Raw genomic sequence first — 57,671 nt, forward strand, 5'->3', positions numbered from 1 at the left:
CGGTCAATCGACGATTTCTATATTACAGCCATTGACGGCGAACCTCTTTGTTCATTTATTCACGGCGGCGATCCGTTTTTCTGTGGATAAAATCAGCAATGGTTGTTTTTATTCATGTCAGGTAAAGAAATTTTCACTGCGGCGACGGGCCTTTCTTGACGAAGGTGAACGTTTGAGTCTATTGATCTTCTTATCTATTTCTTATCCCCAAACAGGCGTTTGGCGAAAAGCTTTACCCATCTAATCCAGCGTTGCACACAAACCTATCCACAGAAAAGTGTACTAGTCGATAATTGTTTATAACTAGACGCCATTAATCGCCACGAAGAGAGCTATTCACCGGCGATTAGTGATAAAGCAGTGGTTTACCGTTCAGAGCGAGTATGAAACAATCAGAATATCTTACATTTTATATAATCGAGGTAGTCTAGTGATCGATGATGATGGCTACCGCCCGAATGTTGGTATTGTAATCTGTAATCTCGACGGGCAGGTGCTGTGGGCCAGGCGATACGGACAGCATTCCTGGCAGTTCCCCCAGGGCGGCATCAACGCTGGCGAGACCGCGGAGCAGGCGATGTACCGCGAACTGTTCGAGGAGGTCGGTCTGGGCCGAAAAGATGTACGTGTCCTGGCTTCGACGCGTAATTGGCTGCGTTATAAACTTCCAAAGCGGTTGGTCCGCTGGAACACCAAACCGGTGTGTATTGGTCAGAAGCAAAAATGGTTTCTGCTACGGCTCATATGTCCGGATGCGGATATCAATGTGCAGCGCGGGGGGATCCCTGAATTTGACGGCTGGCGCTGGGTCAGCTTCTGGTACCCAGTACGTCAGGTCGTTTCTTTTAAACGGGACGTGTACCGCCGGGTAATGAAGGAATTTTCCGGCGTCGTGATGCCGCTGCAGGAAACTGCAGCGCAGCGTTTTACGTCGACACGTAGACGGAAAAGAGGCTAAGTCACACAGATTATGCTCACGCATTTGCGGGAAATCGTTGAAAAGGTCGCAGCCGCGTCGTGTCTGTCGGATTCACTTGACATTCTGGTTAATGAAACCTGTCAAGCTATGAATACCGAAGTCTGCTCGGTTTATTTAGCCGATAACGATCGTCGCTGCTATTACCTGATGGCGACACGCGGTTTGAATAAATCGCGCGAGCGCACGATTACGCTGGCATTTGACCAAGGGGTTGTTGGCTTGGTCGGAAGGCTGGCTGAGCCGATTAATCTGGCGGACGCCCATACCCACCCAAGTTTTAAATACATTCCGACAGTGAAAGAGGAGCGTTTTCGTTCCTTTCTCGGCGTGCCGATTATTCATCGGCGTCAGTTGCTCGGCGTACTGGTGGTGCAGCAGCGCGAGCATCGGCAGTTCGACGAGAGCGAAGAATCGTTTATGGTCACGCTGGCCACGCAGATGGCCTGCATACTATCCCAGTCGCAGCTCAACGCACTGTTCAGCCAGTACCGGCAGACCCGGATCCGTACCTTGGCGGTCGCACCCGGGGTGGCAATCGCCAAGGGCTGGGTGGATAGCAGTCAGCCCTCCCTCGACCAGGTTTATCAGGTATTGTCGCCGGACAACGGCCATGAGCGCGAACGGCTAACGCTGGCGCTGAACGAATCCGTCGCCGAATTTCGCCGCCTGAGTAAGCGGTTTACGGCCAGCGCGCAGAAAGACAGCGCGGCGGTATTCGACCTGTACAGCCATTTGCTCAATGATGCGCGCCTGAAACGCGATCTGTTTGCGGAAATCGACAGCGGTGCGGCAGCTGAGTGGGCAGTAAAGCTGGTGATTGAACGTTTCGCCGAACAATTCGCGCTGCTAAGCGACAGCTATTTGCGCGAGCGTGCTGGCGATTTGCGCGCGCTCGGCCAACGCCTGCTGTTTCATCTTGATGACAGCGCCTGCAATGTTACTCAGTGGCCGTCACGTTTCGTACTGGTAGCCGACGAGTTGAGCGCCGCGCTTCTGGCCGAAGTACCGCAGGATAATCTGGTTGGGGTGGTGGTGCGCGACGGCGCCGCCAATTCTCACGCTGCAATCCTGGTGCGGTCGATGGGTATCCCCGCGGTGGTGGGCGCCGATATTCAGCCGCCGCTGCTTAATCAGCGCTTGCTGATCGTTGACGGCTACCGCGGTGAACTGCTAGTGGATCCAGAGCCGCTGCTGGTGCGGGAGTATCAGCGACTGGTGAGCGAAGAGTGTGAACTCACCCGGCTGGCGGAAGACGATGTGAAGCAGCCGACGGCGCTGAAAAGCGGCGAACACATCCAGGTGATGCTCAACGCCGGTTTGAGCGCGGAACATGAGCGACGCCTCGATAATCAAGCGGACGGCATCGGCCTGTACCGCACGGAAATTCCCTTCATGTTGCAAAACGGCTTTCCCTCGGAGGAGGAGCAGGTGGCGCAATATCAAGGGATGTTGCAATTGTTCCCCGGTAAATCGGTAACGCTGCGCACTCTCGACGTCGGCGCCGATAAACAGCTGCCCTATATGCCGATCAGCGAAGAAAACCCCTGCCTCGGCTGGCGCGGGATTCGTGTTACTCTTGACCAGCCCGAGATTTTTCTTATTCAGGTACGCGCGATGCTGCGCGCCAACACAGCTACCGGCAATTTAAGTATTCTGCTGCCGATGATAACCAGCATCGATGAGATTGACGAAGCGCGCCGACTCATCGACCGCGCCGGACGCGAAGTTGAAGACGTGTTGGATTATGCGCCGCCCAAGCCGCGCATCGGTATTATGGTGGAAGTGCCGGCCATGGTGTTTATGCTGCCGGCGCTGGTGAATCGGGTGGATTTTCTGTCGGTTGGCACCAACGACCTGACGCAGTATTTGTTGGCTGTGGATCGCAATAATCCCCGGGTGGCGGCGATGTATGATAGTCTGCATCCGGCTATGTTGCAGGTGCTGCAAAAAATCATTAGCGAGTCGGCGCGGTTGGGGCTGGCATGTAGCCTGTGCGGCGAAATGGCCGGCGATCCGATGGGCGCGTTGCTGCTGGCTGGCATGGGCTATCGTACACTGAGCATGAACGGCCGTAGTGTGGCGCGCATCAAGTATTTATTGCGTAATGTGGCGCTGAACGAGGTGCAGGGATTGGCGAAGCGGGTCATTGGCGCGCAAAACAGCATCGAAGTCCGCCGCCAGGTGGCGACGTTCATGGAGCGACGCGGCCTGAGCGGCCTGATTCGTGGTAAGCGATGAGTTGGAATCGTTACACCTGCCGGCGGTTATTTACATCCCGTGATTCTAGCCGCCGCGCTGCTATGCTATGATACGCGACTTCACGCCGCACAGGGATAGTGCCTATGTGGCATCCGGCGGCCGAGCAACAAAAACAACGACGTTGTAGTGATGAATGATGACCCATTATCTGGCCTTTCCTCAGTTTGACCCGGTAATATTTTCCCTGGGCCCGGTTTCCATGCACTGGTACGGTCTGATGTATCTAGTGGGCTTCGTTTTTGCCATGTGGCTAGCGGTACGGCGAGCGAATCGCTGTGGCAGCGGCTGGCGAAAAGAAGAAGTCGAGAATCTTCTCTATGCCGGTTTTCTCGGGGTATTTCTCGGCGGCCGTATCGGTTATGTGCTGTTTTATAATCTACCTCTGTTTCTCGATAATCCCCTTTACCTGCTTAAGGTCTCGGACGGTGGTATGTCGTTCCACGGCGGCTTAATAGGCGTCATCATAGTGATGCTGTGGTTCGCACAGCGCACCCGCCGCCATTTTTTCCAGGTGGCCGATTTTGTTGCGCCAATGGCGCCTTTCGGCCTAGGCGCTGGCCGTTTGGGGAATTTTATCAACGGCGAGCTGTGGGGTCGGGTCACCACCGATACGCCCTGGGCAATGCTGTTTCCTGGTTCCCGAGAGGAAGATTTGGCGCTGCTGCCGGCTAATCCGCAGTGGCAAGCGCTGTTTGAGCGCTACGGTGTGCTGCCTCGCCATCCGTCGCAGATTTACGAGATGCTCCTGGAAGGAGTGGTGTTGTTTATTATTCTCAATCTGTTTATCCGTAAGCCGCGGTCCATCAGCAGTGTCTCCGGTTTGTTCCTGATTTGCTACGGCGCCTTTCGGATTCTGGTGGAATTTTTCCGCCAACCAGATGCTCAACTTGGCCTGTTCAGCGGCATCATCAGTATGGGGCAGATTTTATCGCTGCCGATGATCCTGGCCGGCGTGATTATGATTGTTTTGGCGTACCGCCGCCCCATGCAACCTATGTCCTGAGGTATTATGAAGCAGTATTTGGATTTGATGCGTAGGGTGCGCGTGCAGGGTACGCCAAAAGCAGATCGTACCGGCACTGGTACCCTGTCGGTGTTCGGCCATCAAATGCGCTTCGATTTGCGACAGGGGTTCCCGCTGGTGACCACCAAGCGCTGCCATTTGCGGTCAATTATCCATGAGTTGCTGTGGTTCCTTAACGGCGATACCAATATTGCTTATTTGCAGCAGAATAACGTTTCCATTTGGGATGAGTGGGCGGATGAAAACGGCGATTTAGGGCCGGTGTACGGCCGCCAGTGGCGCGCTTGGGAGACCGGCGACGGACGACAGATAGATCAGTTGACCGAAGTGGTGCGCCAGCTCAAGCAAGATCCGGATTCTCGTCGCATTATCGTCTCCGCCTGGAACGTCGGCGAGTTGGACAAAATGGCTCTGACGCCGTGTCATGCACTGTTTCAGTTCTACGTTGCCAACAGCACCTTATCGTGTCAGCTCTATCAGCGTTCGTGCGATATTTTCCTCGGTCTGCCGTTCAACATCGCCGGCTATGCCCTACTGGTACATATGCTGGCGCAGCAGTGCGATTTGCAGGTCGGAGATTTCGTCTGGACCGGCGGCGATACCCATCTCTATAATAACCATTTGCGGCAGGCGGACCTGCAGTTAACACGCGATCCGCGGCCGCTACCGCAGTTGCTGATCAAGCGCCGTCCGGCAACTTTGTTCGATTACTGCTTGGAGGATTTTGAGCTGACGGGTTATGACCCGCATCCGGCAATCAAGGCGCCAGTCGCGGTATAATTCGTCCGCGCGATGGTGGTGATCGTCTGCGCATAAACATGAAATGCGGGCGACGGGCCGTTTTGTGCATACATGATAGCGCTCGCGCCACTGTTGTATCATTTGCTCGCCGCTCAATGATGGTATCACACGCTATATAACCCAATCTCGCCGCTTGTCCATCGCTGCGCGCCGTACCGCGCTGCGGCAATGAGTGATTCCCTTAACAATATCGACCACGATAGCGACTATCCATTACCTGAGCTGCTTCTGACACTGGTATTAACCGCGCTGCTGATCTTGACGAGAGGTTTAAGGGGTTATGGTTATCGTCAGCATCAGTCCGCCAGGTAACTGGCAATCAGCGCACACCATCTGATGGATTTTATCGTGCGCCAGCAGTGGCAGGCTGCTTGAGGTAACCGCCACTTCCGGATCACTGCGGTCGTCGGCGAACGCTGGCAGCTGTCAGGCGATCCGCTATGCGGCTTGGCCGCGTTTCACTGTGAGCCAGGTGCGCGAACCTGTGTGTTGCGCTGCTCCCTATACGCGTGTTCGCCTGTCGTTGTTTGGGCGGGCTGCACCTCACCGCCAGCACAGCACACTTCGTCCTCAGTATCTGGCGTGGTGTCTGCGGGCGGTGGTTTCCGGCCGTGCAGCGGCTTGGCGCTGGGCGAGGCTCCCGTCATGCTAGCCGGGTGGGTGGGCGGCACGGGCGCCGCGGTGACGCAACTTCCCGCTGTAACGCTTACTGTTATGGCCGACGCCGAGGCTGTGCCAGCTTTAGCCTGCCGGCATTGCTGGCTAGCAGTTGATGCGCCAGCTTAATCTCTATGTGCTGAACATGGCCAAGGATCTGCGTTGCGCTAGCTTGTCACCGCAGGGTAAGGCGGGACGGGCGCTGTAGATCGGCAGGTACCTGATGGAGCCAGTCGGCTTCTGTCTCCTGGTCGGTTATGCCTATCGCATGCACAGCGATGCATCCGGATATCTCGTTAGCGCCACTTTCGGCTATCACCTGTGTCGGGAGCGCTGGATACCCAGCGTGATGTAAGTGGTTACCAGGAGCGGCTGGGAAAAGGTGTTCAACGGTGGTGAGCTGACGGCGACCCGGCTGCAATTCACGGCCCTCACGGGTAGTGCATTGCGCATTCATCTTGCCACGACCGCCCATTATCGGCAGGATACGACGTGACGCAGGTCGTGGCTCGGAGTAATTCATGAGTCTGGAACTGGATAGCAGCAGTGTTATAGCGTTGGCGCTCCCCAGCGGCTTTGTAAGCTTTCACCGGGCGGAACGTCCTTCGTTGTGGGCTGAGCCAGCATTGGCCTGCCCGGCACGGTGAATGTCGACAGCATCCCATTTCGCCATCGCTGGTTTTCCTACTCCTACGGGTCAGCGATTTGGGATATGGCCGGCTGCTGCATGGGAAAGGAGGTGACACGATGCTGCCGCCGTCGCTCGTCTTTACTGCGCTGGGGTTGCTGGATTATCTTCAGCGGTTTGTTCTAACGGCGATTACAGGATGTTCGCTGGCGTTGATCTTATGTCATCAGTGCCCAGAGTTGCAGCAGTCGACGGCAACAGGTACGCTATCTCAGTCACCCGGCTGGCGGATTAGCGTCATTGAAATATCCTGCGACCGGCGAGCGCACCAGTCTTAGCGAATGGGTTTGCCAGAATCCAGTCGACATAACAGGTGCGTGATTGCTTGTGTTCCGGGTAAAAATCGCGTTAGAGTGGGCGCAGGCATCAAAATAAGCCTTGGGCGGAAGGCGTGCATGGCGAGGAGTTTGTGTTTACCGTTTATCATTCCAACCAGCTAGATCTGCTTAAGACCCTTATCGCTGCGCTGATTGCGGGCAGGCCGCTGCGCGATCCATTCCAGCCGGAAGTGATTCTGGTGCAAAGCAACGGTATGGCACAGTGGATACAGATGGAGTTGGCGGCACACTTCGGCGTTGCGGCCAACATTGACTTTCCTCTGCCGTCCAGCTTTATCTGGCAGATGTTTACTCGCGTCCTACCTGATATTCCCGACGAAAGCGCATTTGCCAAATCGGCGATGACCTGGCGGCTGATGATGCTGCTGCCGCGTCTGTGCCGAAAAGCGGATTTTGCGGCGATAAGCGAATATCTGCGCGATGACGATGATAAACGTAAAGTGTTCCAGTTTGCTACCCGGATTGGGGATCTCTTTGACCAATATTTGGTATATCGTCCCGACTGGCTAGAAAGCTGGCAGCGTGGTGAAACGATCGACGATTTAGGCGAGCCCCAGCGCTGGCAAGCCCCATTGTGGCGGGCGCTGATGGCGGAGACGGAAGGGGCGGGGCAGCCGCTGTGGCACCGTGCCAATCTCTATCAGCGTTTTATCCAGACCTTAACGCAAAGCCAGACGCGGCCGCCTGGCTTGCCAGATAGAGTGTTCATCTTCGGTATCTCAGCGCTGCCCCCTACCTACCTGCAGGCGCTTCAAGTGTTGGGGCGCCATATTGACATCCATCTGCTGTTCACGAATCCCTGCCGCTATTACTGGGGGGATATCCGCGATCGCGCTTTTCTGGATCGGCTGCTACACCGCCGTCGCCGACATTATCAGCAGCAGACGGAGCAGGCGCTGTTTCGGCGCCCCGAACAGGCCGCCGTGCTATTCAACGCGCTGGGGGAGCAGCAAACAGGTAACCCGCTACTGGCTTCCTGGGGCAAACAGGGGCGCGATAATCTTTACCTGCTGGCGCAAATGGACGGCATTTCCGAGGTAGATGCATTTGTTGAGCCGGCGGGCGATAACCTGCTAAGCCTAGTGCAACGCGATATCTTAACCCTTGAGGATCACGCGGTGATTGACATGGACGGTGAAACGCTCACCCAGGGCGGCGGTAAGCGGCCGCTGCGGCTGGATGACCGCTCGCTGAGCCTGCATATTTGCCACAGTTCGCAGCGTGAAGTGGAAGTGCTGCACGACAGCCTACTGGCGATGATGGTGGAAGACCCAACGCTGCGCCCGCGCGATGTGGTTGTCATGGTGGCCGATATCGACTGTTATGCGCCAGCAATCCAGGCGGTGTTCGGCAATACCGGCGGCGAACGTTATCTGCCGTTTGCCATTTCCGACAAACGCGCGCGGCATCTCCATCCTGTTTTACCGGCGTTTCTCAGCCTGTTGGAATTACCGCGTAGCCGCTTTGCCGCCGAACAGGTACTGGCGTTGCTGGAAGTGCCGACGCTAGCGGCCCGCTTCGCCATTGATGAGCAGGGGCTTCAACTGCTGCGCCTATGGGTTGCGGAATCCGGCATTCGCTGGGGGTTGGATGATGATACGCTACGCGAGCTGATGCTGCCCACCACCGGCCAGCATACTTGGCAATTTGGTTTAACCCGCATGCTGCTGGGCTATGCGATGGACAGCGAGAGCGGCGATTGGCAAGACATTTTGCCCTACGATGAATCCAGCGGCTTGATATCCGGTCTGGCCGGCCAACTGGCTGAGCTATTGATGCGACTTCGCCATTGGCGCGACCAACTTGCTCAGCCCCGCGCCCTAGACGCCTGGCTTGGATGCGCCCGCGAAATGATCGAGGATTTCTTTGCTCCCGACGCTGAGGCGGAAGCAGCTCTGGCGCTGCTAGAAAATCAATGGCAGCAGGTGTTGCAATGCGGTTTGCGGGCTGGATATGACCAGCTGGTGCCGGTGACGCTGCTGAAAGACGCGCTGGCCGTGCGGCTGGATCAGAAGCGGGTTAGCCAGCGCTTTCTGGCCGGCGCCATCAACTTTTGTACGCTGATGCCAATGCGCTCAATTCCGTTTCGGGTGATCTGCCTGCTGGGCATGAATGACGGAGTTTATCCGCGCACGCTGCCGCCGACGGGGTTCGACCTGATGGTGCAGCAGCCACAGCGCGGCGATCGCAGCCGGCGCGACGATGACCGCTATCTGTTCCTGGAGGCGTTGTTATCCGCGCAGCAGCGATTGTATATTAGTTTTATCGGCCGTGCCATTCAGGATAATACGCCGCGTTATCCGTCAGTGCTGGTAAGCGAACTGAGCGATTATGTTGCGCAAAGCTTTTATTTACCCGGCGACGAATATGTCGATGCCGAGAGTAGCGCTGACCGGGTGCGCGCGCATCTGTGGCAGTGGCATAGCCGTATGCCTTTCGCGCCGGAGAATTTTTTACCGGGCAGCGAGTCCCAAAGCTTCGCCGACGAATGGCTGCCGGCCGCCGGCGCCGAGGGCGAGCCGCAGTCGGATTTTGTCACACCGTTGACGGCGGCGCCCTGCGAAGCACTGGCACTGGATGAACTGTTGTGCTTTTATCGCCACCCGGTACGCGCCTGGTTTGTGCAGCGCCTGGCGGTCTCCTTGCATCAAACCTCCCATGAGCTGGCGGCTAATGAACCCTTTGTCATCGACAACCTGACCCGCTATCAGCTCAATGACCGGCTGGTGAATACCCTTATCGATGGGGCAAGCATAGATCGGCTGTTCCGCCAGGTACGCGCCGCCGGCCTATTACCTTATGGCGCGTTCGGTGAGCTGTATTGGGCCAAGCAATACCAGGAAATGACCATGCTCTCTGAGCGGGTGCGGACGTGGCGATTGCCGGAAACGCACAGTGTTGAAGTCTTTTTGACGTTAGATGGGGTGACGCTTTCCGGTTGGTTGCCGCGGGTTCAGGCGAATGGTTTGCTGCGCTGGCGTCCAAGCACGCTGTCGGCCAGGGACGGATTACTGCTGTGGGTAGAGCACTTGGCCTATTGCGCGATGGGTGGCGAAGGCGAGAGCCGGATGTTTGGCACGCGCGGCGAGTGGCATTTCGCACCGCTGCCCGCCTGCCGGGCGAAAACGTTTTTACTTTCGCTGGTTTCCGGCTACTGTCAGGGCATGGCGTCGCCGTTGCTGCTGTTACCCCGCGCTGGTGGTGCATGGCTAAGCCAGTGTTACGACCCAGTAACACAGAGCATTGACCGCGACGAGAGCCGGCAGCGACAGGCCCGTGATAAACTTATCCAGGCTTGGCAGGGGAATGGCCATGTTCCCGGCGAAGGCGAGGATCCTTATCTGCAGCGGTTGATGCGCCAGCTGGAGGAACAACATATTGAGGCGATTATATCGATCGCTGAACGGTATTTGCTGCTACCTTTTATGTTCAATCTGACTCAGAGCAAGCTGGCGAAACGCGAAAAGAAAGCTTGAAGCAAGCGTCCGGTGCATCTCCTCGGTGACGGCGGCAAGCGCCATGATGTGGTTATCTTGCACGTATGTGCCACCTAAAAACTGTGCTCATGAACGATCCGCAAGGCGGCTATCGGAGAGTAGAATGTTGAAACTGGTTGACGGACTATTGGGTTTCGCACTAACTTTTTTGAGCACGGCGGCGCCAGGATTGGCACAAAGCGGATGGCAACCGGTGTAAGAAGCCATCTACAAGAGCAGTCAAGACCCCGCAACTATCAGACATCCATCCGGCTGGATAACGGCATGACGGTGCTGTCGGTGAGCGATAAAGAAGCGGTCAAGTCGCTTGCTGTGGTGACTGCAAGATCGCTGGAGAATCCGCACCATCAGCTTGGTTTGACTCACTTGTCTTGAGCATATCATTCTGATGAGATCGCGCCATTATTCAGAGCTGGAAAATCTTTTGGAATTCTTGAAAAGAACGGGATCATAATGCCAGCACTGGCGTCCTACAGAACGGCCTTTTATTTGGAGGTGGAAAACGATGCGCTGTACCGAAGCTGGATCCGATTTATGCCGATAAGGAGCACCATGTGGTGAATGCTGAGCTCACCCTGGTGTGTACCAGCGACGTCCTGCGCATGGCGCAGATCCGGTCTGGAACCATGAATCCGGCTCACCTTGCTTCGCACTTTTTAGGCGGCAATCCTGACACCTTGAGTGATAAGCCCGACAGCAAATTGCACGATGTGCTCCAGCATTTCTACAAACGTTATTATTCGGACAATTTTATGGCAGCGATCATTTACAGCAATCAACCACTACCCGACATGGCGAAGTTGTCGGCCTATGCCTTTGACCACATTACCAACCACCGGGCGTTGGTGTCGCCAATCATCGTACTGGCGGCGGCCGCCCTGCCCATTGCTAACAACAGCGCCGCGTTTCGCAGCAAAATCGATACTTATATCAATCTCATCGGCAATTGCAGCCCAGGAATCCTAGCGGACTGGCTGCAAAAAGAGGAGCTGGCGGCCTCTATTGACGCCGGCGCCGATCCCATGGTTAATCGCAACGGTGGAGTTTTCGCCATTGCCGCCTTCCTTTCAGACAAAGGGTATGCACAGCGCGACCAGGTGATGGCGACCATTTTTTCCTATCTTTCATTGCTGCGGCATCAGGGAATTCAGGGTCACTATTTTGACGAGATAGCCCATGTACTAGGCCAGGATTTCTGTTTCAGGCGATGACCCAGTTGCAGCTGAGCAATTATTTCCAGTTGGAGGTTATCAAGCAGCAGCGATTACGCTCACCTTACTGGCTTGGCTCTGTTTTCCAATACATCAGCCCTACAACAGGCGCTGCCGGTGCAATCAAAGGAGCTGGATGGCGCTGATGGCCACCGAGAGCCTTAACCCTCTCACGTTACCGCTACAGGGCACCCGTCTTATCGAAGCGTCGGCTGGAACGGGAAAAACCTATACCCTGGCGGCGCTTTACCTACGTCTGCTGCTTGGGCTGGGCGGCGATGCGGCGCACCCGCGGCCATTGAGCGTGGAAGAAATATTGGTGGTAACCTTTACCGAGGCCGCCACCGAAGAACTTCGCGGCCGTATCCGCGACAATATTCATCAGCTGCGGCTGGCTTGCGTGCGTGGCAAGAGCGAGGATCCGCTACTGGCGGCGCTGCTAGAGCAACTCAGCTGCCTGCGGCTGGCCGCATTGCATCTGCTAGCGGCAGAGCGGCAGATGGACGAAGCGGCAATTTATACCATCCATGGCTTCTGCCAGCGCATTCTGAATCAGAATGCTGTCGAATCCGGCATGTTATTTCAGCAAACATTACTGGAGGATGAATCGTTTTTGCGCCAGCAGGTGAGTGCTGACTTCTGGCGACGCCACTGCTATCCGTTGCCGCTGGACGTTGCGCGTATGGTGCAGCAGCATTGGGAGGGGCCGGAAAATTTGCTGGCGGAACTGCTGCCTTATCTTCAGGGTGAGCCGCCGGCGGTGCTGGATCCGCCTAATATCATGGAGTCTATCCTATCGCGTCATGTGCGCATCATTGCCGGCATTGAAGACCTCAAGCGACAATGGCGCGCGACGTCAGCGACGATTAGGAGGATGCTCGACGAGTATAGACTCGACCGTCGGGTGTATAGCAGAAAAAATCTGCTGACCTGGCTTGCGCAAGTTGATCGCTGGGCGAGTGAGCCCACCGTGGATTATCGAGTGCCGGATGAGTTGGCGCGGTTTAAAAGCTCAGTGCTAGCGGATAAAACTACAGCCGGGGAGTCGCCTCGGCATGAACTGTTTGCCGCGGTGGAGGCTTTTTATCAGCAGAGCCCCTCGCTGCGTGAGCTGATTTTCGCCATGGCGTTGACGGAAATGCGTCAGGCGCTGGAGCGGGAAAAGGGGCGGCGCGCGGAGATGGGGTTCGACGATTTGATGAGTCGCCTCGACCGGGCGCTGGCCGGCGGTGGCGGTAAAGCCCTAGCCGCGTCGGTGCGTACGCACTATCCGGTGGCGATGATCGATGAGTTTCAAGATACCGACCCACAACAGTACCGTATTTTCTGCCAAATTTACGGCGATCAGCCCGGCTGTGGTATGCTATTGATAGGCGATCCGAAACAGGCTATCTATGCATTTCGCGGCGCGGATATTTTCACCTATATGCGCGCCCGCAGTGAAGTAGATGCTCACTATACCCTTGATACCAACTGGCGTTCCGCGCCAGGAATGATCAATGCGGTCAATCAACTGTTCCAAAGCTTGCCGGCGCCGTTTATTTTCGATGATATTCCCTTTTTGCCGGTGGCGTCTGCCGCGAGCAATGTCGACCTACGGCTGGTGGTGCGGCATCAGCCTCAGCCGGCGCTGCGCGTCTGGCTACAGCCGGGCGCCGGTGTAGGTATAAGCGAGTACCAACAATTCATGGCGCACCAATGCGCCGCCACCATTCGCGATTGGCTTTACGCCGCGCGCGAAGGCGAAGCCTGGCTTGAAGGGCGTCAGGGTCGTCAGCCGCTGCAGGCGTCGGACATTACAGTACTGGTGCGCAACCGCAACGAGGCGGTGCTGATACGCGACGTGCTGGCGGCACTGATGATCCCGGCGGTGTATCTCTCTAATCGGGATAGCGTCTTTGAGACGCCCGAGGCGCGCGAACTGCAATGGATCCTTCAAGCGGTGTTGACGCCGGAAGATATCGCGCTGCGCCGCGCGCTGGCCACCGAACTGCTTGGTTTTGATGCCGCGACTATTGATGCACTGAATAACGATGAACGCCGCTGGGAGCAGCGGGTTGAAGAATTTGCCGACTATCGTCAACGTTGGCAAAAAACCGGCATACTACCGATGCTGCGTCAAATGATGATAAACCATGGCATCGCAGAAAACCTGTTGGCAAGTCAGGGTGGCGAACGCCGGCTGACCGACGTACTGCATTTGGGAGAACTACTGCAGGAAGCTTCGACGCAACTGGAGAACGAATTTGCGGTGGTTCGCTGGCTAGCGCTGCAAATGGAATCCCCTAATCCACAGGCAACGAATCAGCAATTGCGGCTGGAAAGCGATCGTCATATGGTGCAAATCATTACGGTGCATAAATCCAAAGGTCTGGAGTTCCCGCTAGTATTCCTGCCGTTCGCAGCCGATTTTCGCATGCAAAAGCGGCCGCTGTTTCACGATCGCCAAGCGTACGGAGCCTGGCTGGATCTCAGCGCGGCGCAAGAGAGTTTACGGCTGGCGGAAGAAGAGCGGCTGGCGGAAGATTTGCGTCTGTTTTACGTGGCGCTAACGCGTTCTATCTACCACTGCAGTCTAGGCATCGCGCCGTTGTATCGCGGCAGCCGCAAAAAAACCGGCGCCAGCGATCTGCATTTGAGCGCACCCGGCTATCTGATTCAGCAGGGGCAGGATGGTGATGCGGATGACCTGCACGATCGGCTGGTAGCGCTGGTAGCGCGCGCCGACGGCGATATTGCCCTGTGCGAGGCGCGGGCCGAGTCGGCACAACCGCTAATACCCATCCACGCGCCCGCTCCCGCACTAAGCGCCCGTAACTGGCCTACGCCGCTGTGCGATCCTTGGCGGGTAACTAGCTATTCCGCTCTACAACAGCACGGTAGTTCGGTGGTGATGGAGCTGCAACCGCGGTTGGACGTGGATGCCGCTGGGGAGGGCGGGCAGCAGGAAAGGCCACAGTTGACGCCGCATACATTTCCGCGCGGAGCGTCGCCGGGGACGTTTTTGCACGGTCTATTTGCAACGTTGGATTTCAACCGGCCGTTGGACCCACAGCGCCTGAGCGAACAGCTGGCACAGCAGGGCATCGACACCGTCTGGCTGTCGGTGCTAACGCACTGGATGGAAAGTATTATCGCTATGCCGCTGGATGGTGGGTCGCTTTCTCTCGCGCATCTGGCGCCCGACAGCCGCCTTGCTGAATTATCGTTTTATCTGCCTATTGACGCGGTAGTGCAGGCGCGCGATGTGGATCTGCTTTGCAAGAGCTACGACCTGCTTTCGGCACGCTGTCCACCGCTAGATTTTCCACAGGTTAAAGGGATGCTGAAAGGGTTTATCGATCTGGTTTTCCGCTGGCAAGGCCGTTATTACCTGCTGGACTATAAATCCAACTGGCTGGGAAAGGAGAGTGCTGACTACGCCTTGCCGGCAATGGAACAGGCGATGATCGCCCATCGTTATGAGTTGCAGTACCAGCTTTATACACTGGCGCTGCATCGCTTTTTGCGCCATCGCCTGATGGATTATGATTATCAACGCGATTTCGGCGGGGTATATTATCTGTTTCTGCGCGGCATCGACGCAGCGCAACCGGGAAATGGTGTGTTGCATTGCCGACCGGACATGGCCTTAATCGACGGACTAGACCGCTTATTCACCGGCGAAACGCGGCTGGCGGCGCAAAGCGGCTGACGAAGGAAGCTTGTCGATGGAAGACATTGTTGCCGAAGCGCAACGGTTGCGTTTGTTCCGGCCACTGGACGTCCATTTTTCTCGTATGTTGGCCACGCCTTCCGAGCCCGCGCTGATGTTGGCCAGCGCTTGCCTCAGTGCCGATGTCGGCGCCGGCCATGTTTGCCTGCCGTTGGCGCTATTAACGCCGGCGCGGTTGTTTGACGGTCGGCTGCCGACGCTGGCGCAGCTGGCTTGGCTGCGCGCCGGTAGCCCTTCTCTTGACGACTGGCAGCGGCACCTGCTGGCATCTAACGCGGTGAGCGACGGCTCACGTCCAACGCCGCTGGTGCTGGACAACCAGCGCCTGTATTTACGGCGCATGTGGCAGCATGAATGCGCGGTAGCGCAGTTCTTCAACCGGCCGCAACCACCGGTGGTCGGCGACGAAACCACCCTTGTTGCGGTGCTGGCGCGCTACTTTCCCGGCGACGGCTCGAGAATCGATTGGCAAAAAATCGCTGCGGCGGTCGCGATAACGCATCAGGTGGCGATAATATCAGGCGGGCCGGGCACCGGCAAGACCTCCACGGTGGCTAAGCTCTTGGCGGCCCTGTTGCAGTTGAGCGACGGCGGCCGTGCGCGCATGTTAATGGCGGCCCCAACAGGAAAAGCAGCAGCGCGCCTGAGCGAATCCATTGGCCTAGCCCTACAGCGTCTTGAGCTGGATGAAGAGCAGAAACAGCGATTGCCTCGCGAAGCGATAACGCTGCACCGCTTGCTCGGGGCAAAGCCCAATAGCCAGCGGCTACGCTATCACCATGGAAACCCGCTGCATGTGGATATTCTCATCATTGATGAAGCATCAATGGTTGATCTGCCGATGATGGCCAATGTGACTGCGGCGCTGCCGCCGCAAGCGCGAGTGATCTTCATAGGGGATCGATGTCAGCTATCCTCGGTGGAGGCGGGAGCGGTGCTGGGCGATATCTGCCAATTCGCCGAGGCCGGTTACAGCCCTGCGCGCCGCGCGGAGCTGATGCGACTAACGGGCTTTATGTTGCCCGCGGGTACGGGCGGCGGTTATGGTATTGCCGATAGTTTATGTCTACTGCGTAAAAGCTACCGCTTCGATGAAGAATCCGGTATTGGCCGGCTGGCAAATGCTATCAACGCCGGCGACGCCAAGGATGCGCTGGCGCTGCTTAATGCTGGCACTGCAGCGGATGTCGTCTACACACCGCTGCGTGAGACGGCGGATTATCAGCATATGCTGGACGACTGCGTCGAAGGTTATCGGGACTATTTGTTGCGGGTGCGCAACCATGATGCGCCGGCCGTGATTCTGGACACCTTTAACCGCTTCCGCCTGCTGTGCGCGCTGCGGGAGGGACCTTTTGGAGTCGCCGGCCTGAACGACCGTATTGAGCTAGCCTTGAGTCGGGCGGGACTGCTCGCCCTCGGCAATGCCGAGGGCAGCTACGCAGGTCGGCCTGTGATGATCGTACGCAATGCGCCGTCGCTGGGGTTGTATAACGGCGATATTGGGATCTTGCTATGGGATGGCGAACAGATGCTGCGCGTGCATTTCTCCCTGCCGGACGGCGGTGTCAAAGCGGCACTACTAAGCCGACTGCCGGAGCATGAAACGGCATTCGCGATGACGGTGCATAAATCCCAGGGGTCGGAATTCCATCATACCGCGCTGGCAATACCCAATCAGATTTTGCCGGTGTTAACACGAGAATTGCTGTATACCGCTGTCACGCGCGCGCGCGCGCGGTTGTCCCTGTACGCGACCGATGAGGTATTGCAACACGCCATGGCGACCAAAACTCAGCGGCGCGGTGGCCTAATCGACCGGCTGGCTGCTAGCCAGGTCATACCGCCGCGGCCAGCCGGTCCCACGGTACTAGACTCAACCGGCTAGCACGCGTGCTAGCCGTTAAGAGTGCCCTCACTGCACTGTGGCCATCCTGTAACTTTTCCGTTTTGATCGCTTTACCGTTTTATGGCCGTCCTGCGTCTCAAGGTCGTCCACCGGAATTTTAGACCGGTGCTGGTGATTATACAGCGTCTTTTCGGGTTCGACAGTATGTCCACTTCCATGGGTGAAACCGCGTTCTTGAAACCAGGAGATTCTGCGGATAGTGAGCACAAACAGTTTCTTCGGCCCCACTTGTAGCGCCTGTTGCAGATGCACGTCAACAGCATTTCACCGCGTGACTGTGATAATCGAGATGTACAGCCACGCAGGCCTTTTCCCCATCTGCTGATCGAAAAAGGGATAAAACGCCGCGCAGACGATGGTCATGTTGCAACTGCTCGCGAGAGCAGCGCACCAAACCCCCACTGTTCCAGCGGACGAATGAGCGCCAGCATGCCGCCGATATCGTTAATCGTGGCCCGACCCCTTGCTCAGCGCTTTATAATTTGCGTGCCCGTCGTGAGGAAAAGCTCTTGCACCAGCGCGCCATCTTCTTGATAGCCAATTAAGATGGCAGTGGCACGTCGCTACGACAGGCTTTACAGTACACTGCAGAAAGCAATGCTGGAATGGTAATCGCCGCGCGCTTCCGGCTGTTCCGCCAGAAGCGTCGTTGGGGAACAGCGTCGCCGTCCAACTGGCGGTGAATCGCTTCAATTGGGCGCGGTGATATCCAACTGTAGCTGGCCGGCAGCTTGCTTCACCCGTTCGAGGATGAGGTGTCGGTTATGTGGGTATGTTTGTTGTAAATTGGCTCAAGATGATGTACCGCCAGATTAGCGTATTAACAATATTGGCGAAATTTTTACCCTCTGTGAATTATTATTCTGATTTTATGCATTTTACTCTCTTAACCCTCGCTTGGTAAGTCTCGATTTACAGTAGTCCACTTTGCACCGCCCATGTCTGGCTTTTTCTGGATGACGACGGTCGGCTGTTGGGGTAAAGTTTCCGCCGTTAACGATAAACGATTGGTTTTTCAGATAAAACACTGTTACCAGCGGAGCGCTATACTTGACTCAGAACACACCGCGCACGCCGATATTTATTATAGGGCGTGACCGCTACCTGTTAGCTTCACTGTCATCATGACTATTGTGGCGGTGCGCGTTCGGCCCGCCTCTAGCTATGCCCGTGTGAGGCTTGGATCGAACGTCACCTAGCAGGCTGTTGACGGAAGTAGGCATGACGTAGTTACAAACTGTTTACCAAAATTGGTAGCAATTTACGTCTCCTGGTTTGATTGTTGAATATTTAGCCGCGCCCACCAATAGCCCATCAAGTAAGAGAAAGCGATGACCACCGCGTTGGCGATAAAGGTGCAATAGGCGCGGCGTGGTGGCACAATGAGCCAATAACCGTGAAAATCCTTTATGCCTAAGCAGAAAAGACCGGCATCGTCAGCGATGATAATGACTGATAAGATCACCGAATTGATCCTGCACGATATCCAGACTAGCCTACTGGGACCAGGCACTTGGTTGAAACAAATCTATCTAGAACAGCGTTATCGCTGCGGCCGACCGGAAGTACGTCGCGCCCTGGACCGACTGACACAAAAGCGACTGATGGTCCATTTCCGCCCGCAAGCACGATGCGATGATCGATGCGGGCGCCATGCCGACGGAGAGCGACTGCAAATGGTAATGACGCGGCATATCCGCCAACAGGATCGCTATGACCGTTGATTCGCCAACAAGAGTATTCGCAGGTGGGCGCGGTTGCGGCGTTATAGCAGGAGAGTGACTCACGCCAACATACCTCCTAATGGCAGAGGTAGCACATTTTGCCGACGCGGGGCGCGGCGCCGGGATACGCCATCACCCACGCGATCGAGAGATGAAAAAACGCTTTATTGCTTTGCATCATGAGAGAAATGAACAAAACGATAAAGCGTTATTGACCACGGGCGAATTGGTTGCGGGGCCGGATTTAAATCGACGGCCTTCTGATCATGAGCCAGACGAGCCACTAGATTGCTCCACTCCGCGTCCGTGGATACACGCTATACGCTGTAGCGATTATGATGTAGTCCGTTTTTACTAATAGCCCATATTCTCCTGATATTTTCAATTTCACCCCGTTGCACTACTTATGCTAACAAATCATTTGATATATCGTTAGCCGTTAAAATTAAACGGCGCGAGAACATTATGAGTAAACAGCGGGTAAACCCATGTGATTAGCGGTGTTATTGTCGCCATTTTGCCGGGCGCCAATCCTGACCCGACGATCGCAGGCAGCAGTACAAAGATGGTGAACTTACCCAGCCGCTGACGCTGGTCAACGCGCCCAAGGCCCGTAGCAAGCCGATTAACGCCGAGGACTATGCTGACAGGTGCTTGAATCCAATATGCCGCCGCCTTATTTTAACGCAATCAGACCAATTTACTGCTATCCAGCCGCCGACCTTCGCCCAGCGGCTGGATAGCAGTAAATTAAGCCAGTTCGGCATCAAAACTTATTAAATGTAAGGTGCGGATAATTACGGCAATGTGCAGTTTGCTGGTTATTACACCCCGGTAGTGCAGGCGCACTACTCGCCACAGGGCGAGTTCCGTTATCCGCTGTACCGCATGCCGCCGCGCGGTAAGATCACCGCCTGTTGGACCGCGCAGCTATTTACAGCGGCGCGCTGAACAGTGGTCTGCCTATCTCCTGGACCAATTCGCTGATGAATAGTTTCATGATGGCAGTCCAGGACAGCGACTGCATGGGTTACGACGCCGGCCGGGCCGCTGATGTTTTTCCTACTCTGGTAAAATGGTCACACCTACCGCAGCAGTCGATGCAAACGATACGCTACTGGGCTTAAGCTGAAGTATGCAAGCTGCTTAAGCAAAATCCATCATGTGTGTTCTTTAAGCCGGCTCCTTTTATGCCGGTGAAGGGGCAGCGCCGTGCCGCTGGTGGCGAAATCGGCCGTGGCCTCCGACCGTTCGCCTATCCACACCGGTACCACGATCTTGGCGGAAGTCCCGCTGATGGACACATAGAGATAAATTCACGGGAAAATATGAGCTCCATTTGATGGTGGCCTTGGATGTCGACGGTGCGATTAAAGGCCAGCATTTCGATATGTATCAAGAGATTGGCTCGCAAGCGGGATACCACGCCGGCCATTATAACCATCATGGCCGGGTCTGGGTGCTTATAATAACGGTGGCAGCCAAGCCGTTGGTACAGGGAGGAGGCGTGTAATAGGCGGTACCTCTTGTGGTCTGATGGGCGGCAGTTCAGGCGGTTTAACAGGTGCCCAGCCTGCCGCGCGACTGGCGCCCAATATTCCGCAGGTGATTTACGACAACTGGACCGCCGTCAGAGGCTCCATCCGTTCATCAAGCGGCGTGTGGGTCTTCTGTTAATTGCAGCATAAACAGCATGAATATATCAAGCGCCTGGTTGCAGCGCTTTGGCGGCACTGCTCGGCTGTATGGCCAGGGTGCGCTGGCAGTATTCGCCGTCGCCCACGTCTGCGTGATCGGTATGAGTGGGGTCGGATCCTGGGCAGCGGAAGCGCTAGCCAGAACCAATATCGGCGCGATAACCTTGATTGATATGGATGATGGCGTCACCAATGCCAACCGGCAAATTCACGCCCTGCGCGATCGCGTGGGTAGCCAAAAATTTCGGTGATGGCTGCGCGTATCGCGGCCATTAATCCCGCATGCCTGGTAACCGCTATCGATGATTTTGTCACCGCCGATAACGTGGCGATGAGGTTGAACAGCGATTTGACTATGTCATTGATGCTATCGATAGCGTGCAGGCCAAAGCGGCGCTGTTGGCGTACTGTAGTCGCTACAAACACTGGTGGTTTGCGCCGGCGGCGCCGGCGGCTAGACCGATCACGCCCGTATTCAGGTAACAGATCTGGCGAAAACCACCCAAGATCCGTTGGCGGCCAAGGTCCGCGAACGTTTGAAGCTTTGGTTTCAGGTGGTGCAGAACAATAAAAGCAAGTTGAGCATTGATTGCGTTTTTCCAGAGAATAATTGGTCTATCCTCAGCCTACGGTTCAGTCTGCTCGTCCCCCGCCACGGCGGAAGTGACTAAGCACATAGACTGCGCATCGGGTTTTGGTGCCGCGACCATAGTGACCGCAACCTTTTGCTGTGTTGCCGTTGAGCACGCGCTGAAAATGCTTGCCAAAGCACGGCAGCAGTACGCCGTGCCGACCGCCGTCTAGAGATTGCACTGTGACCCAGAGCGGACCGGTTGTGACGACAAAGAGTGTAGCGTGTTCAAGCTCGGGAGCGTGCGACCGCGGACCGCGCCGGCAGCACCTGGGCGGTCGTCAGCCACCGGTGGCGATATGGGCGCTCCAGCCCAAGATAACGAAACAATGCCAGCGGATCTGTGTGGCGCAGCTCAAGCGCGTTCTTTGCCCTCCACAGCCTCAGACAATGGCTGGCAGACCTTTGGCGATGTGGCCGTCGCTATCGGCATACGAGGATTGTCGCGGGGATCTTCAGGCTATCCGGCAGCGTCGGCAATGTCGCAGTCTATCCTTCCGCTGTCAACAATCGATAAAGCGCCGGGCCCAGTTCAATAGCAGTAATGTCTGTGTCGAAGAGGTCGGGTCGTTAAGGGGTAACGCCTCTTTTGTAGTTGGCTTTGTTGTTTGCTGAAACTGGCCATAGCGGCGGCGGTCGCTTATACCAGCCGATCCACTTCCGCGAAGGCGTTTTATATAAAGGGTGAAAGAGGCACGCATTGTACCGGGGAAGCCCAGGGCAGCCATCAGCGGCTGGGCGATAGCTTGATGATGTATACTTTCGAAGGCGAAAGTCGCAGGGGCGATCCCGGACAGCGGAAAGTGCGGAGTCGTGACAGCAGCTAAGCGCAGCGTCCAAACCGACAATCCCGGCGATATTCGATGTACCCGCAAAACAGTACGGCGGCGTGGTGACCACCTCGTCGAACGACACAGTGCTGAGCATTTTCCGCTGCCCTACCACAGAGGCATCGTCGCCAGCAGATCGGTTTTACCATACAGCACGCCATACAGTGTATGGCCGGAGAAAGCGCAAAAGTCGATATTCAGCGCCGCAACATCCGGTCTGCCGTGTACTGTCCCTGCGCGCTGTCGACCACCACCGCCGGTATCCGCCACACCTGGGCGATAAATCTTGCAAATCCTGGCAACCGTCTGTTGGGTGACCAGATTGAGCGACCCGGTGTGGCCGCGCGTCCAGATAACATCTTACGCCCGCGATGCGCCTAGCCAGCGGGGCATATGCTGACGTGCCAACTCGCAACGGCCGGTTAACGATTGCGCCTGACGGTAGCTGCTGCGGTAAACATTGCCCTGTGCCAGGTGATAGAAATTTTCGGTTTCCGCTAATACCGGCAACAGCTTCAGGTCGGCGGGCGTGCTATCCAAATAGGCCTCTCCGGTCGAGATGGCCGAAAATGCTGGCAGAAAGCTTTAATGTCAAACTATGTCACGGAACTCCTATGAGGACAACCACCGGCGCACTCTGGCTAAGTTGCTTAATTGCCTATCATTTTATGGGAATATCGTGAAAACCAGTTATGCTTGTGACTATCGGGTAATATTAATATCCAAAGCGAATAACGGATTAATTTAATATAGCAATCTACTCTGCTCAATGAAGAAAACAGTCGCAGTCATTACCGCCCGTGCCTTACGCCTTTACGTTGAGCGCCTGAATGGGCCACGCGCTTTCTAATGGGCCACGCGCTTTCTATTAGCAACGTACTGATGGCTGAAAAGGTATCCTAAAACGGATTTAAACGTTAAGCGGCACGCATTCGCGTCCCAATCTGCAAACACAACATCAGATCACTTGCCAAAAGCGCTTTGAAAACATTATATTCCAACGTACCTTGTGTTAAGGCTTGCGAATGGCCACAACTATAGGTATTTGCTGGCGCATCACCAACGGACAAATTATAATAACTCGAATAAAAATAAAAATGCCTATGTTGGCCCTACTCATGATTCTTAGTCCAGAAAAGCGCTTGCCTATGTCCAAACGACTTCCCCCGCTTAATGCCCTGCGGGTGTTCGACGCGGCGGCGCGCCACCTGAGCTTTACCAAAGCAGCGGACGAGTTGTTCGTCACACAGGCCGCTGTCAGCCACCAAATCAAATCGCTGGAAGACTTTTTTGGCCTAAAATTGTTCCGCCGCCGCAATCGTTCGCTGCTGCTGACCGAAGAAGGCCAAAGCTATTACCTGGACATCAAAGAGATTTTCTCCGCGTTGGCGGAAGCAACGCGCAAATTGCAATCGCGCAGCGCCAAGGGCGCTCTTACGGTCAGCCTGCTTCCGAGCCTTGCCATGCAGTGGTTGGTACCGCAGCTGTCGAGCTTTAATGCCACCTGGCTAGGCATTGATGTTCTGCAGGCAATGGATCGTGAAGAGGACGAGCTGGCGGAGGGCCTGGACGTGGCTATTTTCTATGGCCGCTGCAATTGGCCCGGGTTGCGGGTAAAAATGTTGTATGCCGAATACCTGTTGCCGGTTTGCGTGCCCGTACTATTGACCGGCGTCCATCCGCTGAAAACGCCAGCGGATTTAATCTATCATGCCCTCTTACATGACGCCTCGCGTCGGAAGTGGCTGGCCTACAGCCGGCAATTGGATGTAAATCAGCTCAATGTGCAGCAGGGACCGATTTTCAGCCACAGCGCCATGGTCCTGCAGGCTGCGATCCATGGTTGGTGGCGCTGGCCAATAACGTCATAGCGCCAACGGAAATTGAGATGGGCGGCTAGCGTGCCAGTTCAATGAGGTACTAGAAAGCAAAAACGCTGGGCAAAATCGCCGCCTTTCGTCAATAGATCTGGGTGTGCTCGGCCAGCGAACAAGAGACGTTCCGCTTTCGTTACGGCGCGACGCTGCCTGCTCATGGCATCACTGCATGACACACTGCATCAATAATTATCGGAATTGAGAAACATGCATAGTCGTGGAGTGCTGATTTTCGCCACCCTGAGTAGATTCTTATTCGTGGCTATTGGCGCTTTCGCCGCCCATGACCTGCGTCTGTCGCTTGTGGAGCTGGAAATGGCCTGGTTAAGAACCGGTTTGGAGTATCAGGCCTTTTATGCGCTGGCAATTATGGCTCTCAGCACGGCGATGATGCGCAATCCGAACCTGTGGTTTTATTGAAGCGGCGTGCTGCTGGCTTCGGTATCGTGCTGTTTTTCGGCAGTTTATACTGTCTCGTGCTGCTGTCGCACCTGCGCACGTGGGTGTATATCACCGCCATCGGTGGTGACGCTTCCTGGCGGGCTGGGTGCTGCTGATTGGTGCGCTGCGCCTGAAAAGGCGGAACACTGTGAATAACGTTATTTATTTGTATTGCCGCCACGACTTTGAGAAAGGGTGTGCCGTTGAAATTATCGAGAAGGCCGCTGAACGGGAGCTCTATAGCATTGTGCGCATGAAGGAAAATAGCGGCTACGTGGTCTTTGTCTGTTACCAGCATGAAGAGGTGGCTCGATTGATCCGCACCTTACCGCTACGCAGTGTGATTTTGCGTATCAGATGATGCTAGCGGGCGACCTGCCGCACGATTTGCCTACCGACGATCGCATTCGCCGATAGTGGGTATGCTGATATGCTGACGGACGCCGTCACCGAGGTGGGGCTGCGGGTCAAGTCCACGATGCCAATGAAAGCGAAGAGCTGATGAAATTCTGTCTGCCCTGCGCGCGCAACACATCCTTCGTGGAGAGGATGAACGCACCTCGCAGCAGGCTATCTATATGCTGTTTATCGCATCTGGTGATGCCGCCACGTGCGCTACGCCTATCGGCATAATCCATTCCCCCTTCCACATAGGCATTCCCAGGCTGCGATTTCCGTCGGCGGTTTTCGGCGGATGAGCAGGACGAGCGTCTCGGCAGCGGGTATGTACGCGGTGGATTTGGGTATTTATCCCGACAGTTGGACCTATCAGCACCAACGCGCCAACGGATTTTTCTTCGAGCCGACGCGCAATTAATGTGTACTGAATGATGTGCGATATGGCGGAGAAGCCGTCGCGCGTGGGCAATTAGCTGCAGATTAGTTGGTGAGGGGGTGTTGCGTGGCGATTTTCAACCTGCAGCTGCCGATAAAAAGCACTACGAAGAGGTCAACCAGAATTACGCCTACTCTGCGACCAGTTGGCTGTGAACGGGTGTATGCGGAAGTACACGCCGCCAAGTAGCTGTACCACGATTGAGAGAAAGTCACGGCGCACGTCCGACGGTGCGATGAGCGCTAAGGGCGGCCGTAGCGTTAAAGCCGCGTACCGTTGCGTCTCAGCCGTTGAGACTGAGCGTGAATAGCGGATATATCGCCCCCTGAGGTCGACATTAGCGATTCGCCGTGACGTACGCCGTTTACGGACCGTAAAGAAGCAGGTTTTCTTCTGCTGGCGGTGGATAATCGATAATGGCAGCAATATGCGCCGTATCGCCAGTACGGTTCGTTACACTGGCCTGGTCGTTGTTTTCCACCGAGCTGACACCGATTGCCTGACTGCCGATAATCACGATACCATAGCGATCGATTTCCTGACGCTGCCCCTACTGCCAATAGCGTAATCGATTGTTCGGCAATAGCGTTTTCCACCTCTTTCGCCAGGCGACGCTCGGTCTTGCCGGTCTCGGCGAGAGCCGCCTGCAGGATGTTTTGCCTGTTTGGGCACTCTGTTTGAGCGCTAGGTCCGTGCTACAGAGACATCGACAAAGACATCGATCCCTTCGCTGTCTATCTGACCATGCACCTGCGAGACGACATCGTCGATACGCTCGTGAGGTTTATCTTCCTTAATAGGGCGCTAGATTAACGGCGTACTCCAGCTCCCGGTTGCGGTCCACCCGCGGTAAATTCAGGTGTGAATCGGTACGGGCATTGCCATGACTTGGAAAGTGTTTGTAGCAGGTGACTATTTGCGCACTGCCTTTAATCATCTGGCGGGTCAGTCTGTCGACCTGTGCCGGGCAATCGCCCAAATGAGGTTAAGACCCAAGTTATTGCGCCATGATTTTGCCCTACAAGTTAAGGAAGCGCGCTTTCTCCGTGGCCTTCGTACAGCGCGCCCCGACGCTATATTGCCCGCAAACGCAGTGTAGTCGCCGCATGACAGGCGAAAACATTGCGCCCTCTGTCGGTACTGATCAGTAAACCGATGCTGTGGGTCTGGGAACGGCGCCGATTTGCCCGGTTAGACAGCGAATCCAGGTTATTGGCAAACAGAATGACGCCGCCAATGTGGTAATTGCGCAGGATGTTGTCGATCTGAGGCGTTTGCGCCGTTACGGCGACGACGCCGGTCACGCGTGTTGGAGGGATGGTGCTCATCACCGTCGCCGGCAACGCAGCGCGATCCCAACGCGCCAGAGGAATACCCTTACCGTTCAGGTACGTAGCACCCGCCAGCACTGCGACCTATCATGCCAGCGGTGAATAAAACAGTAAACGTGGCAGCGGAGCGGTCATTATAGGCAGATAGCCGTCCATTGATCGCAAGATAGTTACGGTGCAGTATCCAATTTGCCGACGTAGGCGGCTGGCCGGCCGCCGATGGCCGTGGCAAAGTTTGGCCAAGCAAGTGGGCCGGTGCCGTTTGCAAGTCTGGAGGTGTACTTCACGTCACAAATACAAGTTGCACGTCACCCGTCGCAGAGCCGCCGCTGTCAAGCGTTGATAGGGCAAGACTGATGTGCGTGGGCGCGCTGTTACTCGCGCCCACGCACATGCTAAATGTTACCACGATGGCGTTTTTGTGTCCTCCTTGGTGGCGGAACAGCGTGACGCATAGTGGCTGGAAAATGTTAGGGGACGCCGGCAGAAAGAGCTTTACGTTTGCTCACCACCGCCTTTCTACTGCTGTTGCTCGGTTTGACGGCGGAGCTGGCGTCACATTTCTCTCACTTGGCACCGTTCTGACGGGGCGCTGCTGCTATTCTGGAATGGCGGATAAGGAAAGCTCCTTGGCTATATTCAGACGGCGGCTGATGTCGCTCTTGCAGCTATGCTCAACAGGGGTCACCCTAGCTCCGCTCCTGTAGCACTTTTAACGTAACCGCAACTGTTGTAAATTTCTCTGTAGAATCACGGTGGTATCCAGCGTAGCCGCCTGACAATAGAGAAACGCCAGATCATGGTCACGTTCCGGTTTGTAACGCCATTTTACGGCAATCGCTCAAGCCGCTGGTACAGGGCGTCCAGCAGCCTGCCTCGTTATCAGCTGTGCGACGCTTTTCCGGCAACGTCCGAGTTTTATTGCTGCTGATTCTCGCTAACCCTAAAATGGTCAACTGCTGCGGCCTAATGGCCATATCATCCAGCCAGCGCTTTTGAAGGTAGTCCCGAATTTGTATCGACAGAGAAGCAATTGGTAATAGTCCTTATCGGTGGAAATCAGTGTCACCTGATTGCCGCCCGCCGCCACCTTGAACGCCAGCATCGAGACAATATCGTCGCCTCATAGCCGCTGGTGTGCCAGCAAGCGACGGACTCGCGGTTACATTCGGCGCGAATGGCCAGCATCTGCGCCCGCAGATCTTCCAGCGTCGGCGCGCGTCCGCTTTGATATTGCGGAATTGCTGATAGCGACAGCTTTCGTGATGCTCATCATTGTCAAACACCGCCACCGCGCCGGATGAGGTGACGATGCAGAATAAACTTGAGCATGGCGTGTCCGCAGGCGGCAAGGCGGGACCCCCTGTACCGTATGAATGCGGCGGATAAGATTCAGCGCGTCAACTATCAACACATGCACTGACATGGAGTGGTGTCCTGATTACCATTAGGAAGGACAAGCGGCTCAGCACGCGGTGCAGGCGCTGGTGCCAGCGTAAAGTCGGCGCCGGTGAGCGAGCGTTAAATACGGATTTTGCAGCAAGGGAGGTGGCGTGGCCGGACAACTTCATCCGGTGCTGGGTAACGAAATCCTACAGTAGCGTACCCATATGCATGCCGCATGATTTCCAGATGGCTATGCCGTTGGTAAGGTCCATTACTGCTCGATAGCGTGATGTCATACTCCTTTACGTTGCCGGCGACAATGCCGGAGAGGGCACGGTGCAGCGCGGCCGCCAGGCGTTCGGCCGGCTGTTCGCAATACAGATTGAGGTTTGCCATATTTCATGGCTGGGCTTCGAAGGGATGCTGCAAATCATGAGCGATGCGCGACGACCAGTTGAAGCCGTAAGCATCGCCGCTGCGGCGGCGGTTTCTTGGACCTCCGGCATTGCCTTTTCATCCAGCGAGCAACTTCAGCGATATCATCGATGATTATGGAATAATAACGGCGGGCCTGTGGCCGAGCGCGCTAACGATAACTTCTCCATCACGCGGAAATAGTCGGCACTCTCCTCCTGTCCGGTAAGCATCAGCAGCACCTGATCGGTATTTTCCGGATCCATCATGATGCCAAGCAAATACAGGAACTCTTCTGGGGTGCCGACGCAAAAATGATGGTGCCGTGGCCAAGGCACACGAAAGTTTCGAAGTGTTTTCAATATCCGACATGATCACTAGCTCATTCACCAGGCTGTTGGGTGGTTCGGCGGCGATAATACAGAGCGCGGTCATCTCGATAAACCGCCACTCTTTATAGCGTTGCTTACGTGGCCAACCACGGCACCCTGCATGGGGCTTCCATCGCGCCAGGCCAGTAGTCGGTGCAAATGTTGAGCTCGCGCAGGCCAAGCTGATTGCTGACGGCGCGGGCATAGCGACTTTTTTCGTTGATGGAATGCCCGCTCTCGCAGACAGTCATATTTGCTCACGTGCAGCGCGCGGCGTTGCGCAAGATGGATGCGCAGGATGGAAATACCAGATGGTGATATGGGAGACGTTGGCCCGATTGAGGTGCTGATGTCGCCAAGTGCGGGCGATTTGGTTGCTAACAAACAGGATATCTCGCAATGCAGCAAACAGGTTTGTCTGCAGCGAGCGAATGATGCGGCCATCGACAAACGCTTCTTTCGGCGGGTTTACAAGTTCCAATTCGCTCTTTGCTACTGTCGATCTGGATCCAGGATTGAGCACCGCCAGCGAACAGTTGCAAAACAGCCGGTAGAGATCTCGCTGCTAGCGGTACGTTTGAGCATGTCCACTTTGAGTTGTAACAATAAATCCATGGAGACCAGCGGGCTGACATGCGTAATCACAATAACTCCTTGTCATGCTGGTATATACAACAAAATGAGAATCCAATTCTGGCCTGGCGCTGGGGAACCGGCGGCGCATAACCCCTGGCACAGTGATCCAATGCCCGTCAGACCTGTTCTTGCTAAATAGTAAGGCCGGTAGGGCAGTTTTACCGCCATCACCGCTGGGAGCGGGGTAATTGCATGCCGCAATGCATTATTGCCGTGCAAGCTGCCCGGTTGCCGAAAATGCGTATTACTACGCCAGAGATTAACATTCAATTCACTGCGGCGGGTATAGCGCACATACACCGATAGGGCATCCTGGTGGCAAATTGCATCAGATCGTAAGAGGATGCGCTCCACGCACTGATCATGGAACGCGTTATGCTGACGGAAGGACCGAGATAGTACAATGGTGCCTCGAGATCGATGCGCACTCCGGTAGCGGATTTGCACCGATCCCCAGTCAGGCTGATGGGTGATAAGACAATTGGATTTCAGTAGATGGCTAACCAGTGTTTCCTCTCATAGGGTCCGCTGACGTTACTCTCAAGCCAGCGGTTGTTAAAGGTATAATCGTCGATACGGATAGGTTGATTGTCGATACACTCGCCGTCAAACTCAGCAGTGGGCTGCCGGTAAACTCGTCGAGCGCGCGCAGCGTAACCACTACTTCGCTGTCGGCGCAGCGGGAGAGATTCTCGGTGAGACGATCGCGCACCGCTTCGCGTGAGGGTTTGTGGTTTGCATGGACGATGCCGATGTGTCGCGCGGCGCAGGAGGATCAGACGACGTTAGATCAATAGGTTCGTCAGCGCCTGCTCGATATCAAGCAGGCCATGCGCGACACCGCAATTCGGCAGCCACAGCCGTAGACGCGCGCGGCCTTCGGAAGGGTATAGCCATTGCCATCTGCATTGACAGGACAGTGGATCTTGCTGCCGCGTGTACGTGCGCTCCTGGATCGTGACGCGCCATTACCGCCACGCTTCGCCTTGGCGCCCTATTTTGAGAGGCGCTGCCCGAAGCACAGGCGTTGTTGCAGCAATTACGCCAGTTGGAAGCCTGCTTGGTGATGAAGCGCATGATTGAACTATGTTACAGGGTCAATACCTGGTGCTGGTCAATAAACCGGCAGGCGCTAGTACACCTCAGTTGGCTGGCTGCAAGGAAAAGCGGTAGTCATGCAAACGGTACGCGACATGCTGAGGTAGCACGTGTTCACGATGCACCGATTGGATCTCCCGACCTCCGGCGTCCTATTGCTGGCGTTGTCAGGTGACGTGACCTGCAGGTTGGCACAAGGGTTTATCGACTATGCGTTGCACCAAAACTGGATAAAATCGCCGATCCCGAGAAAGCGCCACAGTCGGTGCAGAGCCGTTATCACGCATTGGCGCGGGTGGGGGATGCAGGTTGACGTTGGCCGTTTCCCAGTAACCGCTACAGCCTGATGGCCTTCTCTCACCTGACCGGACGCAAACACCAGCCGTGCCGCCATGCGGCGATTCGGCTAGCACAGCCTTTTCCCTGCATATGAAAGGGTTGAGTTTACTGGGCCTTCAGGTCAGGATAAGGTCCTTCATCAAGCGTAGTAGGCCAGGGGAGTCGAGCGCCATGGCGCAAATAGGTATTTTTGTCGGTACGGTTTACGGTAATGCCCTGTTAACCGCTGAGGAGGTGGAGTCGGTGCTAACAGAGCAGGGGCATCAGGTAACCTTGTTCGAGGACGGTAACTTAGAGCAATGGCAGGTGTATGCTGAACGGGTAATCCTCATCATCACCTCCACCACCGGACAAGGGGGGCTACCGGGTAATATCCTACCGCTGTTCCAGCAGGTAAAAGATAAACTGGGGCATCAGTCGGCGCTACGCTATGGCGTTATCGCGCTGGGCGACAGCAGTTATGATACCTTTTGCGGCGCGGGGCACGCTTTCGACGTGTTATTGCAGGAGCAAGGGGCTACGCTGGTCGGTGATCTACTGGAAATCGATGCCATGAAGTATCCCAAGCCGGAAATACCGGCATGCCGCTGGGCAGCGCAGTGGGGCGTTCTATTATAATCAAGGCGCAGCGTGCGGCCTACTAGGCTGCCGTTGCGCGCTAATCGGCGGAATGCCCGTCCCGCTGCAGGTGTTAGCCGGATGGGTTAGCCGTCGCCGCGTCTTCTCTGGGCGGGTCGGTTGCCGCCGCGCTCGCGGCCTGAACGCCACCATGCCCACCCCGCCAGACGTGGAGTCGGTCGTGGTGGGCATGGCTAAGACGTAGTTGTCTTCGGTCTTTGCGCGGTCGCGCGATTGTTTCTGCCTGGCCAATTTTTCCAGATCCACTTCGATCTCGGAGATTTTATTGGCAACAATGCTTTCCAGATGGCGTAAGTTATCAAAAATTTTGTACTTTACACACGCCTCGGTTTGATCGCGCAGGCAGATTTGATCCAGCTCATCGATCACATGGCGCAGGTTGGGGGTGATTCGTTGATTTCCCTATAGCCTTCCGCCGCATTATCCGACAGCGTGGTCTTACGTTGACGGGGTATTTGAATTCAACGCTTTTGGCGAAAAATTAGCCTTTGTCAAGGTGAAAATAAACCTTGAGAATATTGTTATTGGCCTCCTGGCGCCAGGCTGTAGCGATCGATATCGTCCGGATGATTAAACGCCAAGGTTTTTCAGATTATCGCGCATTGTCACGTCCACTGATGATGTGCAGTATTAGGTAAAATGATGGCGCATGACGGCGCCATAAGCCGTGACTTACGGCCGGATTTGTCACCGCACTGACCGGGCGCGAGCGCTGACGCCGTGGATAATATTAGTCGATGGTGCGTAATAACTCATTGATGCCCACTTTCCCGCGGGTTTTGTCGTCGACTTTTTTTATAATCACCGTGCAATAGAGGCTATAGCCTCCGTCTTTGGAGGGCAAATTACCGGACACCACTACCGACCCTGCCGGTACGCGGCCGTAATGCACTTCGCCGGTTTCAGGATCGAAGATTTTTGTGCTCTGGCCGATAAATACTCCCATGGAAATGACCGAGCCCTTCTCGACGATCACTCCTTCGACGACTTCTGAACGGGCGCCGATAAAACAGTTGTCCTCGATAATGGTCGGATTGGCCTGCAGCGGTTCTAGCACGCCACCGATACCGACACCGCCGGACAGATGGACATTTTTGCCGATTTGCGCGCAGGAGCCAACGGTAGCCCAGGTGTCTACCATGGTGCCTTCGTCCACATAAGCGCCGATATTGACATAAGAGGGCATTAGTACCGTATTACGGGCGATATAGGCGCCCTGGCGCACGCTAGCCGGCGGCACCACGCGGAGCCCTTCGCGCTGGAAGCGCTCACTGTCCCAGCCGGCGAACTTCATCGGCACTTTATCGAAAAAGCGCGTTTCGCCACCCTCGATCAGCTGATTGTCGGCGATGCGAAACGAGAGCAGTACCGCTTTTTTCAGCCATTGATGGGTCACCCATTCGCCATTGATTTTTTCCGCTACGCGCAGCGCGCCGCTGTCGAGGGAAGCGATAATTTGATTAATCGCGTCACGGGTGATGTCATCGACATTAGCCGGCGTGATGGCGGCGCGTTGTTCAAAGGCGGCTTCAAGAATCTGCTGTAATGACTGCATTCCGTCGTATCCTGTCTGTCGGCTTAATGGAAATTTATAACGTTACTTGTATCATATTTTATCGTTTAGATTGAGCGCCTCTATCAAGCGCCGCCGTAATGCCGCCCGATAGAATAAATACATCCTCCACCCACTCGCCGATGAAAGCCTTGCTGACACGAGCAATAGTCCAGGCTTGTCGAGCGCCGTCAGCTCAAAATAACTTCGTTGCTCAGTCGTTGATGGTAAAAACATTACCGAGGTATCAATACTGAAACGACGTAGCTTTGGGGCGGCGCACCCGCGGATGACGGTAATCCGCGGGCTATGGAATTGCAGCAGCGCCTGGCGGGTGACGGGATGCCTGTCCGGCGACAGCAGGCTACCGTCCGGCTCGACAACTACAAAGGTATCCATCGCCATACCGTCCTGGTTGGTGAAAATCTGCGCGTCGTGCACGCTCAGATTACGGCGATCAGCACCGGCGGTTCGTCGCGGCCGCGCAGTACCATATGGCGCGCATGATGGCGCGCATGCCAGGCTAACTGATTGGGGTATGGCGCAGGCAATAGCCGGCGTGGCACCGGCTATTGCCTGCAGGTGGTGTTCGCCGATCCCTTCCATGCGTAGATGGTTTGTGCCGCTCCGCGCCCGAACATCCGGCAGACATGCATACCGCAACGCAACTGCTTTTCGGTAGTGAAAACAGCTCGCGCAGCAAGCCTTATTCCAACTGTTCCGTAGCGTTTCGTTGGTAGCGCAAATATCCGCCACTGTCAGGCATAGCAAATAGTGCAGGTGGCTCTCGCTTTGCATTTCGTCGGCGCAATGTACCAGTCGCGGTGGGTAAATCGTGTAGCGTCACTCCAGTGCGTCCTGGACGCCGAACTGGGAATGATCGCCGCCACCCCCTTGGCGGAATAGCACCGCCACCAGCAATAAGTTCGCTGGCCCAGGTGCGGAAACAGCTCCACGCACAGCGGAGGTACGGCCTCTAGCTGTCGTCAGCGAAACTTTCCCGCTTCAGCCATACCCGAATGGCATGTTCAAATTATATCTGACGACGATATTACTCCACTGCGGCATATAGGTCCACAGCACACTGTGTCGATGCATCGGCAGAATGGCGTGTTTCACCGTGCTAGATTGATGTAAAATCTGCATGAACGGCGCGTGCCTACGGGATCGTGCATGGCGGCGCCTTCAGATAACGCCGTGAATAGCGAAGCTGGCGCAGGATGGCCGATAGATCCCTTCCAATATGTTGATTATGCACCATCTGACAGAACAGGCGCACAATAGTCCGCGGTTGTCGACTGAATAGTAGCTCGTCGCGTAAATCAATGAGATTGCCGCGCAACTGAAACTCGTCGCCTAGCGCTGCGGCTTTTCATTGAGCGCCAGCGCCAGGATAGCTTCATCAAACAGCTGCAGTAGCATTTGATTCGGCTCGCTGACGCGACTAGTGAAAGAAATCTTTCATTATCCACTCAACCGGCAGGTTCCCTTCTCCTTGGTAGGGCAACAGTTGCGCTAGAGAAAGATTTGGCACACGATGAGTTCATCCAGCTCGGCACGGGTAATGAAGCCGAAGCCCACCTCTATTGAGGTGGCGCTGAAATGGCGGTGCGCGACCCAAAGCAGCGTATGGATATCCCGCAGATTGCCGGAACTGCTTTTGATGTCCGGCTCCAGATTGTAGCGGGTACCGTGATAGCGCAAATGACGTTCCTGCCGTTCCGCCAATTTAGCGAGGAAAAATGTCCGCGAAGACCAAAAGTCATCGCTAAGTATCTGCTTTGCGGGGTAAGAAACAGCACCAAATCGCCGCAGATTAAACGTGACTCAATCAGGCCTGTCACGCTGAGATCGGCGCAACCCTCTTCCAAACACTCGGCGATACTGCGTACGCTGTGGCTAACCTCCGGCTTTAAATCCCACAACGGCGTCAGCAGTCGCTAATATGCTATTGCAACGGCGGCGTCCAGCGTCACCTGGTTCAAAACCAGCACATCGGTATCAGACAGCGGATGCAGTTCGTCGCAGCCGTATCCTCCCCCACCGCCACCAACGCGGCGCGAAGCGCATGGGTAAACCCGTGGTAATACCACAACTGCCATAATAACTAATCGATATACAGCGTACGGGCATCCACCTTCCGGCGTCTCGCCCGCATCGAAGACAACAGCCAGCCGGCGGTAAAACTCGTCCAGCTCTTTTGAAGGGATGGTTGAGGGCGTCACCGGCCAGGTGAAAGGGCGGTGTAACCGGTGGTCGGCGCGGCGCCGGCAGGCTGGTATACTGAAGGATCTAGTCCAGCATCGGGTCGCCATGCATAGTGCAGCAGCCTGACGCGAAAGCGGTCTTGCCGGGCTGGTGCGGAATTAACGCTTGCTACCGTCCAGCATGGGACCGAGGGCTGTAAGCGGTATCAGGTCGGGTGGTGGATCACTGTCGGCAGCGAGTCATCGGTACGCAGCGTCATGATTTCGCAGCCGTCATCGGTCACCACGACCGTATGCTCGTACTGCGCAGACAGGCTGCGATCCTTTGTTTTAACCGTCCAACCGTCTTTCATGGTGCGGATACGGTAGTCGCCGGCGTTGACCATGGGCTCAATGGTTAACGCCATACCCGGTTGCAATACCACGCCGTCGTCGTCGGCGTCATAATGTAGTACCTGCGGCTCTTCGTGAAATCCTTCGCCGATGCCGTGGCCGCAATACTCGCGTACCACCGAGAAGCTTTCAGCCTCGACGAATTGTTGAATCGCTTTGCCGAGGGTGCGTAGACGGATGCCAGGCCGGACCATGTGTATAGCCAGATAAAGGCTCTCTTTCGTTATCCGGCACAGCCGTTCGCCGAGAATGGTCGGTTTGCCGACGATAAACATCTTCGAGGTATCGCCGTGAAACCTGTCTTTAATGACCGTGACGTCAATATTCAGAATGTCTCCCTCTTTGAGTTTTTTCTCATCGCTCGGAATGCCATGGCACACCACTTCATTCACCGAAATGCAGACCGATTTCGGAAAATCATGGTAGCCGAGTGACGCGGACACGGCATGCTGCTTTTCGGTAATATGCTGGTGGCATAAACGATCCAGTTCGCCAGTGCTTACGCCGGATTTAATATAAGGTTCAATCATTTCCAGCACCTCGGCGGCCAGCCGGCCGGCAACGCGCATCTTGGCGATGTCGTCTGATGTTTTAATAGGAATGGTCATGTAGAGATCCACAGTCGGCGCTAGGGCCGACAAAATAATGTATGGTAGATTAGAGAGTGGCATTAATGGTATCAGTACGGCTCAGCACTACCAAATTATCATTTTTCACGCCGCGCGAGGAAAACATTTGGTGGAGTCCGTGCGTGGTTTATGGTATAAAGCGCACCGACGATGAGTGCCAGGGTTTAGCCATGCGCTGTTCGTCACAACGGAACTCAATTGTGTTATTACACACGTGTTGGCACATGCGCCGGGGTGCTCTGACCGCAAGGCCGGGGTCGGCCGTGTGGGATACGCGGAGGCATAATTCCAAACTTACTTAAGGTTTAACATGGCGACTGTTTCCATGCGTGACATGCTCCAGGCTGGTGTCCATTTCGGTCACCAAACCCGTTACTGGAACCCGAAAATGAAGCCTTTCATCTTTGGCGCCCGTAACAAAGTTCACATCATTAACCTGGAACAAACTGTACCGATGTTCAACGAGGCTTTGGTCGAGCTGAACAAAATCGCCTTGCGTAAAGGTAAGATCCTGTTTGTCGGCACCAAGCGCGCCGCAAGCGAAGTGATAAAAGAAGCAGCCAACAGCTGCGATCAATTCTTCGTCAACCATCGCTGGCTAGGTGGGATGTTGACCAACTGGAAAACGGTTCGTCAGTCCATCAAGCGCTTAAAAGATCTGGAAGCCCAGTCTCAGGACGGTACTTTCGAGAAACTGACCAAGAAAGAGACGCTGATACGCACTCGTGAACTGGACAAGCTGGAAAACAGCTTGGGCGGTATCAAAGATATGGGTGGTCTGCCAGACGCGCTGTTTGTTATCGATGCGAAACACGAACACATCGCTATCAAAGAAGCCAATAATCTGGGCATTCCGGTTTTCGCTATCGTTGACACCAACTCCGATCCGGACGGCATAGACTTCATTATCCCTGGTAATGACGACGCCATCCGCGCCATCAACCTGTACCTGACCGCTGTTGCGACTACCGTGCGAGAAGGTCGTTTTCAGGATCTAGCGGAACAGGATGAAGAAAGCTTCGTGGAAGCTGAATAATAAGGCATGCTATCAGGAGCCCTTATTAACTAAGTTTTAAATATGTTTGTTAGGGGGCCTGCTGCAGGTCCTCTTTTTTACCTGTCTCCAACACGGAATAACGAGGAACGGAATAATGGCTGATATTACCGCTGCCCTGGTTAAAGAACTGCGTAAACGCACCGGCGCAGGCATGATGGAATGCAAAAAGGTCCTGATTGAAGCGCAGGGCGACATCGAACTGGCTATCGACAACATGCGTAAGTCTGGCCAGGCGAAAGCCGCTAAGAAAGCGGGCCGTGTCGCGGCTGAAGGCGTCATTCTGACCAAAATCGCGCAGGACGGAAAATACGGCGTTATCATCGAACTGAACTGTGAAACCGATTTTGTTGCCAAAGACGACGACCTCAAAGCCTTTGGCGACGAGGTCATCACAGCAGCTCTGAATGAGCGCATCGCTGATGTTGAGGCCTTGAAGGTCAAATTTGAAGAAAAGCGCACTGCGCTGGTGGCTAAAATTGGTGAAAACATTAACATCCGCCGTCTGAGCATTCTGGAAGGCGACATGATCGGCTCTTACCTGCACGGCGCGCGCATCGGCGTCATGGTTTCCGCCGCCGGCGCGGGCGAGGAGTTGATAAAGCACGTCGCGATGCATATTGCCGCCAGTAAACCGGAATATGTCAATGCGGACGATGTGCCGGATGACGTCGTGGCCCGTGAGCATCAAATCCAGCTAGACATCGCCGTACAGTCCGGCAAGCCGCGTGAAATCGCCGAGAAAATGGTTGAGGGCCGCATGCGCAAGTTCACCGGCGAGATTTCTCTGACCGACCAGCAATTCGTGATGAATCCGAGCAAGACCGTCGGCCAGCTGTTGGACAAACACGGTGCCAAAGTTAACAACTTCATCCGTTTTGAAGTGGGTGAAGGCATTGAGAAAGCCGGAGTCGATTTTACCGCCGAAGTGGCCGCGATGAGTAAGCAGTTTTAATTAAGTTGTTCGGAACCGCCTACAGGCGGTTCCGCTTTAATGAGCCGGAATAATGTCAGATAGCGCGTGCCATACTCATCAGCCGAGCGCGGCACCAGGTCAATTCCATCCCATGAAATCGCTCTCAAGGAACAGATCAAATGGCAACCAACGCAAGACCCATTTACCAGCGTATCCTGCTCAAATTGAGCGGTGAAGCCCTGCAGGGCGCCGAAGGTTTCGGTATTGACGCCAGCGTGCTGGATCGCATGGCTCAGGAAATAAAAGAATTGGTGGAGTTGGGTGTCCAGGTGGGCGTGGTTATCGGCGGCGGAAACTTGTTCCGTGGTGCGGGGCTGGCGAAGGTTGGTATGAACCGCGTAGTAGGTGATCATATTGGTATGTTGGCGACCGTCATGAACGGCCTAGCGATGCGCGACGCTATGCATCGCGCCTATGTTAATGCTCGTTTGATGTCGGCGATTCCGCTGAACAGCGTCTGCGATAACTATAGCTGGGCCGAAGCCATCAGCCTACTGCGCAATAATCGTGTGGTCATTTTCGCCGCCGGTACCGGCAATCCCTTCTTTACCACCGATTCCGCTGCCTGTTTACGTGGTATTGAAATTGAAGCCGAGGCTGTGCTGAAAGCGACGAAAGTGGACGGCGTCTTTTCCGCCGATCCGGTAAAACATCCGGATGCTACACTTTATAATCAATTGAGCTATCAGGATGTGTTGGAGCAAGAATTGAAAGTCATGGATCTGGCCGCCTTTACCCTAGTGCAGGATCATAATCTGCCGATTCGTGTATTCAACATGAACAAACCTGGCGCGCTGCGGCGGGTGGTAATGGGTGATAAAGAAGGCACTTTGATTACCAAGTAGTATATAACGTGGCCTGGCTACTCACAGCCACGGTCCACCCGGATAACCAAGCCTCAAGGGTTCGCAACGTGATTAATGAAATCCGTAAAGACGCCGAAAATCGCATGGAAAAATGCGTCGACGCATTCAAAAACCACATCAGCAAAATCCGAACGGGCCGCGCTTCCCCGAGCCTACTTGACGGTATTCAGATCGAATATTATGGCCAGCTGACGTCGCTGCGCCAGCTGGCAAATATTGTTGCCGAGGATTCTCGCACCCTGACTATTACCGTCTTTGACCGTGCGCTGGCGTCAGCGGTGGGAAAAGCCATTATAGCTTCCGATCTAGGACTCAACCCCTCTTCCGCCGGTGCGGTTATTCGCGTGCCGCTGCCGCCGCTGACCCAAGAGCGCCGCCGCGAGTTGATAAAAGTGGTGCGTGCCGAAGCTGAGCGGGGTCGGGTGTCGGTGCGCAACATCCGTCGCGATGCCAATGATAAAGTGAAGGCGCTTCTGAAAGACAAAACCATCGGTGAAGACGAAGATCGTCGTGCGCAAGACGAGATCCAAAAACTGACTGATGCCTGGATCAAAAAGCTCGATTGCGCTTTAGCGGAAAAGGAAGCGGAATTAATGGAAATTTAATCCTCTGGTGAAGTAAAACGGTGCAGCGGCGCCTCAATGGCGGGGCACTGTCACTGTGGTGTTTTGTTTGAGTCGCCATCGACAAAATGGCGCTATCATCTCAGATTAAATGTTTCCTTCATAATGCCAACACAGCATAAAAGTAACTTCATGCGGCATTTGACGATTCTTGGCAGTACCGGCTCCATTGGCGCCAGTACGCTAGCGGTAATAAAGCGCAATCCCCACCAATTCACCGTGCGCGCACTGGTGGCCGGTAACAACGTTTCCCTGATGGCCGAGCAGTGTCTGACCTTTCGTCCCGACTACGCCTGTATGGCAGACGCCGCCGCGGCGCGAGCGCTCAAGGCCAACCTCGATGCGGAGGGTGCCGCCACCGCGGTGCTGTCGGGCGCACGGGCCGCCTGTGAGCTGGCGGCGCTCGATGAGGTGGATACGGTCATGGCTGCGATTGTCGGCACTGCCGGGCTGTCAGCGACGCTGGCGGCGCTACGCGCCGGCAAGCGGGTATTGCTGGCAAATAAGGAGTCGCTAGTCACCTGTGGTCGGCTGTTCATGAGCGAGGCGCGCCGCCATCACGCCCTGTTGCTACCGGTAGACAGCGAACATAACGCGATTTTTCAAAGTTTACCTGAACCACTTCAGCGTGGGTTGGGTTGCGCTTCCCTGATGGAACATGGCGTTTCGCGCATTATCTTGACCGGCTCCGGCGGCCCCTTTCGCCAGACATCGCTAGCCGAGCTGGCCACGATGACGCCGGAGCAGGCCTGCGCCCACCCCAATTGGTCGATGGGACGTAAAATATCGGTGGATTCCGCCACTATGATGAACAAAGGATTGGAATATATTGAAGCGCGCTGGTTGTTCAATGCCGCGGCCGAGCAGATGGAAGTGCTGCTGCATCCCCAGTCCATCATCCACTCCATGGTGCGCTACACTGACGGCAGCGTACTGGCGCAATTAGGGTCGCCGGACATGCGTACACCGATCGCGCACGCCATGGCTTATCCCGATCGTGTGCCCTCAGGGGTCGCGCCGCTGGATTTTTTACGCCTCGGTACGCTGAGCTTCGAGCAACCGGACGCCGTCCGTTATCCCTGTCTGCAGCTGGCGGTTGACGCCAGTCAGTGCGGCCAAGCGGCGACTACTACGCTTAATGCCGCTAATGAAATCGCAGTAGCTGCGTTTTTGCGTGGCGATATTCGCTTTACCGATATTGCCGCCGTTAATCGGCGAGTGCTGGAGCAGGCTAACCAACCAGAACCGGACAGCGTTGGAGCGGTGCTGACCATCGACGGCCAGGCACGTGAAATGGCGCGCCAAAGCGTCAGGTTTTACGGGCGGTGACGAGACTTAGCGCCGCGACGGCTGATTTGTTCGTTAACCGGCAAAATGATATAGTCTGCGCCACTCATCCCATCGATGAAGGCCAGCCGGGTAAAACAGTGACAGGCCGTTGTACCCACACGGCTTTTTGTGCGTTCGTGAGCCCTTCGTTCCAGTAAGACGGCGGTATTCTTAGTGAGGAAATACGTGAGCGTGATGTCGTCCGAAAATCAGCAAAAGCTAAAAGCGTTACCTCCCTCCTCACCACGTCATGTGGCTATTATTATGGATGGCAACGGACGCTGGGCAAAAAGCCGGGGGAAATTACGTATCTTCGGTCACCAAGCCGGCGTCAAATCAGTCCGCCGCGCGGTAAGCTTTGCCGTCAGCCATCATTTCGACGCGTTGACGCTGTATGCATTCAGCAGCGAAAACTGGAATCGCCCCAGCCAGGAAGTTTCCGCGCTAATGGAGCTGTTCGTGCGGGCGCTGGATAGCGAAGTGAAAAGCCTGCACAAGCATAATGTCCGGCTGCGCATTATTGGCGACACATCGCGCTTCGGTATGCGGTTGCAGGAGCGCATCCGCCACTCCGAGGCGCTGACCTGCAATAATGACGGCTTAGCCCTGAATATTGCCGCGAATTATGGTGGACGTTGGGATATCATTCAGGGGGTGCGGCAACTTGCCGAACGGGTGCAAGAGGGCACCCTACGTCCCGATCAGATAGATGAGGACGCCTTATGCCAGGTGGTTTGCATGAGCGAGCTGACCCCGGTGGATCTGGTAATCCGCACTGGAGGGGAACATCGCGTCAGCAATTTCTTACTGTGGCAGATAGCCTATGCAGAGCTGTTTTTTACCGACGTGTTATGGCCAGATTTTGACGCCGCTGTTTTTGAAGGTGCGCTAGATGCCTTTGCTCAACGTGAGCGGCGCTTCGGTGGAACTACGCCTAATGATGCCAACGCATCCTAAGGGGGATTTTTGCTGAAGTACCGCCTGATTACTGCTTTTGTCCTGATGCCCATTATTATCGCCGCACTGCTTTTGTTGCCGCCGGTTGGATTCGCCCTGGTTACCCTCGCAGTGTGTATGCTGAGCGCCTGGGAGTGGGGGCAGCTTGCGGGACTGGCTTCCCGCAGCCAGCGCATCTGGCTTGCCATACTCTGTGGTTTGCTACTGGCGCTGATGATGCTCACCGTACCAGCTTACCGGCCGTTCGTGACAGCCTGGCAGGCGCAATATGCCCTATGGGCTGCCCCGGTTTGGTGGCTGGCGGCGCTGTTGCTGGTATTGTGCTATCCCCGTTCAGCCACGCTCTGGCGCGACTCCCGGCTACTGCGGCTGGCGTTCGGTATCCTGACTATTTTGCCTTTTTTTTGGGGTATGCTTGCGCTGCGTCAGTACCATTATGATATTAACCATCTTATCGGTGCCTGGTGGCTATTGTATGTCATGGTGCTGGTCTGGGGCGCAGATTCCGGCGCCTACATGTTCGGGCGCGCGCTCGGTCGTCACAAGCTGGCGCCGAAGGTCTCGCCCAGCAAAACTTGGGAGGGGCTGGTGGGCGGTCTAGTCACTTCCGTGGTGATAGTCTGGCTGTTCGGCAAATATGCGCCCCTTGACGCGGCACCGCTTACGCGGCTGATTTGCTCGGTTGTCGCTGCACTGGCGTCAGTGCTGGGTGATTTAACCGAAAGTATGTTCAAACGGGAGGCAGGCATCAAGGACAGCGGTCATTTAATTCCCGGCCATGGCGGCATTTTAGATCGTATAGATAGTTTGACCGCCGCGGTGCCGGTGTTCGCTTGTCTAATGTTGCTGGTTTTTAACGCTATATGAGTCGGGACTTGGGCGCTTATGCTGCACTTTTTCTGGAGTCTTGCCGCGTTTATCGTTGCGCTGGGCGTGTTGATCACGGTGCATGAGTTTGGTCATTTTGGGGTGGCCCGTCTCTGCGGCGTGACGGTGGAACGTTTTTCCATCGGCTTCTGGCGTGCGCTGTGGCGCTGGTGTGACAAACGCGGCACGGAGTATGTTATCGCTGCCATTCCCCTCGGCGGCTATGTCAAAATGCTAGACGAGCGATTAGATATCGTCGCGCCCGAGCGTCGTCATGAAACGTTCAACCATAAGACCGTCTGGCAGCGTGCCGCGATTATCGCCGCTGGGCCGGTATTCAACTTCCTGTTCGCCATTTTCGCCTATTGGCTGGTGTTTCTGATAGGCATGCCTAGCTACAGGCCGGTTATTGGCGGTGTTGCCCTCCATTCCATCGCGGCGCAGGCCGAAATTTCTCCCGGTATGGAACTTAAGTCGGTTGACGGTATCGAAACGCCTGATTGGGATTCTGTTCGCCTACGGCTTATCAATAAGATTGGCCACGGCGACACCACCCTTAGTGTCGCGCCGTTCGGCGCCGCGCAAAGCGAGCGGAAAACGTTAGATTTGCGCGGCTGGCAATTCGAGCCGAACAAGCAAGATGCCATCGTTTCCCTGGGTATTATTCCCCTCGGTCCGCGCATTGAGCCGGTGCTTACCGAAGTCGAGCAGGGGTCGGCCGCGATGAAAGCCGGTTTGAAAGTCGGCGACAGGATCGTTAAAGTCAATGGTCAGCCGATTACTGCATGGCAGCCATTCGTGACCAAGGTACGCGATCATCCCGGCCGACCACTACAAGTCAGCATTGAACGGCAGGGTAGCGCGCTGGATATCACCCTGTGGCCCGACAGCAAGCTGGTGGGCAAGGGGGAAGTAGAAGGTTTCGCGGGCGTTGTACCGAAGATAATCCCTCTGCCGGCAGAATACAAAACCGTGCGGCAGTACGGTCCGATCCCAGCCCTAGCCCAAGCCGGCGAAAAAACCTGGCAACTAATGCGGCTTACGGTCAGTATGTTAAGCAAATTGGTAACCGGGGATGTTAAGCTGAACAATCTAAGCGGGCCTATTTCCATCGCCCATGGCGCAGGGATGTCAGCGAAATACGGTTTGATTTATTACCTAATGTTTCTGGCGCTGATAAGCGTCAATTTAGGGATTATCAATTTATTCCCGTTACCGGTGTTAGATGGTGGCCATTTGCTCTTCCTGGCGATAGAAAAGCTCAGGGGAGGACCGGTGTCCGAACGAGTGCAGGACTTTGGTTATCGTGTCGGCTCGATTTTGCTGGTGCTGCTAATGGGTCTGGCCCTTTTTAATGATTTCTACAGGCTATGATAGCATGAGTTCATGTCAGGAAGAACGCATAACCACGATGGCGATGAAAAAGTTGCTCATAGTGTCGCTGCTTCTTAGCAGCGACGCCGTGTATGGCGCTGATGGGTTCGTAGTGAAGGACATTCATCTCGAAGGATTGCAACGAGTCGCCGTCGGTGCGGCGTTACTCAGTATGCCGATCCGTGTCGGCGACACGGCGACCGATGAAAATATTGGCAATGCTATCCGCGCGCTCTTTGCTACTGGAAACTTTGAGGATATCCGGGTGCTGCGTGACGGAGATTCACTGGTTGTGCAGGTCAAAGAGCGCCCGACCATTGCTAGCATTACCTTCTCCGGCAACAAAACGCTGAAGGAAGAGATGCTCAAGCAAACCCTTGATGCCCAGGGCGTTCGGATCGGAGAGGCTCTTGACGGCGCCACCATTGCCAGTATCGAAAAAGGCCTTATGGATTTCTACCACAGCGCCGGCAAATACAGCGCCACGGTGAAGGCGATGGTCACGCTGCTGCCGCGTAATCGCGTCGATCTAAAGCTGGTGTTTGCCGAAGGTGTCTCAGCCAAGATTCAGCAGATCAACATTGTCGGCAACCATGCTTTCACCACCGATGAGCTGACTTCACGCTTCCAACTGCATGATGAAGTGCCGTGGTGGAACGCGGTGAGCGATCGTAGATACCAAAAACAAAAGCTGGCCGGCGATCTTGAAACCTTGCGCAGCTTTTATCTCGACCGTGGCTATGCCCGCTTCAATATCGATTCTACGCAGGTCAGTCTGACGCCGGACAAAAAGAGCATCTACATTACCCTGAACATCACCGAAGGCGTGCAATACAAGCTGTCCTACACTGTGGTCAACGGCAACATGGGTGGCCACTCCGCTGAAATTGAGCAGTTGGCCAAGGTGCAGCCAGGCGAACTGTACAACGGCGCCAAGGTCACCAAGATGGAGAACGATATCAAGCAATTATTGGGTCGTTACGGCTATGCTTATCCGCGCGTGGCAACGCAGTCGGAAATCAACGACGCGGACAAAACGGTTAGGCTGCACGTCAGCGTCGATGTGGGCAACCGGTTCTACGTGCGCCACGTACGCTTTGAAGGTAACGATATCACTAAGGACTCGGTGCTGCGCCGCGAAATGCGCCAAATGGAAGGCGCCTGGCTCGGCAGTAATTTGGTCGATCAGGGCAAAGAGCGCCTCAATCGTCTGGGCTATTTTGAGACCGTGAATACCGAAACCCAGCGCGTGCCCGGCTCACCGGACCAGGTAGATGTGGTCTACAAGGTGAAAGAGCGCAACACTGGCGGCATCAACGTCGGCGTCGGCTTAGGGACTGAGAGCGGCGTCAGCTTCCAGTTCGGTATCAAGCAGGATAGCTGGCTGGGGACCGGTAACTCTGTCAGCTTTAGCGGCGCCAAGAACGACTACAAGACCTATGCCGAGCTGTCGATGACCGATCCGTACTTTACGGTGGATGGCGTCAGCTTGGGCGGTAAGATCTTCTACAACGACTTCAGCGCCGACGACGCAGATCTGTCCGATTATGATCTGCGTAGCTACGGCATGGGCACTACGCTAGGCTTCCCTATTAGCGAAAAACACTCGCTGAATTTCGGGTTAGGTTATGTGCATGACGATCTGATCAACATGCAGCCGCAGGTGACAATGTGGCGCTATCTGAACAGTGTCGGCATTGATCCTAAGGTAGTTACCACTAATAAGGCGGACAGCGACGCCGATTTCAGCGCTGATGATTTCTTCTTATCGATGGCCTGGAGCTACAACAATCTGGACCGCGGCTATTTCCCCACCACCGGTTCGCGCGTCAGCTTGACCGGTAAGGTGACGATGCCCGGTTCCGATAACAAATATTACAAAATTACCTTCGACGCCAGCCACTACATTCCGCTTAGCGAAAGCGGCAACTGGGTGCTGATGGGCCGGGCGCGCGCCGGGCGCGCCGACGGTCTAGGCGGCAAAGATGTGCCGTTCTACGACAACTTCTATGCCGGCGGCTCCAATACCATGCGTGGTTTCCGTTCCAATACCATTGGTCCGAAAGCGGCCTATTATAAGTGCAATAGCGGCAATATCCGCTATAGTGATTGTCTGGTGGATAAATCCAGCGATGCCGTTGGCGGTGATGCGATGGCCATCGCCAGCGTTGAGCTTGTCGTACCGACGTTGTTCTTGAGTGAAAAGTATGTCAACTCAGTGCGCACCTCGCTGTTCGTTGATGGCGGCACCGTTTGGGATACCGGTTGGAAAAATACCAGCGCGACCCGTGCCGCCGGTATTCCCGACTACAACGATCCGGGAAATATCCGTATTTCAAGCGGTATTGCCCTGCAGTGGATGTCGCCGCTAGGGCCGTTGGTGTTCTCTTATGCGCATCCAGTCAAGAAATACGATGGCGACAAGTCAGAGCAGTTCCAGTTTAGTATTGGTAAAACGTGGTAATATAACATGGGGTGGTAGGCAGGCAAGGAGCAGGACGACAGAGGCATTAACGTAAGATCAAGACGTTGCGTGCAAAGCAGGTATACACTGTCGCTTGGCTTTAAATGAAGCAAAACACAATGAGTGGTTAAGGAGTTTATAGTGAAAAAGTGGTTATATGCCGCGGGCCTGAGTTTAGCACTCGCCACCTCCACCGTCGCGCAAGCTGCCGATAAAATTGCTGTGGTTAACATCTCCAGCATTTTCCAACAGTCGCCGCAGCGTGCCATGGTCGCTCAACAGCTCGAAAATGAATTTAAGGGCCGATCCACCGAACTTCGGTCTATGAAACGCGATCTGCAAACCAAGATGCAGCGTCTGCAGCGTGACGGCTCCGCCATGAAAGCCAGCGAGCGTAGTTCATTGGAGAAATCGGTGATGGCGCAGCGCGAGACCTTCTCCACCAAAGCGCAGGCATTCGAGCAGGACAACCGTCGTCGCCAAACGGAAGAGCGTAATAAAATTCTAAGCTGTATTCAGAACGCAGTGAAGAGCGTTGCCACGAAGGAAGGCTATGATGTCGTTATCGATACTAACGCTGTCGCCTATGCCAGCAACGCCAAAGACATTACCGCTGACGTTCTGAAGCAGGTCAAATAAGTCATGTCTTCAATTCGACTGGCTGATCTAGCACAGCAGTTGGATGCACAATTGCACGGTGATGGCGAGATTATCATCACTGGCATTGCCTCCATGGGCAGCGCGCAAGCGGGCCAGATTACGTTTCTCTCGGACAGCCGTTTTCGTGAAAAACTCCCTTCCTGTCAGGCGTCGGCGGTAGTGCTAACCGAAGACAGTCTGCCTTTCTGCACCGGCGCCGCGCTGGTGGTTAGTAATCCTTACCTGACTTACGCCCGCATGGCACAGCTGATGGACACCACGCCGAAGCCTGCTGAGGATATCGGCGCGGGCGCGGTTATTGCGCCTGACGCGACCCTGGGGCAGCAGGTGGCGGTAGGCGCTAACGCAGTGGTGGAATCCGGCGTGGTGTTAGGTGATGACGTGATAATCGGCCCTGGCTGTTTTGTCGGCAAGAACACCCGCATCGGCGCCGGCACGCGCTTATGGGCTAACGTTACTGTTTATCACGACATCGTCATTGGCGAGCGTTGTCTGATCCAATCCGGCGCCGTTATTGGCGCCGATGGTTTCGGCTATGCCAACGATCGCGGCAACTGGATCAAAATTCCGCAGCTGGGCCGCGTCATTATCGGCGATCGGGTTGAAATCGGCGCCTGCACTACCATCGATCGCGGTGCGCTAGACGATACCATTATCGGCAACGGCGTGATTATCGATAATCAGTGCCAAATTGCACATAACGTAGTTATTGGTGACAATACCGCGGTCGCCGGCGGCGTTATTATGGCGGGCAGTCTAACCATCGGTCGCTATTGCATGATTGGCGGCGCGAGCGTCATTAATGGCCATATGGCCATTTGCGATAAAGTCACGGTAACCGGCATGGGCATGGTTATGCGTCCGATAACCGAACCCGGCGTATACTCCTCTGGGATCCCGTTACAGCCGAATAAAGAGTGGCGTAAAACCGCCGTGTTAGTCATGAATATCAGCGATATGAGCCAGAGGATGAAAGCCATCGAGCGAAAATTAGCAAAAAACTAATCGCTCCTGCCCCTATAGAGGATAATGCATGTCGAGGCTCCTTAAACCAGGCTGACCATTATTATATTCGCGGCCTGCTTGTTTTACCTGCCAGGATTAAAACAGGCCGTGTTGTTAATGCCACGTTTTTTAAAGACAGGAAGAGTATTTTGACTACTGACACTCATACTCTGCATATTGAAGAGATATTAGAACTGCTACCACACCGGTTTCCGTTTCTGCTGGTGGACCGCGTGCTGGATTTCGAGAAAGGGAAATTTTTGCAGGCGGTGAAGAATGTTTCCTTTAATGAACCGTTTTTCCAGGGTCATTTCCCGGGCAAACCGATTTTCCCCGGGGTGTTAATCCTGGAGGCCATGGCTCAGGCGACGGGCATTCTGGCATTCAAGAGCGCGGGTAAGCTGGTGCCGGGTGAACTCTATTATTTCGCCGCTATCGATGATGCGCGTTTTAAGCGTCCGGTGCAGCCGGGCGATCAGATGATCCTCGAAGTTGAATTCATTAAAGAACGTCGCGGCGTCGCGCGCTTTAAAGGTGTTGTCAAAGTTGATGGCGAAGTGGCTTGTGAGGCGTCAATGATGTGCGCTCGTCGCCGGGAGGCCTAAATACGTGATTGATCAATCCGCCTTTATACATCCCAGCGCTATCGTGGAAGAGGGCGCTATTATCCATGCTGACGCACATATCGGCCCGTTCTGCATTATTGGGCCGCAGGTTGAAATCGGCGCGCGCACGGTACTGAAGTCCCATGTGGTGGTGACCGGTATAACACGCATTGGTGAAGATAACCAGATTTATCCGTTCTCCTCCCTTGGCGACATCAGTCAGGATCTGAAGTATGCCGGGGAGTCAACGCGGGTCGAAATCGGGCGCCGCAACCGGATTCGGGAAAGCGTGACTATCCATCGTGGCACGATACAAGGCGGAGAAGTGACCCGCGTCGGCAGCGACAATTTATTGATGGTGAATGCCCATGTTGCCCACGACTGCACGGTGGGCGATCGCTGCATCATGGCTAATAATGCCACGCTCGGCGGCCATGTGGCGGTGGATGATTATGCCGTTATCGGCGGCATGACCGCGGTGCATCAGTTCTGTGTCATTGGCGCCCACGTCATGGTCGGCGGCTGTTCCGGCATTGCCCAGGATGTACCGCCTTTCATTATCGCCCATGGCAACCATGCTACACCGTTCGGCCTGAACATTGAAGGACTAAAGCGCCGCGGTTTCGATCGCGCCGCGCTTCACGCGATCCGAGCCGCTTACAAAATTATTTATCGCAGCGGTAAAACTCTAGACGAAGCCAAACCGGAGCTGGAAGCGCTGGCGCAGGAACATCAGGTGGTAAATACTTTCCTGAACTTCCTTTCACGCTCGCAGCGCGGTATCATCCGCTGATTATGTCGGCACGCCCCATCACCATCGGTCTGGTGGCTGGAGAGACCTCCGGCGATATTCTCGGCGCCGCTCTGATACGCGCCCTGCGCGGCCATTTACCGAAGGCCCGCTTTGTCGGCGTCGCCGGCCCGCGCATGCAGGCGGAAGGAATGGAAGCCTGGTACGACATGGAAGAATTGGCGGTAATGGGTATCGTCGAGGTGCTCGAGCGCCTGCCGCGTCTGTTGCGCATCCGTCGCGATCTGGCTCGCCGCTTCGCCGCGCTACAGCCCGACGTTTTTGTCGGCATCGACGCTCCGGATTTTACGATTACCTTGGAAGGCCGCCTCAAGCGGCGTGGCATCCGCACTATTCATTACGTTAGCCCTTCCGTCTGGGCCTGGCGACGAAAGCGGGTATTCAAAATCGGTCGCGCCACGGATAATGTGTTGGCTTTCCTGCAGTTTGAAAAGGCGTTTTACGACCGCTATCATGTCCCCTGCCAGTTTATCGGCCATACGCTGGCGGACGCTATGCCTCTCGACCCGGATAAAGCCGCCGCGCGGCAGGAGCTGGGCATTCCCGCCGCTGCGCGCTGTTTGGCGCTGCTGCCGGGTAGTCGCCACAGCGAGGTGGCGATGCTGAGCGCGGATTTTCTGCGCGCTGCCGAGAAGGTGAACAAGCGTTTCCCAGGGCTGGAGATTGTTGTGCCGTTGGCGAATCCAGCCCGGCGGGCGCAGTTTGAGCATATTTTGGCGAAGGTGGCGCTAGCGTTGTCGGTCAGGCTTCTGGACAATCAGGCCAGTCAGGCGATGATTGCCGCTGATGCCGCCCTGTTGGCCTCCGGTACCGTGTCGCTTGAGTGTATGCTGGCCAAGTGCCCTATGGTGGTAGGTTACCGAATGAAGCCGATGACATTCGCGCTGGCGCGACGGCTGGTGAAAACCCCGTGGGTGTCGCTGCCAAATTTGCTAGCCGGGCGTGAGTTGGTCAAGGAATTATTGCAGGAGGCGTGCAGGCCGGATGCGCTGGCAGCGGCTGTCATCGAGCTGCTCAACAATGATGCCGAGCGCGAGGCGCTGCTGGTCACGTTTCGCCAATTGCATCAGCAGATTCGCTGCAACGCCGATGAGCAGGCGGCGCGTGCGGTTCTGGCGCTGATTAACCGATGATGCTCTTGCGGGAGGTGGGATACGCATGACGGAGCCTTTTATCTATCCTGTGGCAACGCTTATCGGCGGCGCCCACTAAAGTCGGGCGCGGGCCTTTAGTGGGCGCGGTGATGACCGCCGACGTGATCCTGGATCCCGCCCGGCTGGTAGCGGGGCTGGCTGACTCGAAAAGCGAAGTGAAAAGCGCCGCGAGGCGTTGTATGAAGTCATCATCCGCCGCGTGTTAGCATGAAGTGTAGGTCACTCTGAAGCCTATGAAATTGATCAGATCAATATTTTTCAGGACACACTGCTGGCGATGCAGTTGGCGGCTGCGTGTCTGGCCCACGCGCCGGATTTGTACTGGTGGACGGCAACCGCTGCCCATGCCTTCACAGGCGGTAGTGAAGGGAGATAGCCGGGTAGCCGAAATCAGCGCCGCCTCCATCATTGCCAAAGTGATCCGCGATCGTGGGATGACCACGTTGTACCAGCAGTTCTGCGAATATGATTTCGCCAAACATAAGGAGTATCTCACCGCTTTCCATTTGAAAAAAAGCTGGCGCTGCATGGAGGACCGTTCTTCATCGATGAAGCTTTGATCGGGTCCAGCGGGTGCTAGGAGCCGGCATAAACCTGACATTGTCGCGCGGTGCGACGTCGTGCCAACACTTCACATCGGGTAGCATCTATGGCCGAACCACGCTTTATTCACCTGCACGTACACAGCGACTATTCCATGATCGATGGGCTAGTCAAAGTCGGCCCGTTGGTACAAAAAACCGCGGCCCTGCATATGCCAGCGCTAGCCATCACGGATTTCACCAATTTATGCGGCTTGATTAAATTTTACGATACCGCCCACTGTGCCGGCATCAAGCCGATTATCGGCGCGGATTTTTTCGTACAAAGCGAGATGCTGGGCGATGAACTGGCGGAATTGACCATTCTAGCGGCCAATAATGTGGGTTATCAGCACTTGACCCTGCTGATATCGGACGCCTACAAACGCGGCTACGGCGCCGCCGGGCCGGTCATCGATCGCGACTGGCTGATTGAGCATAACGAAGGATTGATTCTGCTCTCCGGGGCGCGCAAAGGGGATGTCGGTAAATATTTGATACGCGGAAATATGCCACAGGTGGAACAGTGCCTGGCGTTTTACGGGCGCCATTTCCCTGATCGCTATTACCTGGAACTCATTCGCACCGGCCGGGCGGATGAAGAGAGTTACCTGCACTCAGCAGTAGAGCTGGCGGCGCGTCGAGGCTTACCGGTAGTAGCCACCAACGATGTGCGCTTTACCAGCCCGGATGATTTCGACGCCCACGAGATCCGGGTGGCAATACATGACGGCTTTACCCTCGATGATGCCAAGCGGCCGCGCAATTACAGCCCGCAGCAGTATATGCGTAGCGAAGAGGAGATGTGCGAGCTGTTCGCCGACCTGCCGGAAGCGTTAGCCAACAGCGTGGAAATCGCTCGACGCTGCAATGTCACCATCCGCCTCGGCGAGTATTTCCTGCCGCAGTTTCCGACCGGCGAAATGTCCACTGAGGATTATCTGGTCAAATGCGCGCGCGAAGGCCTGGAGGAGCGGTTGGCATTCCTGTTTCCTGATGCCGATAGGCGGCGCGAGCAGCGCCCGACCTATGATGAACGTCTGGACATCGAGCTGCAGGTGATAAACCAGATGGGGTTCCCAGGATACTTCCTGATAGTGATGGAGTTTATCCAGTGGTCGAAGGATAACGGCGTGCCAGTCGGACCAGGGCGCGGATCCGGCGCGGGTTCGTTGGTGGCCTATGCGCTCAAAATCACCGATCTTGATCCGCTAGCGTTCGATTTGCTGTTTGAGCGTTTCCTGAACCCGGAACGCGTATCGATGCCGGACTTCGATGTCGACTTCTGCATGGAGAAGCGCGATCTGGTTATAGATCACGTGGCCAAGACCTACGGCCGCGACGCGGTTTCGCAAATTATCACTTTCGGGACCATGGCGGCTAAAGCAGTCATCCGCGACGTCGGCCGGGTGCTGGGCCACCCTTACGGTTTTGTGGATCGCATCTCCAAATTGGTCCCCACCGATCCCGGCATGACGTTGGAAAAAGCCTTCATCACGGAGCCGCAATTGCAGGCTATCTATGACGCCGATGAAGAGGTCAAAGCGCTAATTGATATGGCACGCAAGCTCGAAGGTGTCACGCGCAACGCCGGCAAACACGCCGGGGGCGTGGTGATCGCGCCCACAAAAATTACCGATTTCGCGCCGCTTTATTGCGATGCCGAAGGCAAGCATCCCGTTACCCAGTTCGATAAAAACGATGTGGAATATGCCGGCTTGGTGAAGTTTGATTTCCTCGGCCTACGCACTTTGACCATCATCAACTGGGCGTTGGAAATGATCAACGCCCGGCGCGCCCGGCTGGGTTTGGAACCTATCGATATCACAACTATCCCGCTGGAGGATAAGAAAAGCTTCGATATGCTGCAGCGCTCTGAAACCACGGCGGTATTCCAGCTGGAATCGCGCGGCATGAAAGATCTGATAAAGCGTCTGCAGCCAGACTGTTTTGAAGATATGATCGCGCTAGTGGCACTGTTCCGACCCGGCCCGCTGCAATCGGGCATGGTAGACAACTTTATCGACCGCAAACACGGCCGAGAAGCCATCTCCTATCCCGATATCGAATGGCAACATCCCTCGTTGCAACCGGTGCTGAAGCCGACTTATGGTATCATTCTTTACCAGGAACAGGTGATGCAGATAGCCCAGGTGCTGGCGGGCTATACTCTTGGCGGCGCTGATATGCTGCGCCGCTCGATGGGGAAAAAGAAGCCGAAGGAAATGGCCAAACAGCGCTCGGTATTTAAAGCCGGAGCGGAAAGTATCGGCGTCGACGGTGAGCTATCGATGAAGATCTTCGATCTAGTGGAAAAATTCTCCGGATACGGCTTTAACAAATCCCACTCCGCAGCCTATGCGCTGGTATCGTATCAGACGCTGTGGTTAAAAGCCCACTATCCCGCTGAGTTCATGGCGGCAGTAATGACCGCCGATATGGATAACACCGAAAAGGTTGTGGGGCTGGTGGACGAATGTCTGCGTATGGGCCTGAAGGTCATGCCGCCTGATATCAATAGCGGCCAGTACCATTTTCACGTCAATGAACAGGGCGAGATAGTTTACGGTATTGGCGCCATTAAAGGCGTTGGGGAAGGTCCTATTGAAGCCATTATCGAGGCGCGCAATCAGGACGGTTATTTCCGTGGGCTGTTTGATTTATGCGCGCGCACCGATATCAAAAAGCTCAATCGTTGCGTGTTGGAAAAGCTGATAATGTCCGGCGCTTTCGACCGTCTGGGGCCGCACCGCGCCGCGCTGATGAACTCTCTCGGCGACGCGCTCAAGGCCGCTGATCAATATGCCAAAGCCGAGGCCATTGGTCAGGGCGATATGTTCGGCGTGCTGGCTGAGGGGCCGGGAGCGGTGGAAGCCTCCTACAGTACCGTGGCGCCATGGCCGGAGCAGGTGGCGCTAGACGGCGAGCGGAAAACGCTTGGCCTGTATCTGACCGGGCATCCTATCACCCAATATCTGCGCGAGATTGAACGCTATGCTGGCGTGGTGCGCCTGAAGGATATGCACCCCACCGATCGCGGCAAAATAGTGACCACGGTGGGACTGGTGCTCTCCGTGCGGGTGATGGTCACAAAGCGGGGCAACCGGATCGGTGTTTGTACGTTGGACGATCGCTCCGGCCGGCTGGACGTGATGCTGTTCACGGATGCACTGGAAAAATACCAGCATTTACTGGGAAAAGACCGTATCATTATTGCTCAGGGACAGGTCAGCTTTGATGATTTCAACAATGGGTTTAAGATGACCGCCCGTGAATTAATGGATATTAGCGAAGCACGTGAAAAATATGCGTGCGGGCTTGCTATCTCGCTGACCAACAAGCAAATTGATGACCAGCTATTAAACCGTCTCCGTTTATCGTTGGAACCGTATCGATCGGGGACGATTCCAGTGTATCTTTATTATCAACGGCAAGATGCGCGCGCGCGGCTGCGCTTTGGAGCAACTTGGCGAGTAACGCCGACCGACCGTTTATTGAATGACTTGCGAACACTTGTAGGTAATGAACAGGTAGAGCTGCAATTTGACTAATATAGGTATACTATGAGTCTGAATTTTCTTGATTTTGAACGGCCGATTGTAGAGTTGGAAGTGAAAATTGACTCGCTGATCGCAGTCAGCCGTCAAGACGAGAAATTAGATATTAATCTGGATGAAGAGGTGCAGCGCCTACGCCAAAAAAGCGTGGAGCTGACGCGGAAAATTTTCTCCGATCTGGGCGCGTGGCAAATCGCCCAGCTGGCGCGACATCCGATGCGTCCCTATACGCTGGATTATGTGCGGCATATCTTCACCGATTTTGATGAATTGGCGGGCGATCGCGCCTATGCCGATGATAAAGCCATCGTCGGTGGTATCGCGCGTTTAGATTCGCGGCCGGTGATGATCATCGGCCACCAGAAAGGGCGAGAAATGAAAGAGAAGATCCGCCGCAATTTCGGGATGCCGGCACCAGAAGGTTATCGCAAGGCGCTACGTCTGATGGAGATGGCGGATCGGTTCAATCTGCCGCTACTTACCTTTATCGATACCCCTGGCGCCTACCCAGGTGTTGGTGCCGAAAAGCGCGGCCAGTCCGAGGCTATCGCAAAAAACCTGCGAGAAATGTCGAGCCTGCGGGTGCCGGTGATCTGCACCGTAATAGGAGAGGGCGGCTCTGGCGGCGCGCTGGCGATTGGTGTTGGCGACAAAGTTAACATGTTGCAGTACAGCACCTATTCGGTGATCTCCCCGGAAGGCTGTGCCTCTATTTTGTGGAAAAGCGCGGACAAAGCGCCCATTGCCGCCGAAGCGATGGGCATTATCGCCTCGCGCCTGAAAGAGCTGAAGCTTATCGACAGCATCGTACCGGAGCCTCTGGGTGGCGCCCACCGTGATGTGTCGACCATTGCCGCCGTGTTGAAAACTCAATTGCTAGACGATTTGGCCGAGCTTGACGGTCTCAACGAAGAAGAGTTGCTCAACCGCCGTTATCACCGCCTGATGAGCTATGGCTATTGCTGAGTGACCGATACCGGACGCTGGTGCTCGAGGTGCCCGGGCTAGACCAGCGACATATCCTGCACGCTCGCGCCCGCGTCGACCGGTATCACGGTTGGCCGAAATAACTGATCGAAGAACTTACGAAGGATGTGTGAATAAACATTATTGCAATACTCTTGCCGGAACAAGTAATTACAAAGTCGAACCGATACGGGAGTTGGCATAGGCGCCGATGCGCATTGCGGTATTGTTTTCGACTGGGAGCAGTACGTCATGGATCTCTAACGAGATCAACAACTATCAGCCGCTATATGCGTTTATCAGCACCCGTTCGGTGCTTGACGTCAGTGTCAATGCGATGCGCATGGCGCCCTATTTTGAATATGGCTTAGATGAAGGCTAGCGCGAACTGGGCTCACTCTGGGCTCACTGTTGGAGCATATCGACTCCACCTGGAAGTAGAGGAGTATATCGCCCGTATTTTCCGACGGAGTTAAATGCAGTACATTAAGCAGACGCTGGCGCCGTCGATCTATTTTGACTCCACCTGGGTGCTGTACACCAATTTCCATCCTATCTATCGCGGCAAAATCTGTATGAGCGGAGAGCGAACCCATGACAAAATCATCTTCGAGACACAATCAACGCATAAATTACTAGCGGCCTTTTCACAGGCGTCAGTTATCCACATTAATGGTGATTATGATGAACGCACCTTTAACGAAGTGAACGTGACGCACACCACCATCTCTCCCCATTGCGACATAGTGGCGTCCATTGAAATGGCAGTGGCGATGATGTGCGGCAAACCGGGGCGCCGCCTGGTCCAATGCTTCATTGAGTGGACGCTGCATTTTAAGGCTTACCGTTTACATGGGGAGTCGGAGGGCTGATTTTTGGGGAGTCGGAGGGCTGATTTTTCGATATCTTTCAGCCTGAGATCATTGAATGCACCGTCTGCTGGCCGGTGGTGCCGAGCGCACCGCGGCGCGGGTTTCGCGATGCTAACATGTATCTCGATCATGTATCTCGATCCTATCAATGTCACTATCCTGACGCCAGGAAAGGGATCTCGGCTTAGCTGGTAGCCAAGTCCCCCGATTAGTACGGGGTGGTGGAAAACTGGTCCTTATAATCTGCTGTTTTGTTTAGTATTGGTATCGATAAAACCAGGGCTATGAGCCTGTTGCGCTAGTTTACCGAGTTCAAGCGCGCCTACGATCTCAATCTACACGGAAAATGACGACCTACTCCGCGTTCCAGCTGCGGGTGCGCGGTAACGCAGAAACTGTTGTGCTGTCGCAAATGGTTGGATGCATTTTCACCAAGATGCGGCTACCTGTACCTGCTTGGGGTACCGGTGGTAATGCTCGGCGAGATGATCACCGAAGGCAGCTGCGCGGTGCTGGATTTCTTTTTGGTACTGTGCGCAATCGGTCAACATTATCCGGGCTTTGAAGCCGACATTCACAACACTGAACTGACCGATGATGGCCGCTTTGGGTACGGGTCCTGAAATAAAGCGCTACCAGGCGGACGGCATGGGCGTACCTGAAGCGCGGAAATTGCTACAAAGGTAAGGTAGGGACGCCTGACGTAGGCACAACAGCGGCGGTCGAGTTGCCGCCGGCTGGACACAGAATGTAGACGAGGATCTTGAAACGTGATTAATTTACAACGGATGCACGATATTGCCATCATCGACAGCGATTATGCACGCAGTAAACATTTTTGC

At 55.2% G+C, this 57,671-nt stretch carries 42 protein-coding genes, 1 tRNA gene and 11 pseudogenes (1 of these 54 running past the window's edge); 39 read left to right on the top strand and 15 right to left on the bottom strand.

Annotation, left to right across the window (positions count from 1 at the left end):
• Positions 1-430: 430 nt before the first annotated feature.
• The 10 genes from rppH to recD all read left to right on the top strand — a co-directional run bounded on the left by rppH (position 431) and on the right by recD (position 17,057).
• The gene (gene rppH / locus GPOALKHO_RS09635) at positions 431-958 is read left to right on the top strand and encodes an RNA pyrophosphohydrolase (RefSeq protein WP_406702320.1); all 528 of its coding nucleotides are present in this window, start codon (positions 431-433) and stop codon (positions 956-958) included.
• Between the two features lie 12 nt (positions 959-970).
• Positions 971-3,217 carry a phosphoenolpyruvate--protein phosphotransferase gene (gene ptsP / locus GPOALKHO_RS09640; protein ID WP_406702322.1) on the top strand — a complete coding sequence of 749 codons (2,247 nt, stop codon included), beginning with the start codon at positions 971-973 and terminating at the stop codon, positions 3,215-3,217.
• Positions 3,218-3,371: 154 nt separating this feature from the next.
• Positions 3,372-4,241: a prolipoprotein diacylglyceryl transferase gene (gene lgt / locus GPOALKHO_RS09645; protein WP_406702323.1), complete on the top strand. Its 870-nt coding sequence runs from the start codon at positions 3,372-3,374 to the stop codon at positions 4,239-4,241.
• A gap of 6 nt (positions 4,242-4,247) precedes the next feature.
• Complete coding sequence (gene thyA / locus GPOALKHO_RS09650; protein WP_406702324.1) at positions 4,248-5,042, top strand: thymidylate synthase; 795 nt, start codon at positions 4,248-4,250, stop codon at positions 5,040-5,042.
• A 1,425-nt stretch (positions 5,043-6,467) separates the two neighbouring features.
• Positions 6,468-6,686, top strand: a complete 219-nt coding sequence (locus tag GPOALKHO_RS09655; RefSeq protein WP_406702325.1) for a hypothetical protein — start codon at positions 6,468-6,470, stop codon at positions 6,684-6,686.
• Positions 6,687-6,817: 131 nt separating this feature from the next.
• Positions 6,818-10,222 (top strand): exodeoxyribonuclease V subunit gamma, encoded by a 3,405-nt coding sequence (gene recC / locus GPOALKHO_RS09660; protein ID WP_406702326.1) that lies wholly within the window; start codon positions 6,818-6,820, stop codon positions 10,220-10,222.
• Between the two features lie 204 nt (positions 10,223-10,426).
• The gene (locus tag GPOALKHO_RS09665) at positions 10,427-10,618 is read left to right on the top strand and encodes a hypothetical protein (protein ID WP_406702327.1); all 192 of its coding nucleotides are present in this window, start codon (positions 10,427-10,429) and stop codon (positions 10,616-10,618) included.
• Between the two features lie 182 nt (positions 10,619-10,800).
• Positions 10,801-11,454: an insulinase family protein gene (locus GPOALKHO_RS09670; protein WP_406702329.1), complete on the top strand. Its 654-nt coding sequence runs from the start codon at positions 10,801-10,803 to the stop codon at positions 11,452-11,454.
• 136 nt (positions 11,455-11,590) lie between these two features.
• Entirely contained in the window at positions 11,591-15,148 is a 3,558-nt protein-coding gene (gene recB / locus GPOALKHO_RS09675) for an exodeoxyribonuclease V subunit beta (protein WP_406702330.1), read from the top strand.
• 16 nt (positions 15,149-15,164) lie between these two features.
• Positions 15,165-17,057, top strand: coding sequence for an exodeoxyribonuclease V subunit alpha (gene recD, locus GPOALKHO_RS09680; protein ID WP_406702331.1), 1,893 nt, complete (start codon positions 15,165-15,167; stop codon positions 17,055-17,057).
• Positions 17,058-17,156: 99 nt separating this feature from the next.
• Here recD and GPOALKHO_RS09685 read toward each other — a convergent pair.
• Positions 17,157-17,713, bottom strand: a pseudogene (locus tag GPOALKHO_RS09685) (amino-acid N-acetyltransferase); the annotation flags it as partial.
• A gap of 813 nt (positions 17,714-18,526) precedes the next feature.
• Between GPOALKHO_RS09685 and GPOALKHO_RS09690 the strand changes: the two are divergent.
• Complete coding sequence (locus GPOALKHO_RS09690; protein WP_406702332.1) at positions 18,527-18,802, top strand: hypothetical protein; 276 nt, start codon at positions 18,527-18,529, stop codon at positions 18,800-18,802.
• Between the two features lie 227 nt (positions 18,803-19,029).
• Here GPOALKHO_RS09690 and GPOALKHO_RS09695 read toward each other — a convergent pair.
• Positions 19,030-19,105 (bottom strand) — tRNA-Met (locus GPOALKHO_RS09695).
• A gap of 240 nt (positions 19,106-19,345) precedes the next feature.
• On the opposite strand from GPOALKHO_RS09695, the pseudogene GPOALKHO_RS09700 reads away from it, so the two are divergent.
• Both GPOALKHO_RS09700 and tcdA read left to right on the top strand, forming a co-directional pair.
• Positions 19,346-20,479, top strand: a pseudogene (locus GPOALKHO_RS09700) (3D domain-containing protein); the annotation flags it as partial.
• Between the two features lie 16 nt (positions 20,480-20,495).
• A pseudogene (tcdA, locus tag GPOALKHO_RS09705) lies at positions 20,496-21,303 on the top strand (tRNA cyclic N6-threonylcarbamoyladenosine(37) synthase TcdA).
• 765 nt (positions 21,304-22,068) lie between these two features.
• On the opposite strand, the gene GPOALKHO_RS09710 reads toward tcdA, so the two are convergent.
• Together GPOALKHO_RS09710 and GPOALKHO_RS09715 are read right to left on the bottom strand one after the other, a co-directional pair.
• On the bottom strand, positions 22,069-22,230 hold the full coding sequence (locus GPOALKHO_RS09710; RefSeq protein ID WP_406702333.1) for an aminotransferase class V-fold PLP-dependent enzyme: 162 nt from the start codon (positions 22,228-22,230) through the stop codon (positions 22,069-22,071).
• Between the two features lie 90 nt (positions 22,231-22,320).
• Positions 22,321-22,500: a hypothetical protein gene (locus GPOALKHO_RS09715; RefSeq protein WP_406702334.1), complete on the bottom strand. Its 180-nt coding sequence runs from the start codon at positions 22,498-22,500 to the stop codon at positions 22,321-22,323.
• A gap of 608 nt (positions 22,501-23,108) precedes the next feature.
• On the opposite strand from GPOALKHO_RS09715, the pseudogene GPOALKHO_RS09720 reads away from it, so the two are divergent.
• From GPOALKHO_RS09720 to GPOALKHO_RS09735, 4 genes and pseudogenes are all read left to right on the top strand, one after another.
• Positions 23,109-23,926 (top strand): annotated as a pseudogene (locus GPOALKHO_RS09720) (transcriptional regulator GcvA).
• A gap of 118 nt (positions 23,927-24,044) precedes the next feature.
• Positions 24,045-24,420 (top strand): annotated as a pseudogene (locus GPOALKHO_RS09725) (DUF423 domain-containing protein); the annotation flags it as partial.
• A 6-nt stretch (positions 24,421-24,426) separates the two neighbouring features.
• The gene (locus GPOALKHO_RS09730; protein WP_406703486.1) at positions 24,427-24,639 is read left to right on the top strand and encodes a hypothetical protein; all 213 of its coding nucleotides are present in this window, start codon (positions 24,427-24,429) and stop codon (positions 24,637-24,639) included.
• Positions 24,640-24,972: 333 nt separating this feature from the next.
• Complete coding sequence (locus GPOALKHO_RS09735) at positions 24,973-25,095, top strand: hypothetical protein (RefSeq protein WP_406702336.1); 123 nt, start codon at positions 24,973-24,975, stop codon at positions 25,093-25,095.
• A gap of 382 nt (positions 25,096-25,477) precedes the next feature.
• Here the strand turns inward: GPOALKHO_RS09735 and GPOALKHO_RS09740 are convergent, their stop codons facing one another.
• The 6 genes and pseudogenes from GPOALKHO_RS09740 to GPOALKHO_RS09765 all read right to left on the bottom strand — a co-directional run bounded on the left by GPOALKHO_RS09740 (position 25,478) and on the right by GPOALKHO_RS09765 (position 29,698).
• On the bottom strand, positions 25,478-25,630 hold the full coding sequence (locus GPOALKHO_RS09740; protein WP_406702337.1) for a hypothetical protein: 153 nt from the start codon (positions 25,628-25,630) through the stop codon (positions 25,478-25,480).
• Positions 25,631-25,906: 276 nt separating this feature from the next.
• Complete coding sequence (locus GPOALKHO_RS09745; protein WP_406702339.1) at positions 25,907-26,092, bottom strand: glycoside hydrolase family 3 N-terminal domain-containing protein; 186 nt, start codon at positions 26,090-26,092, stop codon at positions 25,907-25,909.
• A 94-nt stretch (positions 26,093-26,186) separates the two neighbouring features.
• On the bottom strand, positions 26,187-26,522 hold the full coding sequence (locus tag GPOALKHO_RS09750; protein WP_406702341.1) for a hypothetical protein: 336 nt from the start codon (positions 26,520-26,522) through the stop codon (positions 26,187-26,189).
• A 634-nt stretch (positions 26,523-27,156) separates the two neighbouring features.
• Positions 27,157-27,870 (bottom strand): annotated as a pseudogene (locus GPOALKHO_RS09755) (flap endonuclease Xni).
• Positions 27,845-29,260: pseudogene (locus GPOALKHO_RS09760) on the bottom strand (pyrimidine/purine nucleotide monophosphate nucleosidase domain-containing protein). The pseudogenes GPOALKHO_RS09755 and GPOALKHO_RS09760 overlap by 26 nt, the downstream one beginning before the upstream one ends.
• 12 nt (positions 29,261-29,272) lie before the next feature.
• Entirely contained in the window at positions 29,273-29,698 is a 426-nt protein-coding gene (locus GPOALKHO_RS09765) for a hypothetical protein (protein WP_406702343.1), read from the bottom strand.
• Between the two features lie 479 nt (positions 29,699-30,177).
• On the opposite strand from GPOALKHO_RS09765, the gene GPOALKHO_RS09770 reads away from it, so the two are divergent.
• Both GPOALKHO_RS09770 and GPOALKHO_RS09775 read left to right on the top strand, forming a co-directional pair.
• Positions 30,178-30,318, top strand: coding sequence for a hypothetical protein (locus GPOALKHO_RS09770; protein ID WP_406702344.1), 141 nt, complete (start codon positions 30,178-30,180; stop codon positions 30,316-30,318).
• Between the two features lie 541 nt (positions 30,319-30,859).
• A complete protein-coding gene (locus GPOALKHO_RS09775) occupies positions 30,860-31,306 on the top strand; it encodes a flavodoxin (protein WP_406702345.1) in 447 nt (148 codons plus the stop codon).
• 237 nt (positions 31,307-31,543) lie between these two features.
• On the opposite strand, the pseudogene GPOALKHO_RS09780 reads toward GPOALKHO_RS09775, so the two are convergent.
• The 5 genes and pseudogenes from GPOALKHO_RS09780 to map all read right to left on the bottom strand — a co-directional run.
• A pseudogene (locus GPOALKHO_RS09780) lies at positions 31,544-31,930 on the bottom strand (DUF3461 family protein); the annotation flags it as partial.
• Positions 31,931-32,057: 127 nt separating this feature from the next.
• A complete protein-coding gene (gene dapD, locus GPOALKHO_RS09785) occupies positions 32,058-32,882 on the bottom strand; it encodes a 2,3,4,5-tetrahydropyridine-2,6-dicarboxylate N-succinyltransferase (protein ID WP_406702346.1) in 825 nt (274 codons plus the stop codon).
• Between the two features lie 51 nt (positions 32,883-32,933).
• On the bottom strand, positions 32,934-33,485 hold the full coding sequence (locus GPOALKHO_RS09790) for a hypothetical protein (RefSeq protein ID WP_406702348.1): 552 nt from the start codon (positions 33,483-33,485) through the stop codon (positions 32,934-32,936).
• A 240-nt stretch (positions 33,486-33,725) separates the two neighbouring features.
• Positions 33,726-35,104, bottom strand: a pseudogene (locus GPOALKHO_RS09795) ([protein-PII] uridylyltransferase); the annotation flags it as partial.
• A gap of 188 nt (positions 35,105-35,292) precedes the next feature.
• Entirely contained in the window at positions 35,293-36,087 is a 795-nt protein-coding gene (gene map, locus GPOALKHO_RS09800) for a type I methionyl aminopeptidase (protein WP_406702349.1), read from the bottom strand.
• A 331-nt stretch (positions 36,088-36,418) separates the two neighbouring features.
• Between map and rpsB the strand changes: the two genes are divergently transcribed.
• The 20 genes and pseudogenes from rpsB to GPOALKHO_RS09900 form a co-directional block, all read left to right on the top strand.
• Positions 36,419-37,144, top strand: coding sequence for a 30S ribosomal protein S2 (gene rpsB / locus GPOALKHO_RS09805; RefSeq protein WP_406702351.1), 726 nt, complete (start codon positions 36,419-36,421; stop codon positions 37,142-37,144).
• A gap of 115 nt (positions 37,145-37,259) precedes the next feature.
• The gene (gene tsf / locus GPOALKHO_RS09810) at positions 37,260-38,117 is read left to right on the top strand and encodes a translation elongation factor Ts (protein ID WP_406702353.1); all 858 of its coding nucleotides are present in this window, start codon (positions 37,260-37,262) and stop codon (positions 38,115-38,117) included.
• Positions 38,118-38,257: 140 nt separating this feature from the next.
• Entirely contained in the window at positions 38,258-38,983 is a 726-nt protein-coding gene (pyrH, locus tag GPOALKHO_RS09815) for a UMP kinase (protein WP_406702354.1), read from the top strand.
• Positions 38,984-39,051: 68 nt separating this feature from the next.
• The gene (frr, locus tag GPOALKHO_RS09820) at positions 39,052-39,609 is read left to right on the top strand and encodes a ribosome recycling factor (RefSeq protein WP_406702355.1); all 558 of its coding nucleotides are present in this window, start codon (positions 39,052-39,054) and stop codon (positions 39,607-39,609) included.
• A gap of 150 nt (positions 39,610-39,759) precedes the next feature.
• On the top strand, positions 39,760-40,956 hold the full coding sequence (gene ispC / locus GPOALKHO_RS09825) for a 1-deoxy-D-xylulose-5-phosphate reductoisomerase (RefSeq protein ID WP_406702357.1): 1,197 nt from the start codon (positions 39,760-39,762) through the stop codon (positions 40,954-40,956).
• A gap of 195 nt (positions 40,957-41,151) precedes the next feature.
• Positions 41,152-41,913 (top strand): (2E,6E)-farnesyl-diphosphate-specific ditrans,polycis-undecaprenyl-diphosphate synthase, encoded by a 762-nt coding sequence (gene ispU, locus GPOALKHO_RS09830; protein ID WP_406703487.1) that lies wholly within the window; start codon positions 41,152-41,154, stop codon positions 41,911-41,913.
• Positions 41,914-41,922: 9 nt separating this feature from the next.
• Positions 41,923-42,780, top strand: a complete 858-nt coding sequence (gene cdsA, locus GPOALKHO_RS09835; RefSeq protein WP_406702358.1) for a phosphatidate cytidylyltransferase — start codon at positions 41,923-41,925, stop codon at positions 42,778-42,780.
• Between the two features lie 18 nt (positions 42,781-42,798).
• Complete coding sequence (rseP, locus tag GPOALKHO_RS09840; RefSeq protein WP_406702359.1) at positions 42,799-44,154, top strand: sigma E protease regulator RseP; 1,356 nt, start codon at positions 42,799-42,801, stop codon at positions 44,152-44,154.
• Between the two features lie 37 nt (positions 44,155-44,191).
• Entirely contained in the window at positions 44,192-46,618 is a 2,427-nt protein-coding gene (bamA, locus tag GPOALKHO_RS09845; RefSeq protein ID WP_406703488.1) for an outer membrane protein assembly factor BamA, read from the top strand.
• A gap of 141 nt (positions 46,619-46,759) precedes the next feature.
• The gene (skp, locus tag GPOALKHO_RS09850; protein ID WP_406702360.1) at positions 46,760-47,257 is read left to right on the top strand and encodes a molecular chaperone Skp; all 498 of its coding nucleotides are present in this window, start codon (positions 46,760-46,762) and stop codon (positions 47,255-47,257) included.
• 3 nt (positions 47,258-47,260) lie between these two features.
• Positions 47,261-48,283 carry a UDP-3-O-(3-hydroxymyristoyl)glucosamine N-acyltransferase gene (lpxD, locus tag GPOALKHO_RS09855; protein ID WP_406702362.1) on the top strand — a complete coding sequence of 341 codons (1,023 nt, stop codon included), beginning with the start codon at positions 47,261-47,263 and terminating at the stop codon, positions 48,281-48,283.
• Between the two features lie 149 nt (positions 48,284-48,432).
• Positions 48,433-48,888, top strand: coding sequence for a 3-hydroxyacyl-ACP dehydratase FabZ (fabZ, locus tag GPOALKHO_RS09860; protein WP_406702364.1), 456 nt, complete (start codon positions 48,433-48,435; stop codon positions 48,886-48,888).
• A gap of 4 nt (positions 48,889-48,892) precedes the next feature.
• Positions 48,893-49,681, top strand: a complete 789-nt coding sequence (lpxA, locus tag GPOALKHO_RS09865; RefSeq protein WP_406702366.1) for an acyl-ACP--UDP-N-acetylglucosamine O-acyltransferase — start codon at positions 48,893-48,895, stop codon at positions 49,679-49,681.
• A 2-nt stretch (positions 49,682-49,683) separates the two neighbouring features.
• Complete coding sequence (gene lpxB, locus GPOALKHO_RS09870; protein WP_406702367.1) at positions 49,684-50,832, top strand: lipid-A-disaccharide synthase; 1,149 nt, start codon at positions 49,684-49,686, stop codon at positions 50,830-50,832.
• A gap of 25 nt (positions 50,833-50,857) precedes the next feature.
• A pseudogene (locus GPOALKHO_RS09875) lies at positions 50,858-51,368 on the top strand (ribonuclease HII); the annotation flags it as partial.
• Positions 51,369-51,502: 134 nt separating this feature from the next.
• Positions 51,503-54,985, top strand: a complete 3,483-nt coding sequence (gene dnaE / locus GPOALKHO_RS09880) for a DNA polymerase III subunit alpha (RefSeq protein ID WP_406702368.1) — start codon at positions 51,503-51,505, stop codon at positions 54,983-54,985.
• 12 nt (positions 54,986-54,997) lie between these two features.
• Entirely contained in the window at positions 54,998-55,957 is a 960-nt protein-coding gene (accA, locus tag GPOALKHO_RS09885) for an acetyl-CoA carboxylase carboxyl transferase subunit alpha (RefSeq protein ID WP_406702369.1), read from the top strand.
• A gap of 211 nt (positions 55,958-56,168) precedes the next feature.
• The gene (locus tag GPOALKHO_RS09890) at positions 56,169-56,339 is read left to right on the top strand and encodes a hypothetical protein (RefSeq protein ID WP_406702370.1); all 171 of its coding nucleotides are present in this window, start codon (positions 56,169-56,171) and stop codon (positions 56,337-56,339) included.
• A 100-nt stretch (positions 56,340-56,439) separates the two neighbouring features.
• Positions 56,440-57,452, top strand: a pseudogene (locus GPOALKHO_RS09895) (lysine decarboxylase LdcC); the annotation flags it as partial.
• A 165-nt stretch (positions 57,453-57,617) separates the two neighbouring features.
• Positions 57,618-57,671 carry the beginning of a VOC family protein gene (locus tag GPOALKHO_RS09900; RefSeq protein ID WP_406703490.1) on the top strand. 318 nt of this gene lie beyond the right edge of the window, so 54 of the gene's 372 nt are visible here — the first part of the coding sequence; the start codon lies at positions 57,618-57,620; its stop codon lies beyond the right edge, outside the window.

This window comes from Sodalis sp. (in: enterobacteria), assembly GCF_036327475.1.
GTDB lineage: Bacteria > Pseudomonadota > Gammaproteobacteria > Enterobacterales > Enterobacteriaceae.

Coding starts and splice junctions, on each gene's coding strand:
- ptsP (WP_406702322.1), top strand. CDS start 971: ATGCTCACGCATTTGCGGGAAATCGTTGAAAAGGTCGCAGCCGCGTCG.
- lgt (WP_406702323.1), top strand. CDS start 3,372: ATGATGACCCATTATCTGGCCTTTCCTCAGTTTGACCCGGTAATATTT.
- thyA (WP_406702324.1), top strand. CDS start 4,248: ATGAAGCAGTATTTGGATTTGATGCGTAGGGTGCGCGTGCAGGGTACG.
- GPOALKHO_RS09655 (WP_406702325.1), top strand. CDS start 6,468: ATGCTGCCGCCGTCGCTCGTCTTTACTGCGCTGGGGTTGCTGGATTAT.
- GPOALKHO_RS09665 (WP_406702327.1), top strand. CDS start 10,427: ATGGCAACCGGTGTAAGAAGCCATCTACAAGAGCAGTCAAGACCCCGC.
- recB (WP_406702330.1), top strand. CDS start 11,591: ATGGCGCTGATGGCCACCGAGAGCCTTAACCCTCTCACGTTACCGCTA.
- recD (WP_406702331.1), top strand. CDS start 15,165: ATGGAAGACATTGTTGCCGAAGCGCAACGGTTGCGTTTGTTCCGGCCA.
- GPOALKHO_RS09690 (WP_406702332.1), top strand. CDS start 18,527: ATGACTGATAAGATCACCGAATTGATCCTGCACGATATCCAGACTAGC.
- GPOALKHO_RS09735 (WP_406702336.1), top strand. CDS start 24,973: ATGAGCAGGACGAGCGTCTCGGCAGCGGGTATGTACGCGGTGGATTTG.
- GPOALKHO_RS09775 (WP_406702345.1), top strand. CDS start 30,860: ATGGCGCAAATAGGTATTTTTGTCGGTACGGTTTACGGTAATGCCCTG.
- dapD (WP_406702346.1), bottom strand. CDS start 32,882: ATGCAGTCATTACAGCAGATTCTTGAAGCCGCCTTTGAACAACGCGCC.
- GPOALKHO_RS09790 (WP_406702348.1), bottom strand. CDS start 33,485: ATGGAAGGGATCGGCGAACACCACCTGCAGGCAATAGCCGGTGCCACG.
- map (WP_406702349.1), bottom strand. CDS start 36,087: ATGACCATTCCTATTAAAACATCAGACGACATCGCCAAGATGCGCGTT.
- rpsB (WP_406702351.1), top strand. CDS start 36,419: ATGGCGACTGTTTCCATGCGTGACATGCTCCAGGCTGGTGTCCATTTC.
- tsf (WP_406702353.1), top strand. CDS start 37,260: ATGGCTGATATTACCGCTGCCCTGGTTAAAGAACTGCGTAAACGCACC.
- pyrH (WP_406702354.1), top strand. CDS start 38,258: ATGGCAACCAACGCAAGACCCATTTACCAGCGTATCCTGCTCAAATTG.
- ispC (WP_406702357.1), top strand. CDS start 39,760: ATGCGGCATTTGACGATTCTTGGCAGTACCGGCTCCATTGGCGCCAGT.
- ispU (WP_406703487.1), top strand. CDS start 41,152: ATGTCGTCCGAAAATCAGCAAAAGCTAAAAGCGTTACCTCCCTCCTCA.
- rseP (WP_406702359.1), top strand. CDS start 42,799: ATGCTGCACTTTTTCTGGAGTCTTGCCGCGTTTATCGTTGCGCTGGGC.
- bamA (WP_406703488.1), top strand. CDS start 44,192: ATGGCGATGAAAAAGTTGCTCATAGTGTCGCTGCTTCTTAGCAGCGAC.
- lpxD (WP_406702362.1), top strand. CDS start 47,261: ATGTCTTCAATTCGACTGGCTGATCTAGCACAGCAGTTGGATGCACAA.
- lpxB (WP_406702367.1), top strand. CDS start 49,684: ATGTCGGCACGCCCCATCACCATCGGTCTGGTGGCTGGAGAGACCTCC.
- dnaE (WP_406702368.1), top strand. CDS start 51,503: ATGGCCGAACCACGCTTTATTCACCTGCACGTACACAGCGACTATTCC.
- accA (WP_406702369.1), top strand. CDS start 54,998: ATGAGTCTGAATTTTCTTGATTTTGAACGGCCGATTGTAGAGTTGGAA.
- GPOALKHO_RS09890 (WP_406702370.1), top strand. CDS start 56,169: ATGCGCATTGCGGTATTGTTTTCGACTGGGAGCAGTACGTCATGGATC.